The following is a 56953-nucleotide window of genomic DNA, read 5'->3' as shown; positions in this document are numbered from 1 at the left end:
CCGGCAGGCGGCCGAGTGGCGCCGCACGATCGCGCCGGACCTGATGCTGGCCGTCAACCTGTCGCCGCGGCAGTTTCACGAGGGGCTCGTCGAATCGGTCGGCCGCTGTCTCGCGCAGACGCGGCTCGACCCGTCGGCGCTCGAACTGGAGATCACCGAAGGCGTGCTGATGAACGACACGGACACCGTGCTGCCGATGCTCGAAGCGCTCACGGACATGAACGTGCGGATCTCGGTCGACGATTTCGGCACCGGCTATTCGTCGCTCGCGTACCTGAAGCGCTTTCCGCTGCACAACCTGAAGGTCGACCGCTCGTTCGTGTCGGGCGTGCCCGATCATCACGACTCGGTCGCGATCACGCAGGCGGTCGTCGCGATGGCGCATTCGCTCGGGATGAAGGTCACGGCCGAAGGCGTCGAGACGCAGGCGCAGTCGTGGTTTCTGCAGCAGATCGGCTGCGACATGCAGCAGGGCTATCTGTTCAGCCGGCCGCTGGACGCGAGCGATTACGCGCGCCGGCTCGGCGCCGCATGAAAGCGCGCTCGGCGGCGTTCCGCTAGTGCGCGCCGAATCCGCCGGCGCCCGGCGGCGGCGTCGACGACGGATCGATCTCGACCCGGTTCTTGCCTTCGTGCTTCGCGCGATAGAGCGCGCGGTCGGCCGCCTCGATCAGGACGGTCGTCGGCAGGCCGGGCGCGGGCACGATGCTCGCGCCGCCGATGCTGATCGTCACGGTGTGGTTGCCCGTCGACGAATGCGCGTGCCGCAGTCGCAGCGCCTCGACCGCGAGCCGGATCTTCTCGCCGAGCAGCCGCGCGGCGCCCGGCGACGAGGCCGGCATCACGACCGCGAATTCCTCGCCGCCGAAGCGCGCGGCGAAATCGCCCGATTGCCCGAGGCAGCGCTCGATCGTCGAGGCGATCTGCTTGAGCACGCTGTCGCCCGACACGTGTCCGTACGTGTCGTTGTAGAGCTTGAAGTTGTCGACGTCGATCATCAGCAGCGACAGCTCGCTGCGCTCGCGCGCGCCGCGTCGCCACTCGGCGGCCAGGTATTCGTCGAGATAGCGCCGGTTCGAGAGCCCGGTCAGGCCGTCGGAGTGCGTGAGGCGCCGCAGCTCGAGATTGGCCTCGAGCAGTTGCTGCTGCGACTGCCGCAGCGCGCGATAGGCTTCGTCGCGCTGCAGCAGGTTCAGGTACGAGCGCGAGTGGTAGCGGATGCGCGCGACGAGTTCGATGCGATCGGGCAGCTTGACCAGGTAGTCGTTCGCGCCGGACGCGAACGCGGCGCTCTTGATCACCGGTTCTTCCTGCGTCGACAGCACGATGATCGGCACGTCGCGCGTCGCCGGATTCGCGCGGTACGCCTTCACGAGGCTCAGCCCGTCGGTGCCCGGCATCACGAGGTCCTGCAGGATCACGGTCGGGCGCGTCTCGACCGCGGTGGCCATCGCGTCGTCCGAGCGCGGGCAGTAGTGGAAGTCGATGCCTTCCTCGTCGACGAGCGCGCGCCGCACGGCTTCCGCGACGATCGTCTGGTCGTCGACCAGCAACACCATCGCCGGCGCGTCGGCGGGCGACGCGGTCGGGCCGCCCGGCGGTCGAGTCAGGTCAATCGTCATGGTCGATGCGGGTTGTGGCGGTGGTCGCGGTCGTTGCAGGGGCAGGCATGGGTGTTGCGCGTGGTCATCGTCGGGGTTCAGATTCGCGCCAGCGCCGCCAGTTCGCCCGCGATGCGCCCGAGCGGCAGGATCGCCCGCGCCGCGCCGAGCGTCGCGGCCGCCTTCGGCATCCCGTACACGGCGCTGGTCGCCTCGTCCTGCGCGATCGTATGGTAGCCCTTCATCCGCAGCGCCTTCAGGCCGATCGCGCCGTCGCGGCCCATCCCCGTGAGCAGCACGCCGATCACGCGGCCCGGCCAGTGCTCGGTCAGGCTGTTGAAGAATACGTCGACCGACGGGCGATACGGCGTGGCGGCCGGCTCCCGCGTGTATTCGAGCGTGCCGGCGCGCGTGATGCGCAGGTGATCGTCGGTCGCGGCGAGCAGCGCGACGCCCGGCTGTGGGCGGTCGCCTTCGCGCGCGACGCGCACGGCGAGCCGGGTCTGGCCGTCGAGCCATTGCGCCATGCCTTCGGCGAACGCGCGATCGACGTGCTGCACGATCACGATCGGCGCATTGAAATCGGCCGGCAGGTTGCCGAGGATCGACGCGAGCGCGCCGGGGCCGCCGGCCGATGCGCCGATCGCGATCAGCGGGCCGGCGCCGCCGCGCGCGGCCGCACCGGCGAGGCGCGAGCTGCCCGGTGCGTCGAGCAGGCGGCCGATCTGGTCGATCTTCGCGAGCAGCAGTTTCGTCGTGTCGCCGGCCGCGCCGTCGCCGAGCCGCGGCGTGTCGACCGCGTCGAGCGCGCCGGCGCCCATCGCCTCGAACACGCGCCACGCGTTCGCGCCGATGCAGCTCGTCACGATCAGGATCGCGCACGGTCGTTCGGAGCGCATGATCCGACGCGTCGCCTCGATCCCGTCGAATTTCGGCATGATCAGATCCATCAGCACGATGTCGGGCGGCTGCGCGGCGCACAGTTCGACGGCCTGCGGGCCGTCGGTCGCGACCCACAGCACGCGGTGCTCGGGCCGTCGCGCGATCGCGCGGCGCATCGCCTCGACGGCAAGCGGGAGGTCGTTGACGATGCCGATGTTCACAAGCGGAATTCTCCGGTCGGTTCGTAGTGTTGGAGGTGGGCCGGGTTCATGGAAGGGCGTAGCCTGTTCGGCGCGGCCGGGCGGCATCGGCGGCCGGACGGCACGGCATTCTTTTCGGTTGGCGACGCCCGAATGCTGTCATGCGGCGCGGGCGGCGGCAATCGAAAAATATGCGCATTGTGCGGTTTCAGTACGTTTCCTCTATGGCGATCCCGCATTGCCGGCAAGCGGGGCGGTCGATCCTGTCCGGCAGGCCGCAAAAGTCCGCATGTTACCGTGCCGGCATCGACAAAAAAGCAAGGAGAGAACCGGATGAGCGCGCCCGATACCGTCCTCGTCAGCCGCGACCCGTACGCGCCGATCGTGATCGAGCAGGACGGCCGTTTGCTGTACCGGATCCACATCGAGAGCGGGCACGCGTCGTTCGACCGCGATTTTCCGGTCGAACCCGATGCGGTGCGCGTGCTGCGCGACGATGCCGAGCGCTACTACTTCCTGTTCGCGGCGCTTCACCATCCGTACCAGCTGAGCGCGACGAACCTCTCCGACGCGGAGCGCGAGCGTTATTTCGGCACGATCCTGTTCGCCGGCCGCGACGAAGTCGAAGCCTTCATGACGGAACGCGATCGTGCCAGCAACGGCGCGGTGGCGAACTTGCTGAGCATCTTCACGCAGGCCGATTACCGGCAACTGCGCGAGGGCCGGTGGTTCGGCATGGGTGCGGGCATGCCGGCCGCGTAGCGGGCCGTAGCGCGCATCGGGCCGCGCGGCGGCCGTGCCGCCACGCCGTCAATGGCTGCGCGCGTAGCCCTGGATCAGCGCGCGCATCATCCCTTCGACCGTCGCGTCGCGCAGGTCGGCTTCCTGCTCGGCTTCCTCGACGAGCGCGGCATAGGCGGTCGCGAGCGTCACGCGGTCGACTTCATGGCGTTGCTCCATCAGCGTCACCATCCCGTCCTTCGCCAGATGAGCGGAGAACGCGCGGCTGCCGATGGTCTGGAATACGTCAATCATGGCGGCTCTCCCGTACGTTGCCGATGCTCTTCAGTGTAGTCGGCGCCCCGGGGCTGCGCCACGCGCGCCGGGCGGCCCGATTCATCCGATGAAACGCGGCCGACACATGGCGCGGGCACGGTGTCCATCGGCTTCAACGTTTACCCGAACCGGCAAATTGTCGACTTTTTATCGATAAAGTCTCGTGTTAGATTTCGCCGTCCGAGCCCGATGCAAACCGGGCCGGCCGCGCGTGGCCGACGTGCCGCGCGTCCAGACACAAGGAGGGGAAATGCTGGTGCTGATTGGGGTGCCGATCGTCGTGATCGGCTTCGCGCTGCGCTTCAATGCGCTGCTGGTGGTCACGATCGCGGGGCTCGCGACGGGGCTGGCGGGCGGGCTGAATCTCGTCGACATCGTCAGTGCGTTCGGCAAGGCGTTCACCGAGAACCGCTACATGGGGCTGATCTGGCTCACGCTGCCGGTGATCGCGCTGCTCGAGCGCAACGGGCTCAAGGAGCAGGCGAAGCGGATGATCTCGCGGGTGCAGGCGGCCACCACGGGCCGCGTGCTGATGCTGTACTTCGTGCTGCGCCAGGCGACCGCCGCGCTCGGCCTCACGTCGCTCGGCGGCCACGCGCAGATGGTGCGGCCGCTGATCGCACCGATGGCCGAGGCCGCCGCGGTCGGCCGGCACGGCGAGCTGCCCGAGGCGGTGCGCCAGCAGATCCGCGCGCATGCGTCGGGCGCCGACAACGTCGCCGTGTTCTTCGGCGAGGACATCTTCATCGCGATCCAGTCGATCCTGCTGATCAAGGGCTTTCTCGAACAGAACGGCATCGCCATCGAGCCGCTGCACCTGTCGGTGTGGGCGATCCCGACCGCGATCGCCGCGCTGCTGATCCACTGCACGCGCCTCGCGCTGCTCGACCGCCGGCTCGCGCGCGGCTTCGGCCTGGTCAGGCAGGAGGGCGCGCGATGATCGGCCTCGAATCGCTGTACACGCTCGCGGGGCTGATGTTCGCCGCGTTCGCGTACTTCAACCTGACGGATCGCACGAACCCGCGGCGCGTCGTCAATTTCGCGTTCTGGGCCATCTACGCGGTCACGTTCCTGTTCGGCGCGCTGCTGCCGCATTTCGTGACGGGGTGCCTCGCGATCGCGCTCGCGGTGATCGCCGGCTCCGGCAAGCTCGGCCGCGGCCGGTCCGACGAGGCCGGCGAAGCGGCGGCCGGGCGGCGCGAGACGCTCGCGCAGCGCTTCGGCAACCGGCTGTTCCTGCCGGCGCTGCTGATTCCGCTCGTCACGCTGATCGGCACGTTCGCGCTGAAGCTCGTGCCGTTCGTCGAGCCGAAGAGCGTGACGCTGATCTCGCTCGTGCTCGGCACGATCGTCGCGTTCGTCGTCGCGCTCGCGATGCTGCGCGATTCGCCCGTGCATGCGCTGAAGGAGGCGCGCCACACGATGGATGCGGTCGGCTGGGCCGCGATCCTGCCGCAGATGCTCGCGGCGCTCGGCGCATTGTTCGCGGTGGCGGGCGTCGGCGGCGTGGTGTCGGGGCTCGTGAAGGACTGGGTGCCGATCGATTCGCCGTTCGCGGTGGTCGCGGCCTATACGGTCGGCATGGCGCTGTTCACGATGATCATGGGCAACGGCTTCGCCGCGTTCCCGGTGATGACGGCCGGCATCGGCCTGCCGCTGATCGTCCACCAGTTCCACGGCAATCCGGCGATCATGGGCGCGATCGGGATGCTGAGCGGCTTCTGCGGTACGCTGATGACGCCGATGGCCGCGAACTTCAACATCGTGCCCGCGGCGCTGCTCGAACTGAAGGACAAGAACGGCGTGATCAAGGCGCAGTGGCCGACCGCCGTGCTGCTGCTGGCCGTGAACACGCTGCTGATGTACGCGTTCGTATTCCGCTTCTGATTCGATGGACGAGATCCTCATGACCGACCGACTCACCCCCGAACTCGCGTCGAAATTCGCGTCGCTCGCGCTCGCGCACCTGACCCGCGAATATCCGAACAAGCTCACGCATGCGCTCGAAGGGCCGCACGACGTGCAGGGCCCGCGCGCATTGCACCCGATCTTCTACGGCAGCTACGACTGGCATTCGTGCGTGCACGGCTACTGGCTCGTGCTGCGCGTGCTCGAACGCTACCCGGCACTGCCGGAAGCCGAGCGCATCGTCGCGACCGTCGATGCGCATTTCACCGACGCGAACGTCGCCGGCGAGCGTGCGTATCTCGCGCTGCCGCACAACGCCGGCTTCGAGCGGCCGTACGGCTGGGCGTGGCTGCTCGCGCTCGCCGCGCAGCTCGAGCGGCTCGCGCTGAAGGGCGCGCTGCCGCAGGCCGCGCGCTGGGCGAAGACGCTGGCGCCGCTGGCCGACCTGTTCGTGTCGCGCTTCGAGACGTTCCTGCCGAAGGCGACCTATCCGCTGCGCGTCGGCACGCATTTCAACACCGCGTTCGCGCTGGCGCTCGCGCTCGATTTCGCCCGCGACACGCAGCGCGACGGGCTCGCGGCGCTGATCGTCGATACCGCGAAGCGCTGGCACCTGAACGACGTCGCATGCCAGGCGTGGGAGCCGTCGGGCGACGAATTCCTGTCGCCCGCGCTGATGGAAGCCGAACTGATGCGGAGGGTGCTGCCGGCCGCCGAATTCGACGGCTGGTTCGTGCGCTTCCTGCCCGATCTCGCGCAAGGCGAGCCGGCGACGCTGTTCGAGCCGGCGACGGTCAGCGACCGCAGCGACGGCAAGATCGCGCACCTCGACGGGCTGAACCTGAGCCGCGCGTGGTGCCAGCGTTCGCTGGCCGGCGCGCTGCCGGAAGGCGATGCGCGGCGCGCGAAGCTGCTCGATGCGGCCGATCGGCATCTCGCGAGCGCGCTCGCGCACGTGGCCGGCGATTACATGGGCGAGCACTGGCTCGCGACGTTCGCGTTGCTCGCGCTGGACGCGTAGCGCGCCATCGGGCTTTCGTGGAAGGCGACCGCCTTTGCGTCGTGCGCAACACCGCTTTCCACGACAGGGCCGACGCGCGGCGGCGACGACTCGCTACACTGCCGTACCGGTTGGACGGGCCCCGGCATCAGGCCCGCGAGCAAGGAGACAGAAGAGGATGGAGACCCCACGCGCAGCGGTCGTCACGTACCGCGGCAATGCGATCGAGAACACGCACGTCGCCCATGTGGCGGTCGTCGATGCACGCGGCCGGCTGCTGGCCCGGTTCGGCGATCCGTACCGGATGACGCTCGCGCGGTCGGCGGCCAAGCCGGCGCAGGCGCTGTCGGTGATCGAGACGGGCGCGCCGGAACGCTTCGGCTTCGACGACGCGGACATCGCGCTGATGTGCGCGTCGCACAGCAGCGAGGATCGTCACATCGAACGCACGCGCGCGATGCTCGCGAAGGTGGCCGCGCACGAATCGGATCTGCGCTGCGGCGGCCATCCGCCGTTGTCCGATGCGGTGTACCGGTCGTGGATCAAGCGCGATTACACGCCCACCGGCGTATGCAGCAACTGTTCGGGCAAGCATGTCGGGATGCTGGCCGGCGCGCAGGCGATCGGCGCGGCGATCGCCGATTATCATCTGCCCGACCATCCGATGCAGATGCGCGTGAAGCAGGTGGTGGCCGACGCGTGCGGCCTGCGCGACGATGAAGTCGACTGGGGCATCGACGGCTGCAACCTGCCGACGCCGGCGTTCTCGCTGGATCGGCTGGCGCGCCTGTACGCGTCGCTGGCCGACGGCGCGGACGCGGTGGAGGCGGGCGGCGCGGTGACCGAGCGGGTGCGCGCACTGGCGCGCATTCATCGTGCGATGACCGCCTATCCGGAACTGGTCGCGGGCGACGGACGCTATTGCACGGTGCTGATGAACGCGTTCGGCGGGCAGGTGGTCGGCAAGCTCGGCGCCGATGCGTGCTACGGGATCGGCGTGCGCGCGTCGGAACGCACGCGGCAACTCGGCGCGGATGGCGCGCTCGGCATCTCGGTGAAGATCGAGGACGGCAATCTCGACGTGCTCTACATGGTCGTCAGCGAAATCCTCGAGCGGCTGCGGATCGGCACGGCCGAGCAGCGCGCGCAACTGGCCGCGTTCCACCGGCCGCGGATGCTCAACACGCAGGGCGTCGAGTTCGGGCACGCGACGTTCCCGTTCGACTTGCAGGCGGCTTAGGGCCTGTTCACGCTAATAACGGGCCAGCCCCGCGAATGAATTTTTCCAAACAGGGGAACGTGCCTTTCCGCCCGCATGGCGGCGTCGTTCGTCGTTGCAATAGCTATGGCTATTGCGCCTCCTTTCTCCTTGCCCTGCGGGCGGAAAGGCACGTTCGCAAGCCCGTTATTAGCGTGAACAGGCCCTAACGCCGTCGCCGCGTCGATGCCGCCGGCCCGCGATCCGGGCCGCGCATCGGCGCGCTACGCGCGTGCGTCGCGAATCTTCGCCAGCTCCCGCTCCGACAGCTCGCCGATCTGCGCGAGGTGTTCCGCCAGAAAATCCTTGAGCACGCGCAGCTTCGCCGAGCTGCGCCGGTTCGCCAGATACGCGATGTAGATGTATTCGCCGGTCAGCCGGTTTTGCAGCCGGTAACGCGGCAGCACGGCTTCGAGCTGGCCGCTCGCGAGCAGGTCGCGTACCAGCCAGATCTCGAATTCCGCGATGCCGAGCCCCGCGCAGGTCGCTTCCAGCAGCAGCTCCGAGTGGTCGGTGACGAGGTTGCCGGCCGGCAGCACGCTGTGCTGCGTGTCGCCGCTCACGAGCGCCCAGCGCGGATCGCCTTCCGGGTGCACGTAGCGCAGGCAGTTGTGGTGCGTCAGGTCGTCCGGCGTTGCGGGGCGCCCGCAGCGATCGAGGTAGCCGGGCGTCGCGCACAGGATGCTGTCGTTGCGCGACAGCCGGTGGACGACCAGATTGTCCAGATAGTTCTCGCCTTCGTGGATGTCGAGGTCGAAGCCGCCCGCCACGAGGTCGTTGTGGTTGTCGGTGAGCCGCACGTCGAGCTGGATCGTCGGATAGCGAGCGAGAAACGGTGCGATCAGCGGCGCGAGATGACGGCGGCCGAACGCGACCGGCGCGGTGAGCTTCAGCGGGCCGCTCGGCTGCGCGTTCAGCTCGGCGACGACGCGCAGCGTGTCGTCGAGATCGGCGATCAGCGTGACCGCGCGCTCCAGGTAGATATGGCCGGCTTCGGTGAGCGTCACGCTGTGCGTGGAGCGGTGCAGCAGCGCGACGCCGAGCGCCTCCTCGATCGCCGTGACCTTGCGCGCGACGGTCGACGTCGATACGTGCATCTCCTTCGCGACCGCCGAAAAACTCCCTGTTTCGACCACCCGCACGAACGCGCGCATCGCGCCCAGATGATCGATGCCGGTTTCTCTCGCGCCTTTTTTCATTCGATTCTCGCTGTTGCGTCCCACGCAAAACCGCTTTCGATAATACAGAAGCGAGCTTGTTTTTGCAAAGGCATAGAATGCGAACCCGTCGCGTCGGGAAGCGGCGAACGACGAGCGGCACGAGACATCCAGGAGGGGCACGATGACCGAAAACGGCTTCCGCGTCGAAGCGGATCTTTTAGGCAAACGAAGTATTCCGGATGCCGCCTATTACGGCGTCCACACGCTGCGCGCGAAAGAGAATTTCGACATTTCCGGCCGCACCATTGCGTCGCTGCCGTACCTCGTGATGGCGCTCGCGTCCGTGAAGGAAGCGGCGGCCGACGCCAATTGCGAACTGGGGCTGCTGCCGCGGCCGTACCGCGATGCGATCGCCGCCGCGTGCGTCGAGATCCGCGAAGGGCGGCTGCACGACCAGTTCGTCGTCGACGTGATCCAGGGCGGCGCCGGCACGTCGACCAACATGAACGCGAACGAGGTGATCTGCAACCGCGCGCTCGAAATCATGGGGCACGCGCGCGGGCAGTACGAATACCTGCATCCGAACGAGCACGTCAATCTAGCGCAGAGCACCAACGACGTCTATCCCACCGCGATCCGCATCGCGACCTGCTTCGCGGTCGAGCACCTGCTCGAGGCGATGGCGCGGCTGCGCGATGCATTCGCGGAGCGCGCCGATGCGTTCGCCGGCTTGCTGAAGCTCGGCCGCACCCAATTGCAGGACGCGGTGCCGATGACGCTCGGCCAGGAATTCTCGACCTACGCGGTGATGCTGACGGAAGACATCGCGCGGCTGCAGGAGGCCGGCTGGCTGATCCGCGAGATCAACCTCGGCGCGACCGCGATCGGCACGGGCATCACCGCGCATCCGCAGTACGCGGAGAAGGCGCTGGCCGCGCTGCGCCGCATCACCGGGCTCGACCTGAGCACCGCGCCGAACCTGATCGAAGCGACGCAGGATTGCGGCGCGTTCGTCCAGGTGTCGGGCGTGCTCAAGCGGATCGCCGTCAAGCTGTCGAAGATCTGCAACGATCTGCGGCTGCTGTCGAGCGGCCCGCGCGCGGGCTTCGGCGAGATCAACCTGCCGCCCGTGCAGGCCGGCTCGTCGATCATGCCCGGCAAGGTGAATCCGGTGATCCCGGAAGTCGTCAACCAGGTCGCGTTCGAGGTGTTCGGCAACGACCTGACCATCACCTTCGCGGCCGAGGCCGGCCAGCTTCAGCTCAACGCGTTCGAACCGGTGATCGCGAGCGCGCTGTTCCGCAGCTTCAGCCACCTGACGGCCGCCTGCACGACGCTCGCGCAGCGATGCGTGAGCGGCATCACCGCGAATCCCCAGCGGCTGCGCGAAACGATGGAGCGCTCGGTCGCGCTCGCGACCGCGCTGAACCCGTACATCGGCTACAAGCGCGCGACCGCCGTGGCCGCCGAAGCGCATGCGACCGGCAAATCGATCCGCGAGGTCGTGCTGGCGCACGAACTGATGACCGACGCGCAACTCGACGAAGCGCTGCAGCCCGAAGCGCTGATCCGGCCGCGGGCGTTCTGACGCCGGCCGGTTCGGCAGCCGTACCGAAAGCGCCCCCGGAGCGGGGCGCGACACATCTACAAACAACGGAGACTCACGATGACACACCCCAGCGAGCGCCCGGCCGGCCCGGCCGGCGGCGCGGATGCCGTGCATGCCGACCCCGATGCGATGTTCGCGTCGCACGAAGCCGGCTATGCGAAGCAATTGAAGCCGCGGCACGTGCAGATGATCGCGATGGGCGGTGCGATCGGCACCGGCCTCTTTCTCGGCGCGGGCGGCCGCCTGCAAAGCGCGGGGCCGGCGCTCGCGCTCGTGTATCTCGTGTGCGGCGTGTTCGCGTTCCTGATCATGCGCGCGCTCGGCGAGCTCGTGATGCACCGGCCGACCAGCGGCAGCTTCGTGTCGTACGCACGGGAGTTCATGGGCGAACGCGCGTCGTTCGTCGCGGGCTGGATGTACTACCTGAACTGGGCGACGACCGGCATCGTCGACATCACCGCGGTCGCGATCTACATGAAGTACTGGGCCGTGTTCACCGACGTGCCGCAATGGGTGTTCGCGCTCGGCGCGCTCGGGATCGTGTCGGTGATGAACATGATCGGCGTGAAGGTGTTCGGCGAGATGGAGTTCTGGTTCTCGCTCGTCAAGGTCGGCACGCTTGCGGTGTTTCTCGCGGTCGGCGCGGTGTTTCTCGCGAGCGGCCATCCGGTGGCGGGGCAGATGACGGGGCTGCATCTCGTCGCGGATCACGGCGGGATCTTCCCGCACGGCATCCTGCCGGCCGTGCTGATCGTGCAGGGCGTCGTGTTCGCGTACGCGAGCATCGAGCTCGTCGGTGTTGCCGCGGGCGAGACGGCTGACGCGCGCAAGGTGCTGCCGAAGGCGATCAACAGCGTGATGTGGCGCATCGCGCTGTTCTATGTCGGCTCGGTCGTGCTGCTGACGATGCTGCTGCCGTGGACCGCGTACAGCGCGCACGAAAGCCCGTTCGTCACGTTCTTCAGCAAGCTCGGCGTGCCGTACGTCGGCACGGTGATGAACGTCGTGGTGCTGACCGCCGCGCTGTCGAGCCTGAATTCCGGTCTCTATTCGACGGGCCGCGTGCTGCGCTCGCTCGCGATGGGCGGCTCGGCGCCGCGTTTCGTGTCGCGGATGAACGCGCGCGGCGTGCCGTACGGCGGCATCCTGATCACGGTCGCGATCAACGCGATCGGCGTGCCGCTCAACTACATCGTGCCGGCCCAGGCGTTCGAGATCGTGCTGAACATGGCGTCGCTCGGGATCATCACGACGTGGGGCTTCATCGTGATGTGCCAGATCCTGTTCCGCCGCGCGGTCGATCGCGGCGAGATGAAGGCCGTGTCGTTCCGGATGCCGGGCGCACCATTCACGTCGTGGCTCACGCTCGCTTTCCTGGTCGGCGTGCTGGTGCTGATGGCGTTCGACTATCCGGGCGGCACGTGGACCATCGCGACGATTCCCGTCGTCGTGCTCGCGCTGGTGATCGGCTGGAAGCTGGCGAAACGCGGCGCCGAGCGCGAGCGGGCGGCGGCGATGCCTGCATCCGTGCGTGGCGTGGCGGACCCTGCGCAAAACGCGTGACGTGATGCACCCGGGGGCGCCGGTTCGTTCGCGGGCCGGCGCCCCCGGTACGTTTGGATCAAGTTGGGTTCAACCCGGTGCGCTCACCGACCCATCGGCCGAAATCGCCGGCCATCTCCGCGGTCAGCTCGTGGCCGGCCGCATACAGCCGCGTGTCGTGCGCGACGCCGAGCGCCGTCAGCTTCGCGTCGGCCTTGTCCGCCCACGAGACGGGCAGCTTGTCGTCGAAGCGGCCATGCATCACCAGCGCGTGCAGCGTGCTCAATGCATCGCGCGGCGCGATCAGCGGATCGATTTCCGGCAGGATGCGCCCGCACAGCACGGCGAACGCGCTGACGTCGCCCGGCGACGTGAGGCCGACGCTCGCGCTCATGATGCCGCCCTGACTGAAGCCGGCGATCACGGTCGGCAACGCGGGCGCGGCGCCATCCCGCGCGCGCAGCGCATGCAGCAGCGTGATCAGTTGCACGCGGCTCTCGTCCGCGCGCGCCGCATCGATTTCAGGGCCGTTCGGACCGAAACGCACCGGAAACCACGCATGCTGACTGGGCCCGAACGTCAGCGGGCCGCGCAGGAACGCGATTTCGATGTGCGGATCGATCACGTCGGCCACGTTCAGCAGGTTGGTTTCGTTGCCGCCGACGCCGTGCAGCAGCAACAGGCGGGCGGCGGGGCGGCCGGCGGCCGGGCGTAAACGGTACTGCAGGCCGGAATCGGGATCGGTGGTCAGCGGCAGGACGTCGGTCATCGCGTGGGTCCGGTTGGGGGAGTGATCCGACAGTCTAGAACGCCCGGCGGGGCGAGGTGAATCGCCGGATTGCGATTGATTCTTTCTCGCCAGGAATGAATTGACCGGCTTGAAAGTTTTTTGTCAGAATCGGGTGCGACCACCGACACACCGGGAGATCCGATGAATTCGACGAAAAGATTTGAAGCCGACGATGCCAAAGCTGAACGGCTTCCCAACGACGCGGGATTCGGCGCTCGCGGTTCCCATGAACCTCGTCGCAGCGCAGTGAGCGCGAACGAGCCGGCGCTGGAGCAGTGGGCGTGGCTGGCACCTCTGATCGGACCAATAGACCCGGAGTTTGAAAACGCGCTCGCGTCGCGACCCGCGATTTCAGACGAGAGCGGATGCATTTGACGTTGCGGCAGCAAGCGAATGCGCAAACGTTTTACCGGTATTCGACCGGATTGAATTGTCGGATCGAGAAATAAAAGAATGAATATCCAGATCCGATTTGCCTAGGTCACCGGGCAAGCCGGACGGGACACCCGGGCCAACAGTTAACGGCCCGTCCAATAAGAACTTTAGCCTTTTCTCCCTGCAATTAATCATTGCGATTTCCTCAATGGCCGATTGATTTTCGGTCATCGGACAGTCATACACCATCCCCGATAATTCGGCGCTCACATTCTTTCAATAGACCAAAGGGCGATCGAACCCGGATCGCTGCGGGGAGCTGTACTCATGACCATCCGTCATCGCATTACGCTGCTAGTCGTCCTGACGTTCTTCGCGCTGTCCGCGATCGGCATCTACGCCGTGTACCAGACGCGCAAGAGCGCATCCGAGGTGCGTCAGGTCACCCAGGGAATCGTGCCGAGCGCGCTCGCGTCGGCGGATCTCGTCGCCGATGTGAAGAACATCCAGATCGCGACGATGACGCTCGTCTACGCGCCCGACGCGAACACCGCCGCCCAGGCGCGCGACGAGCTGAAGGCGAAGCAGGCCGCGCTGCGCGCCGCACTCGACGCGCAGGCGAAATCGGCGGTCGGCCAGGCGCAGGTCGGGCTCGTCGCGCAGGCGAAGGACAGCGCCGCGAACTATTTCGCGGCGATCGCCGACACCGTGAAGATGAAGACGGACGGCAAGGCCGAGATGGCGCAGGCCTACCTGTTCGCGAACGTCGCGCAGTATCGCGATGAACTCGAAAGCATCGTCGACACGCTGCGCGTCGAGAAGAACCGCCAGAAGGACGACGCGATCGGCGCGCTGAACGGGATGCTCGCGACCACGGCGACCGCGATCGCGGGCGTCGCCGGCACGGTGATCGTGCTGCTGACCGCGCTCGGCTTCGTGCTGTATCGCCAGATCACGCGCCCGCTGATCGGGATGCAGACGGCGATGAGCGAGATCGCGACGAGCCAGGATTTCACGCGCCGCGTGCCGGTGGGCCGGATGGACGAGATCGGCCATTCGATCGTCGCGTTCAACGGGATGATCGGGAAGATCCAGGAGAACGCCGCGCAACTGAAGCAGAAGACGGCCGACATCCAGGCGATGCTGCAGAACATGCAGCAGGGCATCCTGACCGTCGTCGAGGGCGGCGTCGTGCACGCGGAGTATTCGGCGTACCTCGAAACCATCTTCGAGACGAACGACATCGCCGGCCGCGACCTGATGGCGCTCGTGTTCGACGATTCGGCGATCGGCGCCGACGCGCGCTCGCAGGTCGACGCGGCCGTGCACGCGTGCCTCGGCGAGGATAGCATGAACTTCGGGTTCAACGAACACCTGCTCGTCAACGAAGTCGCGAAGCGGATGCCGGACGGCCGCGAGAAGTGGCTCGACCTGAGCTGGTCGGCGATCACCGACGAGACCGACACGGTGGTGCGCCTGATGCTGTGCGTGCGCGACGTGACCGAGATCCGCGAGCTGACCGCGCAGGCCGGCGAACAGCAGCGCCGCCTCGAGATGATCGGCGAGATTCTGTCGATCAGCCAGGACAAGTTCCACGACTTCGTGCACAGCGCGAAGGGCTTCCTCAGCGAGAACGAGAGGATGATTCGCCAGCACGAGCGCGTCGATCATTCGATCGTCGCGGCGCTGTTCCGCAACATGCATACGATCAAGGGCAATGCGCGCACGTACAGCCTTCAGCATCTGACTAACATCGTCCACGAAGCGGAGCAGGCGTACGAATCGCTGCGCCGCGCGGACAGCGGCCCCGAGTGGAACCGCGACGCGCTGATGGAGGATCTGGCGCGCGTACGCGAGGCCGTCGACCACTACGCGACGATCAACGCGGTCACGCTCGGCCGTAGCGGCGAGCCGGCGCAGAACGGCGCCGATTTCCTGATGGTCGAGCGTGCGCACATCAGCGAGAGCCTGCGGGTGCTGGATGGCGCCGATCCGGCCAACGCGTCCGACTGGCACGCGGCGCGCGATGCGGTGCGCCGCATGCTGAGCCAGCTCGGCACGCAAGGGATCGGCGAAGCGCTCGGCGGCGTGATCGAATCGCTGCCGTCGCTCGCGGCCGAGCTTGGCAAGCCGGCGCCCGTCGTGCATATCGACAGCCACGGCCAGCGCGTGCGCAGCGAGATCGTCGCGACGCTGAAGAACGTGTTCATGCACCTGCTGCGCAATGCGATCGACCACGGGATCGAGTCATCCGACGCGCGGCGCGCGGCCGGCAAGCCGGCATCCGGCACGATCGACATCGCGGTCGGCGTGGGCGGCGGCGAACTGTGGTTCGTGCTCGCCGACGACGGCCGCGGCCTCGCGCTCGACCGGATTCGCGGCATCGCGCGCGAGCGCGGCTGGATCGATGCCGCAAGCGAAGCGGCGTTGTCCGACGAGGACGTCGCCGAGCTGATCTTCCGGCCGGGCTTCTCGACCGCGCAGACGGTGACCGAAGTATCGGGGCGCGGCGTCGGCATGGACGCGGTGCGCAATTTCCTGAAGCGCGACGGCGGCGATATCGCGCTGCGCTTCACCGACGATCGCGTCGGTGCCCCGTATCGCGCGTTCGAGACGATCGTGTCGCTGCCCGCGCGCTTCGCGGCGGACGGCGCCGCGCCCGGCACGGGGCACGCGCAACGCACACGCGTCGCGGATATCGACGCAGCGGAGTGACGGCGTGATCGTGCAGGCGTGGATGACTCAGATGGCCGCCGCGCTGGCGGGCGGCGTGATCGTCGCGATGGCGGCGGCGATCGTGTTTCGTGCGATGCGCCAACGGCTCGTCGCGACGCTGGCGCGCGAGGCCGACGCGTTGCACGACGCGCTCGACGCAGCCGCCGCACGCGCAGATGACGCGGCGTCCGCGCATGCGGAAGCGGCCGACGCATGGGCGCAACGCGAGGCGCAGCTCGGGGAGGCGCTGACGCGCGAGACCTCGACCAACGGCGCGCAGCGCGACGCGTTGCAGGCGCTGTCGGCCGACCGCGCGGCGCTCGCGCAGCATGCGATGAAGATCGCCGACGAAGCCGCGCGCCTGCGCGGGCTGGCCGCCACGTTCGAGCGCTGGCACGAACAGATGATCTCGCTGACCACGCAGAACCAGGACATGCGCGCGAAGAACCAGGAACTGTCGGCGATCGTCGCGCACGTGTCGATCGTGTCGCTGAACGCGTCGATCGAGGCGGCGCGCGCGGGCGCGGCCGGGCGCGGTTTCTCGATCGTCGCGAGCGAGGTGCGCGGGCTGGCCGCGCGCTCGCAGCAATTGTCGAACAGCTATCGCGACAGCCTGAACCGCAACGATCTCGTGACGGCCGCGACGTTCCAGGACATCCAGGCCGGCGGCAAGATGATCACGGCCGCGCTCGCGACCGTCGAGACGCTGGCCGGGCAACTGCATGCGCGGATCGAAGGAGAGGCCGCGTGATCAGCGCGCAGGCGAGGGCGGGTTTCGAGCGGATCTTCTTCGATGCCGCGCGCACGCGGCTCGCCGCCGGCGGCGCGTGCGACATCCGGCCGGCCGCCGGTCACGACCCCGACGCGCCCGATCGGGGGCACGCGAAGCCGCGATCGAAGCCGAAGGTGCCCGAGTATGTGGTCGTGCTGACGATCTCGGCGCTGCATTTCCGCCTGCTGCTCGCGCTGCGTTTCAGCGACGACGACGCGACGCGCCGCCATTTCGCCGGCGCGACGGCGGGCACGAACAGCCAGCGGCCGCTGACCGACGCGTTCATGGAAGTCGCGAACCTGTGTTGCGGCGCGATCAACCAGGCATTGACCACGCCGTTTCCCGATCTCGGGATGTCGACGCCTTACCTGCTGAGCGGCGCGAGCGTCGACTACCTGCATGCGCTCGCACCCGATTACGTGGCCGCGTACGACCTGACGCTCGACGGCGACGTGCGGGTCGGCGCGACGCTGTGCGTGTGCGCGAACGCGCCGGTCGATTTCCACGTGCCGGAAACGGCCGCGGTGGACACCGGCGGCGAGCTCGAACTGTTCTGACCGACCATCAGGAATCGATGAGATGACCGAAGACCAACCCGTCAGCAAGGTGCTCGTGCTCGATGACAGCCGCGTGCACGCCGATGCGATCAAGCGTTTCTGCGACGCCCACAACCTGGTCGGCCTGACCGTGCGGCGCAGCCGGCTGCTGAAGGTGCTGCGCTCGAACATCGACCTCGGCGCGATCCTGCTGGCCGAGGATTACGGCGGCTCGCCAGTCGAGAGCGCGATCATCGCGACGCAGATCGACGCGCTGCGCCCGGAACTGCCGATCATCCTGCGCCGCGAATCGCTGGCGTCGCGCGACGGGCTGCCCGATGTACTCGCGCGGGTCGCGTGCGCGGCCTACGTCGCCGACGACATGACGCCGCTCGCGCGCGCGATCGACGAATACCTGTTCAGCCGCGACTACCCGAACGCGCTGGTGCGCGGCATCTCGGAGATCACCGAGGCGCGCATCGACAGCCTGTTCCCGGGGATGACGATCGAGCACGACACGCCGTGCATCGTGCGCGACCAGATCATCTTCGGCGAGGTGTTCAGCCTGATCGCGCTCGAAAGCGCATGGTGCCGCGGCTACATGCTGCTGCAGACGAGCGAGCAGCCGCTGCTCGACATGCTCGGCGGCACGCGCGACGGCGGCCGCGCGCCGGATTTCCGCGACGTGAACAGCGTGCTCGGCGAGCTGACCAACCTCGTGTGGGGCGCGTTCAAGAACCGCTATCTCGGCGACGCCGAGGCGCTGGCGCGCCATCCGGTGCAGGTGCCGCTCGTCGTCAATCACAAGCAGAAGTTCATCTCGTTCGGCGGCGACTGTCCGCAGCTCTGTTTCAAGTACCGGATGACCGATCCGGCATCGGGGCGTTCGGTCCGTCTCGACCAGCGTTTCGTGTTCAGCCTGAGCTGGTCGCCGGAGGATTTCCGCGAATCGGTGCAGGACGTCGGGCCGATGGTCGAGGCGGGCGAACTCGAACTGTTTTGAATGTTGAAGTCAGCAACGACGAAAGGGGAATACGACATGGCAAAGATTCTGGTGGTCGACGATTCGGGCACGGTGCGCGACGAAGTGGCAGGCTTCCTGCGCAATCACGGGCTCGACGTCGCGACGGCCGTCGACGGCAAGGACGGGCTCGCGAAGCTCAAGGCGACGCCCGGCGTGCGTCTCGTGATCAGCGACGTGAACATGCCGAACATGGACGGCCTGACGATGGTCGAGAAGATTCGCGGCGAACTGGCGAACACGGCGGTCAACGTCGTGATGCTGACGACCGAAAGCAGCCCGGCGATGAAGGAGCGTGGCAAGGCCGCCGGCGTGAAGGGCTGGATCGTGAAACCGTTCAAGGGCGACGCGGTGCTCGACGCGCTGAAGAAGCTCGCGGGCTGACGCGCGCGGCCGGCGAGCCGCTTGCGGACGCAATTTACAGCGTGCCGGGATGTCCGTATCCTGCCGGATGCCGAGGGCGGCGTGGCGGCGCATCGTGTGCCGCGCGCCCGGCATTGACGAACATCAGGAGCGGAACGAAGCAGATGGCATCCGAAATCGGGCGACCCGCTGCGCAGCACATCGAGTGGCGGATCGCGAAGGGCATCGTTTTTACCATCGTGGGCACGTGCATGCTGATCGGCGTCGCGCTGTATGCGCAGTCGACACGCGAATTCCTGCGAACGTCGGTCGTCGTGCCGGGGCGCGTGCTCAAGCTGAACGCGGGTCCGCATCATCCGGAGATCGCGTTCACGACGCTCGCGGGCGAGCACGTCGAATATGCGCAGGGCGGCGCCGTCAGCGTCGAGGACGGCGCGACGGTCGAAGTGCGCTATGCGCCGGACGCGCCGAGGACGACCGCGCGGATGAACACGTTCGGCGCGATCTGGGGCGATGTGCTGGCGTTCGGCGTGATGGGCGCGGTCTTTTTCGTCGGCGGGGTCGGTCAGTTGCGGTCGGGCGTTCGCATGTGGCGCAGCGGGCGCAAGCGGACGTGACCGCCCGCTGCGCGCTGAAACTTGTCGCACCCGGCAAGTAGAACATCATGGCGCTCACATGGCACGGCGGGCCGATCCGGTCGTCACGCACACGATTGCATGTGCGGCGTCGCAGTACGTTGCCTCGTTACTTCACAGGACATTCCAGCATGACAATTCGCTTGATGCCGTGGCTCATCGCGATCGGCGCCGCATTCGCGGGCTTCCCCGCGCACGCGGCCGGTACCGCGCATTCGCTCGACCAAGTGCCCGGGAAGCTCGGTTCGCCCGAAGCCCGTGCCGCGTATGCGCGCGACATGAGCGGCGCGGAAGCGGACGGTTTCGGCGTGCACCTGCCGCCCGGCTTCACGAAGGAGGGGCTGGCGGCGCAGCTTGCCCCGGGCCAGCCGCTTGCGCGTGTCGTGCTGGTCGGCGCGAAACCGTGGCCGCAACGCCCCGGGGCGTTCGTCGCGATCGTGTGCGTGGCACCGACCGACGAGATTGCGCGCGAGGTGCTGCGATTCCGTGCGCCCACCGATTGCGAAGGCTTCGAGAGCCGCGCCGAGGCCGATGACCGGAAGGAATTCGTCTGGCTGGGCGTGTTCGAACGCGGTACGGACGGCGTGCCGCGCCTCGTCGCGCGGACCGAACAGCCGCTCGAACAGGCGATCGACTGGAGCGACACGAATCTCGACAGTCCCGACTACATCGAGCAGACGAAGCAGTCGCGTGATGTCGCGTTACGGCCCGAGCGGTGGTCGCGGTTCGATCTCGCGCCGTATACGCTGCGGGCGGGCGATGCCGCGTTCGGGGTGCGGGCGGGCTGGTCGATCGGCTATGCGGGCGGTGGTGCGTCGTTCGAGGCGCTGTACCTGTTCCGGATCGACGGCAAGACGCTGCGCGTCGTGTTCGCGCAGCCGATGATGTTTTACCGGGATATTGCCGGCGATTGGCATCGCGACGGCACGCGCGATCACGACATCACGGAAGGCAGCAATGCGCTGAGCGTGCTGTCGACGTCGACGGATGGCTTCCACGACTTGCAGTTGCGAGAGCGCGGCGGCAAATGGCGCCGGACGTTTCGCTGGTCTGCTGCCGATGGCGAGTACCAGCCGCGCTGACGCACCGGCCCGTTAGCGGCCCGCCGCCGTCGCGAATTCGTCGACGACGGCTTCGATCACCGCCTGCACGCGTGCGGTCTTGTAGAGATCGGCATGCGCGACGAGCCACACGTCGAAATGATTGCACCGCTGCGGCATGAGCCGCACTAGATCCGGCTCGGTGTCGGCGCGGAAGCACGGCAGCTCCGCAATGCCGAGCCCGGCCAGTGCGGCTTCCACCAGCATCATCGTCGACGAGGTCTGGAACATCACGCGGCCGCGTGAAGTCGGTTCGCCGCACAGCGCGTCCCACATCGTCGGCACCACCGGTTGCTGATACATCACCAGATCGTGCCCGTCGAACGCGCTGCCCGCGACCGGTTCGCCCCGTTCGGCCAGATAGCGGCGTGACGCATAGATGCCCGTTTCGAGATGCCCGAGCCGCCTGACGATCAGGTCCGGCGATTCCGGCCGCAACGTGCGAATCGCGAGATCCGCTTCGCGGCGCGTGAGGTTGGTGATTTGCGCCGACGTCACGCACACGACGTCGATGCCGGCATGCCTGCGCCGCAAGTTGGCGATTGCGGGCACGACGAAACGCTTGCCGAGCGTGTCGGTCGTGGCGATGCGCACGGACCCGGCCAGTTGCTCGTCGAGCCCCATCACGCGGCGTTCGATCGTCAGCGATGCGCGTTCCATCGTTTCGGCCGGTTCGAGCAGCGCTTCGCCGGCGGTCGTCAGCACATAGAGGGATGGCGTGCGCAGAAACAGCCGGGCAGACAGTTCGTCCTCGAGCGCGGCGATCCGCCGCCCGACCGTTGCCTGATCGACGTTCAGCTGCGCCGCGGCGCCGCGCAGCGTGCCGGTGCGCGCCAGCGCGAGGAAGAAGCGGGCGTTGTCCCAGTTCATACGGATCGATTGTGTCATCGGGCAAGCGGCGGCGGACGGGAATCGGTGATGCAGATCTGCATCAGGCCAATGCGAAATTATCACTTTTCCGCATCGCGCGCCGGGTCCTAGACTCCGGGCATCTGCCTGGAGGTGTCATGTCCGATTGCCATTCCGTTTCCGTCCCCGTTTCCACCGTTCCGCTGGCCGCGCCGGGCCGCCCGACGGCGCGCGAGCAGCGCCTGACGCTGGCGCTCGTCGCGATCGGCATGTTCATGGCGGTGCTCGATTCGACGATCGTCAACGTGGCGCTGCCGGCAATGCGCACGAGCCTCGGCGCGACGGTCGCGGAACTCGCGTGGATCGTCGACGCGTATACGCTCAGCTTCGCCGCGCTGATCCTCGCGGGCGGCGCGCTGTCCGACCGGTTCGGCGCGAAGCGCGTGTATCTCGCCGGGCTGGCGCTGTTCGTCGGTGCATCGGCGGCGTGCGGCGTCGCGTCGTCGGTGGCGCTCCTGGTGGCCGCGCGTTTCGCGCAGGGCATGGGCGCCGCGCTGTTCTTGCCCGCGTCGCTCGCGATCGTGCGCAGCACCTTCGACGTGCCGGCCGAACGGGCGCGGGCGATCGCGGTGTGGGCCGGCATCGCGTCGGTCGCGGTCGCCGTGGGGCCGGTGCTTGGCGGGCTCCTCGTCGACGATTTCGGCTGGCGCAGCGCGTTCCTGATCAACGTGCCGACTGGTGCGGTCGCCTTTGCCGGCGCGGCGGCGCTGGTTCGGGCAGCGGCCGCGCGGGAGGTGCGCCAGTTCGACTGGGTCGGCCAGTGCGTCGGTGCGGCGGCGCTCGGCGCGCTGTGTTTCGCGGTGATCGAATTGCCCACGCGCGGCGCCGGCGCCACCGAGGTCCGGTGCGCGCTGCTGATCGCCGTGCTCGCGGCCGCCGTGCTGGTCGCCGTCGAGCGGCGTGCCCGTCATCCGATGGTGCCGCTCGCGTGGTTTCGCAATCGCGTGTTCGTCGCGATGAACCTGATGGGCAGTCTCGTCTATGTCGGCTACTTCGGGCTGCTGTTCGTGCTGAGCCTGTACCTGCACGGACGCTTCGGCATGAGCGCGCGGCAGATCGGGCTGACGTTGTTGCCGTTCGCGCTGAGCCTGTCGCTCGGCAATCTGCTGTCGGGAAAACTGCATGGCCGGGTTCGCCCCGTCACGCTGATGGCGAACGGCCTCGCGATGGCGGCGCTGGCCGTTCCGGCGATCGCGCTTGCGCTCGCGCTGCGTGCGCCGTGGCTAGTGGTCTGGATGGCCATGGCCGCATTCGGTACCGGCACCGCGCTGTCGGTGGCGCCGATGATCGCGACGGTGCTCGAACAGGTGCCTGCCGACGCGGCAGGTGTGGCATCCGGATTCCTCAACGCGGCGCGTCAGGCCGGCAGCCTGCTCGGCGTGGCCATCGCAGGCGCCGCGACGATCCTGTTGCCGGATCTGACCGATGCGCTGTGGGCGGTCGCGGCGCTCGGGGGCGTCGCCTACGCGATCGCCGCGCTGGCGGCGAGGGCGGCCGGCCGTGCGGAAGCCGCGCAACGGGGGCATTGACGCTCGCGCGGCATCGCGCGTTGCGCCGTGGCCGGCAGGCCGCCACGCACGCGCATGCGGCGGCGCGGCTGGACGCCGTGCGGAATGTGGAGGACCATTTCCTCGACATGCCGCGAGCGGGCGGGCGCGATGGACGCTCGTTCGCCTCGCCGCGAAACCTGCCGAACCCCGTCGAGCGGAACACCATGGAACCCATTCACGAGACTGCCGAGCCGATCCTGCTGCGCGACGCGCACGACGGCGTCGTCACGCTGCGCCTGAATCGCCCGCAGCAGTTCAACGCGTTGTCCGAAGCGATGCTCGCGGCCCTGCACGATGCGTTCGACACGCTGGCGGCCGATCCGCACGTGCGCTGCGTCGTGCTGGCCGCCGAAGGCAAGGCGTTCTGCGCCGGGCACGACTTGCGACAGATGCGCGGCAAGCCCGAACTCGACTACTACCGCACGCTGTTCGCGCAGTGCAGCCGCGTGATGCTCGCGATGCGCGCGTTGCCGGTGCCGGTGATCGCGCGCGTGCACGGCATCGCGACGGCGGCCGGCTGCCAGCTCGTCGCCGCGTGCGACCTCGCGATCGCGGCCGATACCGCGCGCTTCGCGGTATCCGGCATCAACGTGGGGCTGTTCTGCTCGACGCCCGCCGTCGCGTTGAGCCGCAACGTCACGGCCAAGCGCGCGTTCGACATGCTGATGACCGGGCGCTTCGTCGATGCGGCGACGGCCGCCGCGTGGGGGCTCGTCAACGAAGCCGTGCCCGAGGACGCGCTCGATGCGGCCGTCGCGCGCAAGGTCGCGGAGATCGTCGCGAAGAGCCCCGCCGCGGTGCGTTATGGCAAGCAGATGTTCTATCGTCAGCGCGAGTTGCCGCTCGACGAAGCCTATGCGTATGCGGGCGACGTGATGGCGCGCAACATGATGGAAGAGGATGCGGGCGAGGGGATCGACGCGTTCCTCGAGAAGCGGAAGCCGACGTGGCGTTCGTGATGCGTTGACGGAGGCGGGCGGGGAGCGCGTCGTATCGCGTCGTTGTGAGCAACGCGCAACGACGTATCGCATCGTCGCTGGTGCGCGTCGGCGGGGCGCCATAAACGCAGACAGGCCGCCAAGGCAGCCCGCAGGTAAGTACACGGTATGCGCGGCGACGCGGTTGCGCACCGCCGCACTGCAGCAGCGACGCCGGTCAGCGCCCGTAGCTGCCCGTCCGCAGCGCTGGCTGCACGCTCGCCGCACCGGGCGGCACGATCACGACCGGCACGCGGCGCGCGAGCGCGCACATCAGCTCATAGCCGATCGTGCCGCTGGCTTCCGCAACATCGTCCACCTTCACCTGGTCGCCCCACAGCTCGACGCGCGAGCCGATGCCCGCGTTCGGGCACGGCGTCAGGTCGACGGTCAGCATGTCCATCGACACGCGGCCGACGACGCGCGTCATCACGCCGTCCACCGCGATCGGCGTACCGGTCGGCGCGTGGCGCGGATAGCCGTCTGCGTAGCCGCATGCGACCACGCCGATCCGCATCGGCCGGTCGGCCGTGAAGCGGCGGCCGTAGCCGACCGTTTCGTCGGGCGCGAGCGTCTGCACGCCGATGATCTTGCTGCTCAGCGTCATCGCGGCCATCAGCGGCGTGTCGGCGATATGCCGCGCCGCGCCGGTCGGCGACGCGCCGTACAGGATCGTGCCGGGTCGCACCCAGTCGCGGTGCGCGCGCGGATGCCACAGCACGGCCGCCGAATTCGACACCGAGCGCTCGCCCGGAATCCCGGCCGTGGTCGCGTCGAACTGGTCGAGTTGCCAGTCGACCTCGCCTTCGTCGGCGTTCGCGAAATGCATCATCAGCGTGATCTTGCCGATCGACGGCGCACTCGCCGCGCGTTCCCACGCGGCGCGGAACGCGGCCGGCCGGTAGCCGAGCCGGTTCATGCCGGAATTCATCTTGAGCTGGATGTCGATCGGCTGCCGCGGCTTCGCGGCGATCAGCAGGTCGAGCTGTTCGTCGCAATGCACGGCGACCGTCAGCCGGTGGTGATCGGCCAGCTCGACGTCGGCCGGCTCGAAGACGCCTTCGAGCAGCAGCACGGGCTTGTCCCAGCCGAGTTCGCGCACGCGCACGGCTTCGTCGAGATCGAGCAGCGCGATGCCGTCGGCGGCCGCGAGGCCCGGGTAGATCCGTTCGATGCCGTGGCCGTACGCGTTGGCCTTGATCACGGCCCACACGCGCGATTGCGCGGCGGTGCGGCGGATGAAGTCGAGGTTGTGGCGGACGGCGTCGGGGCGGATATGGGCGACGATGGGACGGGGCATGGCAAGGGCTCGGGTCGGATGTCGTTCGGCGCACGGCGGCGCGGAGGGAAACGGGCCGGCTGGCGCGATGGCGCGTCAAGCCAGTGTCGAGCGCTATCTTATTGGTGTTCGACCAGTTTTAATTAACGTATTTGTCGACGATTTGGTGGAAATTTTGGTGTCGTCGCGGCCCGGGCGCCTTCCCCGGCGGCCTGCGCGGCCGAGTCTCCCATCTAGAAAACCGGTGCCCGAACGGCACGGCGCAATGCTAAGCTCTCGGCGATCTTGTCATTGATCAATGTAATCATAACGGAGGAGACTTTGATGACGACGTCCCAGCTGTGCCTGTTCATCGTGGCGCTGTTGCCGTTCCCGATGACGTTTCTCGCCAAGGCCCGCAAGGGGTACGACAACTGCGCGCCGCGCGACTACCTGGCGAAGCTCGAAGGCTGGCGGGCCCGCGCCCAGGCCGCCCATCAGAATGCGTGGGAAGCGCTCGCGCTGTTCACCGCCGCGCTGGTGGTGGCGTGGCACAACGGCGCGAACGTGCATCGCGTCGACCAGCTCGCGATGGCGTTCGTCGCGATCCGCATCGTCTATGCGTTGATGTACCTGCTGAACTGGGCGTCGCTGCGTTCGCTCGTGTGGTTCGGCGGCATGGCGTGCATCGTCGCGCTGTTCTTCGCCACACCGTAAGCGGCCTGGCATGCCGGCTCTCGTCAGGCGCCGCCCGCGCCTCGTGCGTGACTGTCATTGGATGCGGGCGCAACCTTCTTCGAGACGAACGGCGGCGCGTCCGCTTCGCTGCGCAGGAACGCGATCAACGGATCGAGCAGCCGGTGTCGCGTCGACGGATGGCGGCGTAACACGAAGCGCCATGACGCATCGCGCGAGAGGCCCGGCACCAGCGGCACCAGACGCCCGCTGCGCAGTTCGGGCTCGATCAGCGGCACGCGGCCGAGCGCAATGCCCGCGCCGCCGACGGCCGCGCCGATCACCTGGCTGAAACTGCTGTAACGGACGATCTTCGTGTCGAAGTCGTCCGGCAAGCCGAAATGCACCGCCCAGTTGCGCCAGTCGATCTCGGGGCTGTCCTCGTGCATCTCCTGCAGCAGCCGCGAGCGGCAGACGTACCCCGATGCGTACGGAAACAGCTCGGGGCTGCAGACCGGAAACACGGTTTCCCGCATCAGCACGTCGTCGTCGGCGCGCAGCCGGTGCGCGGGCACGTGCACGATCGCGAGGTCGACGCCGCTGCGCGCGAAATCCGGCTCGTCGTCGAGCACCACCGCATGCAGCGGGGTATCGGGATGAAGCGACGAGAATTCCGCCAGCCGGCGTGCGAGCCACATCGACGAAAACGGCGCGTTGGCGGATACGGTGAGCCGTTGCGCGGTGCCGCGAATCTCGGCGCACGCGTCGTTGAGACGCGACAGCGCATCGCTGACGGCCGGCAGCAGGCGCGTACCGGCCGGCGTGAGGCTGATGCCGCCGAGCCCCGTGCTGCGTTCGAGCAGCCTTGCACCCAGCGATTCCTCGAGCGAACGGATCTGGTGGCTGACCGCGCTGGTCGACACGTTCAGCTCGACCGCCGCGCGCGCGAACCCGCCGAGGCGGACGGCCGCCTCGAAAGCACGCAGTGCGCTGAGGGGAGGAAGGTGCGACATGCGGGGTATTGTAGTTGACTCAACACCCGTTGAAAAATCATCTTTTGCCGCGCGCGGGCGGCGCGGGTAGCCTCGATCCGGTCAAGAAAAACGCAACGAAACACCGACTGGAGGCTTCATGTATTTCGACCGACGACTATGGGCAATGATGGCGGGATTGCGCTGGCGGGTGGCGGCGGCCGTCGCGCTCGGGCTGCTCGCGATGGGTGTCGGCATCCTCCGCTTCGTATTCCTCGGCCGCGTGCTGGCGCTGGTTTTTTCCGGCGCGCCGGCGCGCAGCATCGGCGAAGCCGTCGTTGCAACGGCGGCCTGTGTGCTGTTGCGTGCGTGGCTCGATCATCGCCGCACGGTGCTTGCGCAGCACACGGCCGGCCGCGTGCAAGCCACGCTGCGCGCGCGGCTGTTCGACCGGATCGCCGCGCTCGGCCCCGCATGGTTCAGCGGCGAACGCACGGGCGGCGTGATGCTGGCCGTCGTCGACGGCGTCGAGCAGTTGCAGACCTTCTTCGGCGTCTACCTGCCGCAACTCGTGATCGCCGCGTGCGCGCCGCTGATGATCTTCGCGGTGCTCGCGTGGTGGGACGTGCCGACGGCCGCGGTCCTGCTGGTCGCGGCGCTCGTCACGCTCGCGCTGCCGCAGCTCGTGCATCGTGCGGACAAGCGCGCGGCGCTCGCCCGTTCGGCCGCGTTCAAGGCGTTCGGCGAGGAGTTTCTCGACGCGGTGCAGGGCCTGCCGACGCTGAAGGCGTTCGGGCAGAGCACCGCGTTCGGCGCGAAGCTGGCCGCGAAGGCGCGGGCGCTGTCGGACAGCACGTTCTGGGTGCTCGCGCTCGGGCTGCTGACGCGGCTCTTCACGGATCTGGGCACCGGCCTCGGCGCGGCCGCGGCGATCGCGGTAGGCGCGTGGCGCGTGCGGCACGGCGACATGAGCCTCGAAGCGCTGCTGATCGTGCTGATGGCCGGCAGCGAGATCTTCCGGCCGCTGCGCGACCTGCGCGCGGTGCTGCATCAGGGGATGATCGGCCAGTCGGCGGCGAATGCGATCCATGCGCTGCTCGACGCGGGCAGCCATGCCCCTTCCGTCGACGCACCGCGCGTACCCGGCCTGCGGCCGGAGATCGCGTTCGATCACGTCAGCTTCGCGTATCCGGGGCGCCGCGCGGATGCCCATGCGGCGTTGAGCTTCACCGTGCGCGAGGGTGAGACGGTCGCGATCGTCGGGCCGAGCGGGGCCGGCAAGTCGACCATCGTGCGCCTGCTGCTGCGCCAGCACGACGCGCAGGGCGGCGCGGTCCGGATCGGCGGCCACGATGTGCGCACGCTCGATGCCGACCAGGTGCGCGAGATGATCGCGGTCGTCGCGCAGGATGCGACGCTGTTCGACGGCAGCGTCGCCGACAATCTGCGGCTCGGTCGCCCGGACGCGAGCGACGCGGACATGATCGCTGCCGCGCGCGCGGCCAATGCGCACGACTTTATCTCGGCGCTGCCCGACGGCTACGCGACGCGCATCGGCGAACGCGGGCTCATGCTGTCGGGCGGCCAGCGCCAGCGCATCGCGATCGCCCGCGCGCTGCTGCGCGATGCGCCGATCCTGTTGCTCGACGAGGCGCTGTCGTCGGTCGATGCGGAAAACGAAGCGCTGATCCAGCAGGCGCTCGACCGGCTCACGCGCGGGCGCACGACGCTCGTGCTCGCGCACCGGCTGTCCAGCGTGATCGGCGCCGATCGCATCCTGGTGCTCGACCAGGGGCAGGTGGTCGACGAAGGGACGCATGCGGCGCTGATCGCGCGCGACGGCCCGTATCGCCGGCTGATGGGGCCGCAACTGGAAGCGGTCGCCGAGTCCGTCGGCGCGACGGCGGCGGCGGGCACGACCGCCCGCGCGTCGTCGGGCCCGCAGGTGCGGCCGCTGAACGACGACGCGGCGACGATCGGCTGGCCGGAAACGTTGCAGACCCTGCTGCGCTTCGTGCGTCCGTGGAAGGGCAAGGTGGTGCTGACCGTGCTGTTCGGGATCGGCCGCGTGCTCGCGTTCATCGGCGTCGGCGTGCTCGGCGCGCGGGTGGTCGGCGCGGTGCCGAGCGGTCACGTCGGCACGGGGCTGGTGACCGCGCTGCTCGTGATCGCGCCGGTCGCGGCCGTGCTGCACTGGCTCGAATCGTGGCTCGCGCACGACATGGCGTACCGGCTGCTCGCGGAAATGCGCATCGCGCTGTTCGCGACGCTCGAACGGCTCGCGCCGGCCGGGCTGCTGCGCCGCCGTTCCGGCGATCTCGTGTCGCTCGCGACGCAGGACGTCGAGACCGTCGAATATTTCTATGCGCATACGCTGGCGCCCGCGTTCGTCGCGGTGCTCGTGCCGGCCGGCGTGCTGGTGCTGCTCGCGTCGGTCGCATGGCCGCTCGCGCTCGTGCTGCTGCCGTTCCTGCTGTGGGCTGGGCTCGCGCCCGTGCTGGCCCGGCGCGACGTCGACCGGCTCGGCACCGGCGCGCGCGACGCGCTCGGCCAACTCGGCGCGCATCTGACCGAAACGATCCAGGGCCTCGCGGAACTGACCGCGTTCCAGGCGATCGCGCGCCGGCGCGCGGCATTCGTGGCCGAAGTCGACGCGTATCGCCGGCAGCGCGCGAAGCTGCTCGACGATCTGTCGACGCAAAGCGCCGCGCTGGAAGTCGCCAGCGGGCTCGGCGGGCTGGCGGTCGCGGCGCTCGGCGCGTGGTGGTGCGCACGCGGCGGGTTCCCGCGCGAGTCGTTGCCGCTGCTGGTGTTGGTCGCGGTGGCCGCGTTCATGCCGGTGGCCGAAATCGGCCAGGTCGCGCGCCAGCTTGCCGACACGATCGCGTCGGCGCGCCGCTTGCGCGCGCTGGAGAAGGAACCCGTGACGGTGACCGACGGTGCGCATGCGATGCCCGGCAATCCGGCGGTGCGGTTCGACGCGGCGTCGTTCACGTATCCGGGGCGCAGCGTGCCCGCGCTCGACCGCGTGAGCTTCGAGGTGCCGCCCGGCAGCACGGTCGCGCTGGTCGGCGCGTCGGGCGCCGGCAAGTCGACGGTCGCGAGCCTGCTGCTGCGTTTCTGGGACCCGCAGCAGGGCCGTGTCACGCTCGGCGGCGTCGATCTGCGCGATCTGCGGCTCGACGACCTGCGGCAGCACATCGCGCTCGTCGCGCAGGACACCTATCTGTTCAACGACACGCTCGAGGCGAACATCCGGCTCGCCGCGAACGACGCGTCGGATGAGGACGTGCAGCGCGCGATCGACCACGCGGCGCTCGGCGATTTCGTCGCGCGACTGCCGGACGGGCTCGCGACGCGCGTCGGCGAGCGCGGCGTGCAGTTGTCGGGCGGCCAGCGCCAGCGTGTGGCGATCGCACGCGCGTTCCTGAAGGATGCGCCGGTGCTGATCCTCGACGAGGCGACGTCGCACCTGGACACGATCAGCGAGCAGCAGATCCGCGCGGCGCTGGAGGACCTGATGACGCAGCGCACGTCGATCATCATCGCGCACCGCCTGTCGACCGTGCGCAATGCCGACCTGATCCTCGTGATGGAGCAGGGCGCCGTGATCGAGGCCGGCCGCCACGCGGAGCTGCTGGCACGGCAGGGCGCGTATGCGCGGCTCGTGTCGCATCAGGCGAGCGGAGTCGCGGCGTGAGCGGCGCGGCATCGGTGCGCCGTCGTTCGGCGATGCCGCGCGAATTCCGCAATCTGCGTTGAGCCGCGCCGGCGGTTGCCGGCCTGGCGCCCACGGTCGTCCCGCCGAGGCGGCTGGTTGAATCGCCGGCCGTCCGCGCAAACCGATGTGCGGGCAGCGATGGCGCGGTCGTCATCCTGCCGCACGCGTTGCGCTGGACGGCCGTCGTGCCGGCCCGCGCCAGCCGCTGCAACCTTCCCTTCAGCCCTTTGCCTCGAGCCCGCCTGCACGCCCGCCCCGTGCATGTCGCCCCCCGCCGCCGCTTTCCTCCGATCTATCCGCGCCGCGCGCCGCGGGTTTGCCTCGATGCATTTATTTGTTGCGGACTTTTTTGTTGTCGTAGTATCGCCATTGACAACACTTGTTGCACTAAGGTCTAATTCAACATCGCATGTTGCGGTGCGGCTTGATGTCGTCGTTCCCCGGCCAGCCGGCCGGTTACATCGCTCAACCATGCGGAGAAATGCCATGAGTCGCCGTTCCTTCCTGAAAGCCGTCGCGGTTGCTGCCGCGCTCGGCGCCAGCCTCGCGCACGCGGACACCAAGACGCTCGTCGTCGGGACCGATACGTCGTTCATGCCGTTCGAGTTCAAGCAGGGCGACAAGTACGTCGGCTTCGATCTCGACCTGTGGGCCGAGATCGCGAAGGACCAGGGCTGGAAATACACGATCCAGCCGATGGATTTCGCGGGCCTGATCCCGGCGCTGCAGACGCAGAACATCGACGTCGCGCTGTCCGGGATGACCATCAAGGAAGAGCGCAAGAAGGCGATCGACTTCTCCGCGCCGTACTACGACAGCGGGCTCGCCGCGATGGTGCAAGCCGGCAATACGTCGATCAAGTCGATCGACGACCTGAACGGCAAGGTGATCGCCGCGAAGACGGGCACCGCGACGATCGACTGGATCAAGGCGCACCTGAAGCCGAAGGAGGTCCGTCAGTTCCCGAACATCGACCAGGCCTATCTCGCGCTGGAAGCCGGCCGCGTCGACGCGGCGATGCACGATACGCCGAACGTGCTGTTCTTCGTGAACAACGAAGGCAAGGGCAAGGTGCAGGTCGCGGGCCAGCCGGTCAGCGGCGACAAGTACGGGATCGGCTTCCCGAAGGGCAGCCCGCTCGTGCCGAAGGTCAATGCGTCGCTCGTGAAGATCAAGGCCGACGGCCGCTACGCGCAGATCTACAAGAAGTGGTTCGGCGCCGAGCCGCCGAAGATGTGAGCGTGACCACGCGCCATGGCGCGGCCGGGTGGCCGCGCCGGTCTTGAATCGAACGGGGAGCGACAAGTGAATTTCGATTGGTCGGCGATCTGGGCGGCGTTGCCGGACCTGATGGACGGGGTCCGGTTGACGGTGTTCATCGCATTACTGGGGCTGGTGGGCGGTTTCATCGTCGGGATGATCGCGGGCATGTTCCGCGCATACGGACCGAAGGCGATGAACGTGCTCGCACAGGTCTATATTGAATTGATCCGCGGCACGCCGATCGTCGTGCAGGTGATGTTCCTGTATTTCGCGCTGCCGCTGCTCGCGCATATCCGCATCGACGGCCTGACGGCCGCGATCATCGCGATCACGGTGAATTCCGGCGCGTATCTCGCGGAAGTGGTGCGCGGCGCGCTGCTGTCGATCCCGAAGGGGCTGACGGAGGCGGGGCTCGCGATGGGCCTGTCGATGCCGCGCGTGCTGCTGAAGATCGTCGGGCCGCTGGCGTTCCGGCGGCTGATTCCGCCGCTCGGCAACCAGTGCATCGTGAGCCTGAAGGACACGTCGCTGTTCATCGTGATCGGCGTGGGCGAACTGACGCGCAAGGGGCAGGAAATCATCGCGGGCAATTTCCAGGCGGTCGAGATCTGGAGTGCGGTGGCCGTCATCTATCTGATACTGACCGGCGCGATGACGCTGACGCTGCGGATCGTCGAGAAGAGGATGCGTATCTTATGAGCATGATCGAATTCCAGAACGTGTCGAAGAGCTTCGGCCACGTGCCGGTGCTGAAGAACATCGACCTGAAGATCGACGCGGGCGAGGTGGTCGTCGTGGTCGGCCCGTCGGGTTCGGGCAAGTCGACGATGCTGCGCTGTATCAACGCGCTCGAGAAAATCACCGGCGGCGAGCTGCTGGTCGACGGCCAGAGCGTGCGCGGCAACGCGACGACGATCCGCAACATCCGGCTCGAAGCCGGCATGGTGTTCCAGCAGTTCAACCTGTTCCCGCAAATGACCGCCCTCGAGAACGTGATGTTCGGGCCGATGCAGGTGCGAGGCGCGTCGCGCGCCGACGCGCGTGACCAGGCGATGGCGCTGCTCGACAAGGTCGGCCTCGAATCGCGCGCGAATCATTACCCGTCGGAGCTGTCGGGCGGCCAGCAGCAGCGCGTCGCGATCGCGCGTGCGCTCGCGATCCGGCCGCGGCTGATGCTGTTCGACGAGCCGACGTCGGCGCTCGATCCGGAACTGCGCCATGAAGTGCTGAAAGTAATGCAGGATCTCGCGACCGAAGGGATGACGATGATCGTCGTCACGCACGAGATCGGCTTCGCGAAGCGGGTCGGCACGCGGCTGCTGTTCATGGATCAGGGCGGCATTGCCGAGGACGGCCATCCGGTCGACCTGATCGACCGGCCGCCGACGCCGCGCCTGAAGGAATTCCTGAAACACGTATCCTGAACGGAACCGAACCCGCCGACATGCCGCTTTCCCTTTCCCCCGTCATCGCCGGCACGCCGTTCGACATCGGCGTGCGCCTGGGCGAGCTTGCCCGCCCGGTATTCGACGCGTACATGCAGCAGAGCAGCGCATGGGAGGCCGTGCGCCGCTGGCGCGGTCATCCGTTCGTCGCGGTGCTGCGGCAGGCCGCGCTTGCCGCGTATCCCGATCTCGTCGCGGAGCTCGACGGCATCGCGGCGGGCATCGGCTGGCCGGCCGAGGACATCTTCCTGTGGAACTGCCGCGGCGAGCTGATCCACAACGCGCCGGACGGCTGCACGACGCTCGCCGCTCGCGAGGCGAACGGCACGCGCTGGATCGCGCACAACGAGGACGGCGATCCGTACCTGCGCGAGCGCTGCCTGCTCGTCGACGTGCAGCCGGTGGGCAAGCCGGGTTTCATCAGTTTCTACTACCCGGGATCGCTGCCGGGCCATACCTTTGCCGCGAACCGCGCGGGCATCGCGCAGGCGATCAACAACCTGCGAATCCGCACGCCGGCGCCGGGCGTGCCGCGCATGATCCTCGCGCGCGCCGTGCTCGACGCGACGTCGCTCGACGCAGCCGCCGACGTGCTGCGATCGCATGCGCGCGCGAGCGGCTTTCATCACACGCTCGGGGCGACCGGCGATGCGCGCTTGCTGAGCATCGAGGCGAGCGTCGCACGCTGCTCGATCGTCGACGTCGCGCGGCTGGCCGGCCATGCGAACCATCTCGTGCATCCCGGCTGCGACGCGGAAGCGCAGATCGTCACGCAGTCGTCGGCCGACCGCCAGCGCCGCGTCGATACGCTGACGCCGGGCATCGATACGATCGACGCAGCCGCGCTGCTGAGCGTGCTCGGCGATCGCGCGCCGGAAGGGCTGCCGATCTACCGCGACGATCCGGCCGATCCCGACGACGAGAACACGCTGGCGACCGCGGTGTTCGAGATTCATGACACCGCGATCGACTTCACTGTCCATCAACACGGCACGCAGCGCTTCGCGACGCGTATCGTGCCGTCCGGACGCGCACACCGCGCATCCTGATCCATGAGGCCACGCATGACGACCGTTTTCCATCGCGCCCCGCGCGCCACCTTGCCCGTTGCCGTCGCAGGCGACGGCATCGAGATCATCGATTCGACCGGCAAACGCTATATCGATGCGTGCGGTGGCGCGGCCGTATCGTGTCTCGGGCACAGCAACCAGCGCGTGATCGACGCGATCAAGCGACAGGCGCAGCAATTGCCTTACGCGCATACGTCGTTCTTCACGACCGACGTGGCCGAGGCACTGGCCGACCGGCTCGTCGACGCCGCGCCGGCCGGGCTCGACCACGTGTACTTCGTGTCGGGCGGCTCGGAGGCGATCGAGGCCGCGCTGAAGCTCGCGCGCCAGTATTTCGTCGAGAAGGGCGAGCCGCAGCGCCGTCATTTCATCGCCCGGCGCCAGAGTTATCACGGCAACACGCTCGGCGCGCTCGCGATCGGCGGCAATGCCTGGCGGCGCGAGCCGTTCCTGCCGCTGCTGATCGAAGCGCACCACGTGAGCCCGTGCTATGCGTACCGCGACCAGCAGGCGGGGGAAACCGACGAAGCGTACGCGCAGCGCCTCGCGGACGAGCTCGAACGGAAGATCGTCGAACTCGGCGCGGAAAACGTCGCGGCGTTCGTCGCGGAAACGGTAGTGGGCGCGACGGCCGGCGCGGTGCCGCCGGTGCGCACGTACCTGAAGAAGATTCGCGCGGTGTGCGACAAGTACGGTGTGCTGCTGATTCTCGACGAGATCATGTCGGGGATGGGGCGCACGGGCTATCTGTATGCATGCGACGAAGACGACGTCGCGCCCGATCTGCTGACGATCGCGAAAGGGCTCGGTGCGGGCTACCAGCCGATCGGTGCGACGCTGGTGAGCGACCGTATCTATCGAACGATCGTCGACGGCTCGGGCTTCTTCCAGCACGGTCACACCTACCTCGGCCACGCGACCGCCTGCGCGGCCGCGCTCGAAGTGCAGCGCGTGATCGCCGAAGACAAGCTGCTTGACAACGTGAAGGCGCGCGGCGAGCAACTGCGTGCGTCGTTGCGCGAGCATTACGGCACGCATCCGCATGTCGGCGACGTGCGCGGCCGCGGGCTGTTCGTCGGCGTCGAGCTCGTGCGCGATCGCGACACCAAGGCGACCTTCGACCCCGCGTTGAAGCTGCATGCGGCGGTCAAGCGCGAAGCGATGCAGCGGGGGTTGATGGTGTATCCGATGGGTGGCACGATCGACGGCGTGCACGGCGACCACATCCTGGTCGCGCCGCCGTTCGTGTGCACCGCGCAGCAGATCGACACGATCGTCGAGCGGCTGTCCGGCGCGATCGGCGCGGCGCTCGCGTCGGCCGGCGCATGAACCCCGATCTCATCGAATCCTCACCATGACAGACAGACTGCCTCCCTTCGACCCCGCATCGGCCACCGACGAACAGAAGGCCGTGCTCGCCGACATCCTCAGCGGCCCGCGCGGCAACCTGAACGGGCCGTTCCTCGGCTGGATCGCGAGCCCCGAGCTGGCCCAGCACGCGCAGAAGCTCGGCGCGTTCTGCCGCTATCGCACGGGGCTGCCGCTGCGCCTGTCGGAGCTCGCGATTCTCGTGACGGCCGCGCGCTGGCGCTCGCAGGCCGAGTGGCACATCCATCATCCGATCGCGCTCGAGGCCGGCGTGCCGGCCGCAACGGCCGACGCGATCCGCCGCGGCGTCGCGCCCGTATTCGAATCGGACGACGATGCGCTGATCCATGCGTTCGCCACCGAGCTGTACGACACGCGCCGCGTGAGCGATGCGACGTTCGCGCGTGCACAGGCGCGCTTCGGCCACGAGACCGTCGTGAATCTCGTCGCGCTGCTCGGCTATTACGCGCTCGTGGCGATGACGCTCAACACGTTCGATATGCGCGCAGACGGACAAACTGATTTGCCGTTTCCGGAATAATCGCTGCCGGCGCGTGCGTCGGTAGCCTGTCGCGCATGCATGCAGATTGCTCGAAAAGCCCGTATATACGGGCTTTTCGGCGTTTTGGCACGGATCGATTGGCCATCTCGTCCGTTGCGAGACCCACACATGCGATCTCACCGTCAGAGCAAGAAATTTTCCCCGTCTCTAGAATTTCTTCAAAAGAGCTATGGGGGAAATATCGATGCGCTGGGTCCTGTTGATCGTGTTCATTGCGTGTGTCGTGTACACGCATCGGCGCGGCAAGGTTCGGCACCGGTTGTTCAGGCAACTCTCCGACCACTCGACCTTTACCGCACCGCTGAACTGCTTTTCGTATGCGTTCTCGTCGGTGCCGACCACGCCGTTTCTCGACACGGAGCACTTTCCGGAGCTCGCGGAGCTGCAGCGCGAATGGCGCACGTTCCGCCGCGAAGCGCTCGCGTTGCGCGATGCGAGCCGGATCAAGGCGTCGGGCGAGTACAACGACATCGGCTTCAATTCGTTCTTTCGCCACGGCTGGAAGCGTTTCTACCTGAAGTGGTACGACGCGCCGCATCCGTCCGCGCAGGCGTTGTGTCCGCGCTCGGTCGAGATCCTGTCGCGGATTCCGTCGATCAAGGCGGCGATGTTCGCGCAGTTGCCGCCGGGCGGGACGCTCGGGCTGCATCGCGATCCGTATGCGGGCTCGTTGCGCTACCACCTCGGGCTCGACACGCCGAACGACGACGCGTGCCGGATCGTCGTCGACGGCGAGTCGTACACATGGCGCGACGGCGAGGCCGTGATGTTCGACGAGACGTACCTGCACTGGGCCGAAAACCGCACCGCCCACGATCGCGTGATCCTGTTCTGCGACATCGATCGCCCGATGAAATATCGCTGGGCGCAGCGCGTCAACGATGCGTTCGGACAACTGCTGATGCGCGCGGCCGCGTCGCCGAACGAAACGGGCGATCGCACGGGCGGGCTCAATCGTGCGTTCCGGTACCTGTATGCGATTCGCCGCGCGGGCAAGCGCTTGAAGGCGTGGAATCGCACCGTGTACTACATCGTCAAGTGGCTGCTGTTCGGCGGGATCGCGGTCGCGATCTTCTGCATCTGACGGGCGCGCGCGGGCGGTTTTTTCCGTCTGACGATAGTGCGGCGCGGCGCCGATGGCCGTGCGCTGTCATCAATGCAACCAAATGTATTCGTACGAGATCAACGCGCATTGGCCGCGTATGATGGCTTGTTCACATCGATATGTCGGTGAGCAAGCATGACGAGTACCCGTAAAACCATGATGATCGCCGGCGGGCTGCTGGTAGCCGCGGCCGGCACCGCGTACGTGATGCTGCTGCGCGCGGACCACCGTGCGATCGAAGACGCCGGCATCGGCGATTCGGCCGCGCCTGTTGCTGCGGCGCCCGCAGGCAACGATCACGCAGTGCAGGGCGCGATCGCGCCGCCGGCACCGGCCGCCGCGACGGCGCCGAAGCAGGCGGCTGCCGCGCCGCCTCCCGCACCAACCACATCCACGCCCGCGCCGGCCGCAACCGCGCGCGTCGACGCCGCGCCTGCACCGGTGCCGGTCGTCAGCGACAAGCCGCAACCGGTGACGAAACCGGCCGCACCACCGCCGAAGGTCAACGTCGTGACGGTGAACCCGGAGGATTCGACCCCTCCGGCGCCGGCCGCGGCTCCGGCCCAGACTGCGGCCGTTCAACGCGCCCAATCGGTCCAACCCGCTCAGTCGGCTGCGCCAGCGCAGGCCACGCAACGCGCACAGGTCACGCAACGCGCGCCGCGCAAGCGCGACGGCCTCGAACGCCACGCCGCCGCTGCCGCGCCGCCGGCCGCGATGAAATCCGAAACGCCGGAGACGGCCGCGCTCGTCAGGGAATCGGCGAAGCTCGACCCGTCGTTGCCGCCGCCGTCGATGTCGTCGATCTCTTCGATGCCGGCGAGCACCGGTTCGTACCGGCAGGGCGGTTCGTCGTCCGGCGCGAATCCGGTGGCGGCCGCGATGACCGAGCAACTGGTCAGGCAGTCGAGCAGTTTCAAGTCGACGGCGCCCGTGCCGGCGGACGGCGGCACGACCACGACCAAGTAACCGCGAATGTATTCGGCATAAAAAGGGCCCCGCACGCCGACCAAAGCATGCGGGGCCAAGAGAGACAAACTATGATGCCGGTGCGTTGACGTCCGTCAGGCGGCGACCGCTTCTTCGGCCTGCGGCTGCGCAGTGGCCGCAGGCGCCGCCACGTCCTGCCGGATCAGGTAATCGAACGCGCCGAGCGACGCCTTCGCCCCTTCGCCGACCGCGATCACGATCTGCTTGAACGGCACCGTCGTCACGTCGCCGGCCGCGAACACGCCCGGCACCGACGTTGCGCCGCGTGCATCGACGACGATCTCGCCGTGCTTCGACAGTTCGACCGTGCCTTTCAGCCATTCGGTGTTCGGCACGAGGCCGATCTGCACGAACACGCCTTCGAGGTCGACGCGCTTCGTTTCACCGGAACGCAAATCCTTGTAGACGAGCCCGTTCAGCTTGCTGCCGTCGCCGGTCAGTTCGGTCGTCTGCGCCTGCGTGACGATCGTCACGTTCGGCAGGCTGCGCAGCTTGCGTTGCAGCACTTCGTCCGCACGCAGTTGCGCGCCGTATTCGATCAGCGTGACTTCCTTCACGATGCCGGCGAGGTCGATCGCGGCCTCGACGCCCGAGTTGCCGCCGCCGACCACCGCGACACGCTTGCCCTTGAACAGCGGGCCGTCGCAGTGCGGGCAGTACGCGACCCCGCGGTTACGGTATTCGCGCTCGCCCGGCACGTTGATTTCGCGCCAGCGTGCGCCGGTCGCGAGGACGATCGTCTTCGCCTTCAGCACCGCGCCGTTCGCGAGGCGGATCTGATGCACGTCGCCCGGAATCAGCGCGTCGGCGCGCTGCACGTCCATGATGTCGACGTCGTACTGCTTCACGTGCTGTTCGAGTGCGGTCGCGAACTTCGGCCCTTCGGTTTCCTGAACCGACACGAAGTTCTCGATCGCCATCGTGTCCAGCACCTGGCCGCCGAAGCGCTCGGCCACGACACCCGTCGCGATGCCCTTGCGTGCCGAGTAGATCGCGGCAGCCGCGCCCGCCGGGCCGCCGCCGACGATCAGCGTGTCGAACACCGGCTTGTTTTCGAGCGACTTCGCCGCGCGTTCGCCGGCGCCCGTATCGAGCTTCGCGAGGATTTCCTTCACGCTGCTGCGGCCCTGGCCGAACGATGCACCGTTCAGGAACATCGTCGGCACGGCCATGATCTGGCGCGACTCGACTTCATCCTGGAACAGCGCGCCGTCGATCGCGACGTGGCGAATGCGCGGGTTGATCAGCGACATCACGTTCAGCGCCTGCACGACTTCCGGGCAGTTCTGGCACGACAGCGAGAAAAACGTTTCGAATGCGTAGTCGCCGTCGAGCGCGCGGATCTGTTCGATCACGTCGTCGTCGAGCTTGATCGGATGGCCGCCCGTCTGCAGCAGTGCGAGCACGAGCGACGTGAATTCATGGCCCATCGGGATGCCGGCGAAGCGGATGCCCGCCGGCTTGCCGGGCTCGCCGATCGAGAACGACGGCTTGCGCTCGGCGTCGTCGCGGCGTTCGGTTACGGTCACGCGATCCGTCAGCGACGCAATCTCGTTCAGCAGTGCCAGCAGTTCCTGCGATTTCGCGCTGTCGTCGAGCGAGGCGACGAGTTCGATCGGGCGCGTGATCTTTTCGAGGTACGCTTTGAGTTGGTTCTTGAGATTGGCGTCGAGCATGGCGTTTCGGATTCCGTATTGATAATGCTGGTCGGGCACGTCGTGCCGGAGGAGGGCGCGGGCCGCGCGAGGCGTGGCCCGCCGTCGCGCGCCTCGGGCGAGGCGCGCGGAGCGATCGTCAGATCTTGCCGATCAGGTCGAGCGACGGGGTCAGCGTTTCCGCACCCGGCGTCCACTTAGCCGGGCACACTTCACCCGGGTGCGCGGCGATGTATTGCGCGGCCTGGACCTTGCGCAGCAGTTCGCCTGCGTCGCGGCCGATACCGTTGTCGTGGATTTCGCACAGCTTGATCTCGCCTTCCGGGTTGATCACGAACGTACCGCGCAGCGCCATCCCTTCTTCCTCGATCAGCACGTCGAAGTTGCGCGACAGCGTGAGCGTCGGGTCGCCGACCAGCGGGTACTTGATCTTGGCGATCGTGTCCGACGTGTCGTGCCATGCCTTGTGCGTGAAGTGCGTGTCGGTCGACACGCCGTAGATTTCGACACCCAGCTTCTGGAATTCCGCGTAACGGTCGGCGAGGTCGCCCAGTTCCGTCGGGCAGACGAACGTGAAGTCGGCCGGGTAGAACACGACGACGGACCACTTGCCCTTGAAGTTCTCTTCCGACACGGGCACGAATTCGCCGTTGTGGTAAGCGGTTGCCTTGAACGGCTTGATTTGGGTGTTGATGATCGGCATCTGGACAATTCCTTTTCGTCAGTGGTGAGTGGAGTGTTGCCAGTATCCGGGTTCACCCTGAGCTTGTGAAATTGCTTGTTTCAATCCGAGGCATCGGGATTTTCTATCTGCTTCCGGCCCTTGATTGGGTGGGGGCGGGGAGGTTTTGACGCGTTGACACGGCTGGGCGCGCGCTCGGCATGAGCGCAAATGGGGGGCGTGCGGCGAGCATCCCGCGTGTTCCAGTTGCAGGAGGAGAGGCTGGTGCGCGTGGACCGAGGCGTGACGGGGGAGGGCACGCGTTCGCGCACGCCGGCTTAGATCTGATATGGCACGCGAACGCCGGGCTCGGAGGCGGGAAAGTCCTTCGTGTTGCGCGATACGAGCAACAGCCCGTTCACTTGTGCTGACGCCCACACGATTGCGTCGGGCAGACGTATGCGGCGTTCCTTGCGAATCGTCACGGCGCGATTCGCCACCGTGCTGTCGAGCGCGATGACATTGAACGACGAGAGCCATGCACGGATGGGGGCCTCGTCACTTGCGGACGCCCCGACGAGGACTTCCATCCACGAGATCATGCTGATTGCGCGATAGTCGTAGCGGCCTAGCTCCGCACGCGCGGATTCCACGCCGCCCAGATAATCGATCAGGATGTTGGTGTCGAAAAGGGCTTTTACCATTCCGAGCGCAATTCCTCTTGATAGGCGAGCCCGTCGACCGTGCGATCTTTCCATAGACCGAAGACGTCGTCGGCAAGCCGGTGCTTGTTCAGGGCAATGTAGGCGTCGATCGCGTCACGAATGATGGCGGCGCGGGGACGGTGTTGAGTCTCGACGATGACGGCCAACTCGTCGAGTTGGCCATCCGACAGATCGACCAGAATCCGGCTCATGGCAACCTCCGATATATGATATGCATATCATATATGCCGCCTTGAAAGCATGCAAGGCTCTTGGGTAGGTCGACGCGGCAAGGTGCCCCGCTCAAATCCCCGCCATCTCCCGCAACCATTCCGCCAGCCGCCGCGCCCCGTCCGGCATGTCCGCGTCCTCGCGCGTGCACAGGTAGTAATCACGCCCGTCGTCCAGCGCGTGATCGGACAGTTGCACCAGCTCGCCGTTCGCCAGTTCGCGCTGGACCAGCGGCGCGCGCAGCAGCGCGGCGCCGAGATCGGCGCGGGCGGCGCTCAGCGTGAGCTGGCCGTCCTCGAACATCGGCCCCACCGCGTGCGATACGTGCCGCACGCCGGCGCCCTGCAGCCAGTTGACCCACGTGCTGCGATCCTCGTCATGCACGAGCGGCGCGCGGGCGAGATCGGCCGGCGTGCGGAACGGCCCGTGACGCTTCAGGAACGACGGGCTGCACATCGGCACCATCGCGCCCGGCAGCAGCCGCTCGCAGCGGTAGCCGGGCCAGTCGCCGGTGCCGAAGCGGATCGACAGATCCGACGCATCGCTTCGGTAGTTGCGGTGATGTGCGTACAGCACCGTGACGTCGACATCGGTGTTGTCGGCCAGGAACGCATGCAGCCGCGGAATGAACCAGCCGATGCCGAGCAGCGGAATCAGGCTGACGGTGATCTGGCGCAGCGACGAACGATCGCGCACGAAGCGTGTGGCGCTGCGCAGCACCGAGAACGCCGCGCTGATCGACCGGTAGTAGTCGCGTCCCTCGTCCGTGAGCGCGAGCAGCCGGCCTTCGCGCACGGTCAGCGGCGTCTGGATGAACGCCTCGAGCAGTTGTAACTGATGGCTGACCGCCGACGGTGTGATGTCGAGTTCGCCCGCCGCCGCGGTGACCGAGCCGAGACGCGCGAATGCTTCGAACGCACGCACCGCGCGCAGCGGCGGATCGTGCGGCAACTGTTCGATATTTTTCATGTATCGAATTTTATCGAAAAATCAGAGTAAGCGACAACATAAAAATACCCTTTATTTACAGTGATGTGCGTTAATGTGTCGGGAACGGCATAAGCATCCAATAATTGGGTATTTGGGGTTTGAGTGTCGAATATTTAATATTTTTCATGTTTTTTTGATCCGACTGACCGGTCCCCGCACATGAAAATCGCTTTCTTTTCCACCCATCTCGCCTTCTCCGCGGCCGCCCTGGTCGCCACCGTTCCCGCGTTCGCGCAGTCCGCTCCGCAGACGGTCCTGATCGGTCTCGCCGCGCCGCTCACCGGCCCGTCCGCGCGGATCGGCAAGGACTTGCAGAACGGCGCGCAACTCGCGATCGACGACGCGAACGCGAAGCATCCGACCATCGGCGGCAAGCCGGTCGTCTACAAGCTCGTCGCGGCCGACGATCAGTCCGACCCGCGCACGGCCGTCGCGGTCGCGCAGCAACTCGTCGACCAGCACGTGATCGGCGTCGTCGGTCACTGGAACACGGGCTGCAGCGTGCCGGCGTCGCGCGTGTACCGCGATGCGGGCATTCCACAGATCGCGCCGGCCTCCACCGGTCATCAATACACGCAGCAGGGCTACGCGACGGCGTTCCGCATCATGGGTCACGACGATGCAGGTGGACACTTCACCGGTGCGTACGCGGTGAAGACGCTGAAGGCGAGGCGCATCGCGGTGCTCGACGATCGCACGTCGTTCGGCGCGGGGCTGGCCGACCAGTTCATCAAGGGCGTGCAGGCGAACGGCGGCACGATCGTCGATCGTCAGTACGTGAACGACAAGACGACCGACTTCAGCGGCGTGCTGACCGCGATCAAGGGCAAGCGCGCGGATCTCGTGTTCTTCGGCGGCCTCGACGCGCAGGCCGCGCCGATCGCGCGCCGGATGCGCCAGCTCGGCGTGAACGCGCCGCTGCTCGGTGCGGGCGGCTTCGTGAGTCAGACCTTTCTGTCGCTCGCCGGCAAGGACGGCGACGGCGTGACGGCGCTCGAACCGGGCCTGCCGCTCGACCGGATGCCGGGCGGCAACGCGTTCGACACGCAATACCAGGCACGCTTTCACGCGCCGATCGAACTGCATGCGCCGTTCGCGTACGACGCGGCCGCCACGCTGATCGCGGCCGCGCAGAAGGCCGGCACGACCCAGCCGGCGAAGCTGGTCGCGGCCGTTCGTGCGATCGTGCGGCCCGGCGTGACCGGGCGCATCGCGTTCGACGCCGAAGGCAACCTGAAGGACCCGGCCTTCACGATCTACCAGGTGCGCGGCGGCAAGTGGGCCGTCGTCGACGTGCTCGGCGGCTCGCGCACCGCGGCCAAGTAACGACAAAACGACAAAACGACAAAAAAACCAGGACGATCCCCATGACAGAAGCGCACCCGACATCCGCCGCCGCACCCGAGGACACACGCCTCGGGATCCTCGCGCGGCGCCGCATCGAAGCGGAAATCATCAAGCCGATCTACGAGATCATGAAGCGCGAGTTCGGCGCCGAGCGCGCGCAGGCCGTGATCGCGGAGGCCGTGCGCGGCGCGGCCGTCGACGCGGGCCGGACGTTCGCCGCGCAGGAGCCGGACGGCACGAGCGTGAAGTCGTTCATCGCGCTGCAGGTGCTGTGGGAGAAGGACGATGCGCTCGACGTCGAGGTGCGGCGCGCGGACGACGCGCACTACGACTACGACGTGCATCGCTGCAGCTATGCGGAGATGTATCACGCGATGGGGCTCGGCGAGATCGGCCACCTGCTGAGCTGCGCGCGCGACAGCTATTTCATTCAGGGCTATGCGCCGGACATCGCGCTCACGCGCACCAGCACGATCATGCAGGGCGGCAAGCGCTGCGATTTTCGCTATGCGCTGCAACGCGCGCCGGAGAACGGCGATGCGTAACGATGCCGATACCGCGCGCATGCCGCGCGTCGACGGCGACCGCCTGTGGGCGTCGCTCGAACGGATGGCGCAGATCGGCGCGACGCCGAAGGGCGGCGTGTGCCGCCTCGCGCTGACCGATCTCGACCGCGAGTCGCGTGACCTGTTCGTGCGGTGGGCGCGCGACGCCGGCTGTACGGTGCGCGTCGACCGGATGGGCAACGTGTTCGCGCGCCGCGCAGGCCGCAATCCGGACGCCGCACCGGTGATGACGGGCTCGCACGCCGATTCGCAGCCCACCGGTGGCCGCTACGACGGCATTTACGGCGTGCTCGGCGGGCTCGAAGTCGTGCGCGCGCTGAACGACGCGGGCATCGAGACCGAGCGCCCGGTCGACGTCGTGATCTGGACCAACGAGGAAGGCTCGCGCTTCGCGCCGGCGATGGTGTCGGCCGGCGTGTTCTCGGGCGTCTATACGCTCGAATACGGGTTGTCGCGCAGCGACGGCACGGGCCGGACGATCGGCGAGGAGCTCGAACGGATCGGCTACGCAGGCGCGGAGCCGGTTGGCGGCTATCCGGTGCACGCGGCGTACGAACTGCATATCGAGCAGGGCGCGATTCTGGAACGGGCCGGCAAGACGATCGGCGTCGTGACGGCCGGGCAGGGGCAGCGCTGGTACGAGGTGACGCTCACCGGGGTCGACGCGCACGCCGGTACGACGCCGATGGCGTTCCGTCGCGACGCGCTGGTTGGCGCGGCACGGATGATCTCGTTCATCGAAGTGCTCGGCCGCCGCTACGCACCGGATGCGCGCGCGACGGTCGGGATGATCGAGGCGCGGCCGAATTCGCGTAACACGGTGCCGGGCGGCTGCTTCTTCACGGTGGAATTCCGTCACCCCGACGATGCGGTCCTCGATGAACTGGACGCGGCGCTACGCGCGGAACTCGCGCGCCTGGCCGACGAAACCGGCCTCGGCGCGCGGATCGAGCAGATCTTCACGTATGCGCCGGTGCCGTTCGCGCCACGCTGCATCGACACGGTGCGTGACGCGGCGCGCTCGCTCGGACTGTCGCACATGGACATCGTGTCCGGCGCGGGCCATGACGCGTGCTATGTCGCGCGTGTCGCGCCGACCGGCATGATCTTCGTGCCGTGCGTCGACGGGCTGAGCCACAACGAGGCCGAAGCGATTACGCCGGAATGGGCGACGGCGGGCGCCGACGTGCTGTTGCGCGCGGTGTTGCAGAGCGCGCAGGAAGCGTAAGCGCGCCGGGTGCGGCCGGATGGATGGCGCGCGTTATTTTGCCGTCTTGCGCCGCGCCATGTACGCGAGATACGCGACGATCTGGTCGAGTTCGCGATCGCTCAGTTGATCGGGCGGAAACGCCGGCATGCTGCGGCCCGGCCAGTCGCGTACCGACGCCGGATTGCGGATGTAGCGGCGCAGCGCGGCGGGCTGGAAGTAGTCGACCGGGTTCATCGGCGTGTTCAGGTCGGGGCCGGCGTGGCTGCTGCCCGCGCCGTCGACGCGGTGACACGCGAGACATTGCGTGACGAACAGGCGCTGGCCCGCGCGGGCCGGGTCGTTCGCGGGCAACGCGGTGTCGACCGCGAGCGACGGCCAGCGCGCGAGCGGTGACGATTCGATCGTGATGCGCACGATCTGGTACGGCCACTGCTCGCCGCGCACCGACGACGCGTCCGGCCCGAGCCAGACGAGATAGAACGGCCCCGCGCTGACCTGCTTGCCGGGCAGCTTCGGCCATGGATGGGCCGGGTCCTCGATCGCGAGCCACGGGATCGCGCCGGCCGGCGCGCGGCGGCGCACGAGCTCGAGCGGCAGTTGCGCGGCGAAACCGTCGGCCGCGCGCGTTTCGAGCACGCCGTCGGCCGGCAGCGGCGTGTCGCCGAGCAGCGCGGCGAACGGCACCGCGCGGAACGTCATCGGCCGCCCGTAGGCGATATCGCGCGGCACGTGGATGGCGGCCGCATCGGCGCGCGCGAGCAACGTCTGGCGGGTGAGGGCACGCGTCGTGCCGTCGGTGTCGAGTTCGAGCGTGGACTGGGCCGACGCGCGTTGCCCGAGCAGGCAAACCGTCAGCAGCACGAGCGAAAACCACTGGCGCTTCAGCATTCGTTCTCCGGGAAGGGGCGTTCCGGCGGCGGCAGGAGGCGGGACGCCGCGGCCGATGGAAGGAATCGGGCGACAGTCTAGCCGGTACGGGCGGCGCTGGCGAATTCGGCAGAGGAAAGGCGCGGCAGTTGGGGTCGGGCAGGCCCACGACGGCATGCCCGACTACCGGGCGACCGAGTGGGCGAGGTGTCGTCTGTCGCGGCGTGGTTCGGACGGCGGAAAGACGACGGGCACGGGGAGACACGCGGCCAGTCCGCGTTCACGACGACAGTGCGTTACCGGAGCGCCGTCAATGACTCGAACACGACACTTCGTTCTTCGGCATCGGCGTGTCCTGCTTCGGATCGAAATCGGCTTCGCGCAGCCCCGACGGCGTCAGCGACACGAAATGCATCGCCGTGCCGCGCGCCGGGAAGCCGGCGATGCCGGTCGAGCCCCACGGAATCGGCGAGCGCTGCACGCCGCTTACCTTCATGTCCGCCGGCGTGAGCGCGAGCGTCAGCAGCCGCCCGTCGCGGGTCGGCACATACGCGTGCGTGCCGACGACGCCGAGGCCCGATTCGCGCACCGACGCGGGCAGGCAATCGAGCGTCGCCGTGCGGCGGCCGTCCGGCGCAATCAGCATCGCGACGCCGCGCTCGTCCGCGGTCGTCGTGACGACGATGAAACGGTCGATCTCCGGCACATAGGCGGCTGAATACACGTAGTACTGGATCGCATCGTTCAGCGATCCGAGTTTGTCCAGTTTCGCGGTGACCGGGTCGAACATCGCGTATTCGAGCGTCGCGTCCGTGCTGCCGTCGATGAATTTCTGCCACACGAGCAGCGCGTTGCGCGGCGAGCCCGCGATCACGGGCCACCACTCGCGGCGGCGCGGCGCGACCGCGACATGGTTCAGCACGCGCCCGGCCGCGTCGTAGGTTTTCAGGTAGACGCCGTTGCCGCTGCCGAGGTTGTCGACCCCGCCGCCGTTGACCCAGTCCGCGGAATAGAACACGACGAAGCGGTCGGCGACCGTCGCGACGTGACCCGAGTGGCCGCCCGATTCGACGTCGTTCGGGTAGGGCTTGATCGGTTTCAGGTCGCGGCGGTAGACGCCGTAGCGCTGGCTGACTTCCTGCGACGTATTCCAGCCATCCTCGAACGTGACGAAGATGTCGCCGTGCGCGTTCTGCGCGATCGAGACGGGCTCCTGCGCCTCGGGGCGGCTGATGAACGTGCGCACGCGCAGCACGCGCGGCTCGCCGGGCGCCCATTCGCCGACGTACACGTCATGCGGCCAGCTACCGCCGCGCCGCGCGCCGCGCGGCACGACACCCGAGCTGCTGAAGAACACCCAGCGTTTGCCGTCACCGGCGTCGGCCACGCCGATGCCGTGCATGAAGCGCCGCGGGTCGCCGGTGTCCTGCGGCGCCGGGGTGCTCGGCACGGTGACCGTATGCACGACCGGCGCGCCGGCAAAGGCAGGCGGCGACGCCGTGCCGATGCCGCCCGCGCCGCAGAGGGCAGCCATGGCCAGCCGCATGACCGCCTGTACCGGGCGCGTTCGTCGCGTCATTCGACGGTCACCGATTTCGCGAGGTTGCGCGGCTTGTCGACGTCCGCGCCGCGTGCGCAGCCGACGTGATACGCGAGCAGTTGCAGCGGAATCACGTTGACGATCGGCGACAGCAGGTCGCCCGATTCGCGCACGCGGATCAGGTGCGTGTCGCGGTCGGCGTCGATCTCGAGCTGATTGCCGGCCAGCACGTAAAGCCGCCCGCCGCGCGCACGCACCTCGGCCATGTTGGACTTCAGCTTCTGGAACAGGCGGTCGTCCGGCGCGATCGTGACGACCGGCATCGCGCTCGTGACGAGCGCGAGCGGCCCGTGCTTCAGTTCGCCGGCCGCATAGCCTTCCGCATGGATGTACGACACCTCCTTCAACTTCAGCGCGCCTTCCAGCGCGATCGGGAAATGGATGCCGCGCCCGAGGAACAGCGCGTTCTCGGTGCGGGCGAACTTCGTGGCCCAGCCCATGATCTGCGTTTCCAGCGCGAGCGCGTGGCTGATGCGATCGGGCAGCGCGCGTAATTGCTTCAGGTGCGTCGCGACTTGTGCCGCATCGAGCCGGCCGCGCAGTTGCGCGAGCGTCAGCGTCAGCACGAACAGCGCGACGAGCTGCGTGGTGAACGCCTTGGTCGACGCGACACCGAGTTCGGCGCCGGCCCGCGTGAGGAACCGCAGCGGCGCGTTGCGCGCGATCGTGCTGGTCGCGACGTTGCAGATCGCCATCGACAGGTCCTGGCCCATCGCACGCGCCTGCTCGATCGCGCCGATGGTGTCGGCCGTTTCACCCGACTGCGAGATACCGACGACGAGCGTGCGCGGATCGGCCACCGTGTCGCGGTAGCGGTATTCGCTGGCGATCTCGACCTGCGCCGGCACGCCCGCGATGCTTTCGAGCCAGTACTTCGCGGTCAGGCCCGCGTAGTAGCTGGTGCCGCAGCCGAGCAGCAGCACGCTTCTCACCCGCGACAGCAGCGCGCGCGTACCTTCCGTCGCGTCGAACAGCGCCGGCGAGATCGCGTCGATGCCGTCGAGCGTGCTGTCGATCGCCTTCGGCTGCTCGAAGATTTCCTTCTGCATGAAGTGCTGGTACGGGCCGAGCGCGGCGTCGTCCGCGCGCGCCTTCACTTCGCACAACGGGCGCCGCGCTTCCTGCCCGCCCGCATCGACCACGGCGATGCGCTCCGGCGTGATCAGCGCGACGTCGCCGTCCTCCAGGTACACGAAGCGGTCGGTCAGGTCGCCGAGCGCCGCGCAGTCGGACGCCAGGTAGTTCTGCTCGGCGCCGATGCCGATCACGAGCGGCGAGCCGGCGCGCGCGGCGACGAGGCGCTGCGGCTCGCGCGCACTGAGCACCGCGATCGCGTACGCACCGTGCAGCCGCTTGACGGCGCGTACGACCGCGTCGAACAGGTCGTCGCGATAGAGGCTGTGGATCAGGTGCGCGATGACTTCGGTATCGGTCTGCCCGCGGAACGTATAGCCGCGTTGCTTCAGTTCGGCGCGCAGCGTGTCGTGGTTCTCGATGATCCCGTTGTGCACGACCGCGATCGTGTCGCCCGACATGATCGGGTGCGCGTTCATTTCCGATGGCGCGCCGTGCGTCGCCCAGCGCGTATGCGCGATGCAGGTCTGCGCTTCGAGGCCGAGCGTCAGCACGCGGTCCTGCAAGTCGGTCACGCGTCTCAACGTGCGTTCGCTGCGCAGGCGGCCGTCGCCCTGCACGGCGATGCCGCACGAATCGTAGCCGCGATATTCGAGCCGGCTCAGCGCGTTGACCAGTTGCGGCACTTGATTGTTCCGGCCGCTTGCTCCGACGATTCCGCACATGATTCACCTCGTCTCCAGGAAGTTGTCGACTGGCGCGTGTCGCGCGCCAGCACGGTGTCGAAAGCGGTGCCACGTCGCGCGGCAGGCGTCGCGCCCGGCGCGGCACGTTTCCGGCGATTCATTCGCGCGGTTGTGGCTCGGCATGCGCGATCCACTCGATGCCGGAAATCGACCCGTTCGCATCGTGCGACGCGACGAGAATGCGCGTCGTGCGTCGCGCGCCGCGCCGGCGCTCGCTCGCGAACGCGGTCGGCGGTACCGAGCGCACCTTCACGCTGGCCGAGCGCCGCAGCATCTTCGACACCCGCAACCGGTACGCGAGCGGATGCACGACGCGCCCCGCGATCAGCCACATGACGATCGTGCCGGCGATCAGCGCGATGCTCGTCACGTAGAACACGATCTGTTCGATCGGCATCTCGGCCTCGTTGAACGGCAGCAGGTAACGGTACGTATAGATGCAGATCGAGGCCCATACGCCCCCGACCAGCGCAGGCCGCACGAGACGGAACCACGCGACGAGCACGGGCCCGACGATGTTGCCGCGTTCGGCGATCATGTCGCGCGGTGCGCGCAGGGAAAGGTCAATAATCGGCGCGTTCTTCATGTTGAATGCCTCGGTCGGGACTGACCCAAACGGCGCGCTTGCCACGGCCCCGCAGCACGACGGCGGGCAGGGCGATGACGGTGGTGATCATGCTGATCAGCCAGAACGCGACGGGGTACCAGATGGTGTCAAGGAAGTACATCAGGAGTTTTTCGTCGTAACGACGATCGATCATGCTGCCGATGATCAGCTGCAGGATGCAGGTCGCGACCAGCAGCATCCCGTGCCAGTGCGGCACCACGGACACATGCCAGTTCGGCGGAAGCGGATAGACGACGTCGATCAACGCGAGCAGCAGGATGAACGTCATCGAGTACGCCCACGCGATGCCGATCAGGTATTCGGCGAACAGCGGCCACATCATCATCTGCGTCGGCCGCATCAGCGTGCCCGCGTACTTGAGCAGCACCTGGATGCCGCCCTTCGACCAGCGCAGCCGCTGCCGGTAGAGCCCCTTCACCGTCTCCGGCATCAGGATCCAGCTGAGCGCGTGCGGCTCGTACACGACGCGCCAGTCGCGGCATTGCAGCTTCCAGCTGATGTCGATGTCCTCGGTGAGCATGTCCGAGCTCCAGTAGCCGACGTCGGCGAGCGCCGTCTTGCGGAACATCGTGATCACGCCCGACACCGTGAAGATGCGGCCGTACACCTGTTGCGTGCGCTTGATCAGCCCGACGATCGACGAGAATTCGCCGACCTGCATGCGGCCGAGCAGCGACGTGCGCGTGCGGATGCGCGGGTTGCCGGTCACCGCGCCGACGCCCGGGTCGGTCAGGAAGTGCTCGAGCATCCAGCCGATCGCATCGTGCGCGAGCAGCGCGTCGCCGTCGATGCACAGCAGGTATTCCGCGTTCGACACGGCCGCCGCGGTCGTCAGCCCGACCGCCTTGCCTTCGTTGCGCGCGTGATGGATCACGAGCAGCCGCGGGATCTCGACGGCCAGCTCGTTGAGGATCTCGCCGGTGCGATCCTTGCTGCCGTCGTTGACCGCGATGATGTCGTAGTTCGGATACTGCATCCCGTTCAGGTGGCCGATCACGCTGCGCGCGTTCGCGGCTTCGTTGAAGCAGGGCACGACGATCGACACCTTCGGGATGCCGCTCGACGCGATCGTGCGCGTCGACAGCTCGCGGCCTTCCTCGAGCAGGAAGTAGTGCACGACGCCGCCGATCATCCACAGGTACGACATGAAGAACGGATAGTAGAAGACGAAATCCTGCAGGCGCTGGATGAGGCTATGGGAGGTCATGGTGTCTTGGTTCCCTGCGAGTGCTGCATCTGCATCAGCGCGTTGATCGAGGTGGGGTCGAGGCGCGATTTCAGCGACATCACGTCGCGCATCGCGTCGAGTTCCGGCTGGCCGTTCAGGAAGTTGTCGGGGTAGTAGCCGAAATTCACGGCGCCCTCGCTGCGCAGCCGCCGCATCTGCGCGAGCAGCGTGCCGGCCGGCACCGCCTTCTGCCCGTGCCAGTCGTATGCCTGCAGTTCGAACACGGTGCGCTGCAGCCCACGCTGCTTCGCGCGTACGGCCTTCACGAGCTGGTCCAGCCAGCCTTCCGGGTCTTTCGCCTGTTCCATGTACGGCATCGCCATCAGCGCGACGTAGTCGTAGGCGGCGAGGAAATCGTCGTAGTTCTGCGCGAACCACGCTTCCGATTCGGGCTTGAGCACCGGCATCGCGAAGATGTTGCGCGCGGTCAGCACGTCGCCGACGTTCTGGTGCGCCAGCACGATCTGCTCGAGTTGCCGGGTCATGTCGATCAGGTAGCGCGTCTTCTGGCGCGTCCAGCGTTTCATCAGGTCGGGGTTCTCGCGGATCTTGCCGATGTCGGCCGGCAACCCCCATTGCGAATAGGTGCGCAGCGCATGCCGGCCCCCATCCTCGTAGTCGTCGAGCACCGCGTCGTCGCTGAACAGGATGCCGCTGAACGACGCGTGCTTGCTGAGATCCTCGTAGATCTGCTGGATCATCAGCCGCGCATCGGGATCGAACGGACTCAGCCGGAACACGCGCGTGCCGTTCTCTCTAGCCGGCGCACCGCCGAACGCGCTCACGGCCTGGAGCGAGCGGAGCTTGTCGGGGGACGGCCGGAACGCGAGCACCGGCATCCACGCGTACACCTGTACGTTGGCGCGCGTATTGAGTTGCCACGCGGCACGCGAGAACAGGTCGGAACGCATCGGCAGGTGCCGGTTCGGGAAATACACCGCTTCGGCCACGCCCGTGCCCTTCGGGTCCGCAAACGCCTGCAGGTACACCGATTTCGGCTGCATCCGGTAGATGCGCTCGATCAGCTTGCCGAGATTCGCTTCCTGCCGTGCGGGATCGGGATCGTAGACCTGGTCGAGATCGACCTGCACGGTGCGCTCGGGCACGTCGACGTCGCCGCGGTTCGACGCCGGTTCGCGCATCGAGCGCTCGAACCCGCCGATGTCGACGTCGTACATCATCAGAATCCGTCTCAGTCGGTCGAGCGGCACGTCCGGCGTATTCGGGCCGGCATCGAGGCTGAACTGGACGTCCATGCCGAGCGACGTCGAGATCTGGCGCACGGGCTGGTTTTCCGCGCCGTACGGCCACACCATCGAGCGCGCGACGATACCGGTGCGTTCGCGGATCTGCCGCACGCACGTCTGCAGGTCGTCGTGCACGCGGGCGTGGAACTCGGCGTCGGTCTCGTAGCGTTTCTGATCTTGCAGGTAGAGATGCGACGTGGTCGCCGGCAGCTCGTTGCCTTGCGGATTCGCGACCGCGCCATGGTGGAGATTGTGGGTGTGGCAGCCGAGCTCGACGAATTCAGACTGGCCGAGCTTCTTCACCTCGTCCCACGACAGGAAGTAGTCGCGCGGCACTTGCACCTTGTCGCTGATGCGGATCGGCGTATCCGGCGGCGTGTCGATCCACGCGGTGACGAGGCCCATCACGGCCGGATACTTGAAGCGCTCGAGCAGCGGCAGCACTTTCGTGTAGTGGCTGCGGAAGCCGTCGTCGAACGTGAGCAGCACGGAGCGCGGCGGCAGCGGCTTGCCGCCGCGGCGCGACTCTTCGATCTGCTTGACCGTGATGGTGTGGTAGTTGTTGGTCTGCAGCCACGAGAAGATCGCGGTCAGCGTGCCGGTATCGACCGCGAACGGATCGATGATCGCGGTCGGCGACGAGAACGACGCCATCAGGTTGTCGCGCACGTCGTGCATGCAGATCACGCGAAACGTCTTGCCGTCGGCCGGATCGGACGGCGGCAGCAGATCGATCATCTTGGCGCCGGTCACGCCCGGGAACAGCGAACAGGCGGCAAACGTGCCGAGGCATCCGCACATGAAGGTCCGTCTGGATTGCATTCAGAGCTCCTTGCTAAAACGGCAGGTTGAGCGACAAGAAGCCGGTTTCGGAGCGTTCGCGCTGGCCGTCGTATGCGTGGCTGCTGACCTCGACGCCGTAGCTCAGCGTGATGTCGTGCTTGAACGTCCACGCGTGCTCGAGGCGCGCGCTCCACAGCGGGCTGGTGCCGAAGCCGCGCTCGTTGTACACGCCGCCCGATACCGACACGCGCTGTTGCAGCCCCGTGTCACCTTTCTTCCACAGCGTCAGCTGATGCATCACGGTCGCCGCGGCCGCGTAGTCGCGACCGGGGCTGAAGTAGGGCGCGTCCTGGCGCGTGTTGCTGTCGGTGCCGAGATTCAGCGAGACGTTGACGAGCTGGTTCGCGGACGTGTACACGCGCTGCGTGGCGGTCGCCGCGATCTCCTGGTGCAGGTTCGAATCGCTGTAGCGGCTCACGCCGTAGCTCAGCTTGACTTCGCGCCGGTCGTTCTGGCGATACACGACCTCGACGTTCGCGGAGCGGCCCCAGATGTGCGCGGCATACGCCTTCCACGGCAGCGAGTTGTCGTTGGTGTCCAGCCCGGCGCCGACCGTCCAGTAGTCGTTCAGCGCGTACGCGATCGTCCCGCGACCGCCGGTCCGGCCGTCCCCGCCCATCGAACGCGTGACCTCGCCCAGCACGGTGAGCGGCCCGTGCCGATAGTCGCCGCCGATGCCGGTGCGCGTGCGGCTGACGCTGCCGCCGTCGGTTTGCGCATGGCCGAAGAACGTATGCGAGAAGATCCGCCAGTTGTCGCCGAACGGTTGCGAATAGATGTAGCTGTCCGACGTGAAGCTGTTGTCGGCCAGTGCGCTGTTACCGTGCTCGAAGCTCAGGTCGGTCGTGAACACCGGGCTGCGGTAGGCGTTGTAGTCGCGCTTGAAGCTGCGCACGGAGCCGCTGTCCGGGAACGTGTTGCCCAGGGTCTGATCGACGGTCTTCGCGGTCGCGTAGTCGTCTGCCGTGAGCGATGCGCGGCCGAGGCCCGCGAGCATCTCGACGCTGTCCGGGTGATCGGTCAGCGATGCGCGATACATCGAGATCGCCTGGCGCGGATGCGACTGGCCCGACACGGCGTCGGCGTGCGCGGCACGGACCTCGGCGTTGAACGGCACCTCTTTCTCGAGCTGTTCGAGGGCGGCGATGCCCTGGTCGACGTGACCCGTGAAGATCAGGTACTGCGCGCGCAGCCGGTAGTAGCGCAGATAGTCGCTTTCTCCCGGACCGACGTTGGTCACCTGCTTGACCGGCGGCAGCGACTTCTCCATGTCGTCGAGCACCTGCTTCGCTTCGGGCGCGCGCGCCTGGTCGACGTACGACCAGAACAGCCCTTCGCGCAGCTCGATCGGCTGCGTGCGGGCGCCATACTGGAAGCCGCGGGTCGCGCGATCGGTCGGCGACGCGGTGGCCTGCTGCAACGCCCGCGCGTACACGGTGTTCGCCTTGGCCGGCTCGCTCAGGTACAGGTACGCATCGCCGACGGCCGCCAGCGCGTCGATCGAGATCTCCGCGTTGGACGGAATCGTCTCGAACGTCGTGACGGCCGCCTTCATGTCGCCGCGTGCGGCGAGGGCGACCACCCGGTCACCGGCGAGCGCCGTGCGGACCGGCGTGTACTCCGGCGTGGCCGGTATCCGCTTGTCGAGGTCGTCGGCGGCGCGCAGCGCGTTGTCGAGCCCGTCGAAGCGGTCCGAACTCGTCATCGAACGCGACTTGTCGCGTCCGCCGCGCACCTGCTGGCGAATCGACAGTTCTTCCAGTTGCGCGATGTCGACGGCGGAGAATGCATCGGGCCGGGCCTTCGCTTCGTCGAGCGCCTTGACCGCGCCGCCGCTGGCCGCGAGGCCGAACACGTCGTTGCGCACCGTCGCGACGTCGGCGGTGCGAAGATTCGGCGCCTGCGCATTCGGCGCCTCGACGTCGGGTCCTTGCGATCGCTGGATCGCCTCGCCGGGGAGCTGCGCGCCCGGTGACTGTGAACCCGGTTGCCGGGACGACGGCGGCTCGACGCCAGGCGGCTGGGCCGCGGGCGTGGGCGAGTTCGGCATCGGCGTGCCGGATGCCTGCGCGACGAGCGTCGGCGTAGCCGGCGGTGCGGGGGGCGCGGTTTGGGCGAGTTGTTGAGGTGCATCCGACGTTGGCACGCGTGGTGCCGGCGCATCCGGCGGCACCGTGTCGAATGCCTGCACAAGCAGCATCGGCGCATTCGGCGCGTGCGCGGCCGGCGCAGGTGCATTCGACGCGGTTGCGTCCGGCACCGGAGCACCCGGCTGCGCTGCATCCGGGTCCACGACGACGGTGGTCGGCATCGCGGGGCTCGCCTGTGCGATCTGCATCGACGCATCCGAGGCCCGTGCGATCGGCGTCGGCGCATGAGGGGGCTGCGTGCCCGAACCTTGGGCGGCCTGCGTCGACGCGCCCGTCGGCTGCAGGTCGGGCGGCAGCGCATCCGGCGCACCATGGGAGCCGGAGATTGCACTCGCGTCGCGCGGCTTCGCGTCGCCTTCGGCGGCAAGGCACGGGCCGGACGCGACGAGCAGGCACAGCAACGGCGCATGCAGGAGGACCCGCCGGTTCGGCGGAACGACGGTGGTGCATTGTTGTTGACGATTGTTAGCCACGATGTCTCCTCACTTTGAAACGATCACATCGGTTGCACGCCCGACGGCGTGCTTCGCCGGCTATCGCGTCGCCGGGCGGCGAGGCCCGGCGGCATCCGGTCGGTTCACAGGCGGTTGCGGACCGCTTGTCCGAGCAACGCGCGCGATTCGCTGTTCGTCGGATCGATGGCGAGTGCACGGCTCGCGTTCTGCTCCACACAGCTCCATTCGTCGATCCGTGCGCACCAGCGCGCCCTGGCCAGAGCGCGGGCACCTTCCACTTCGTCGTGCGTGACGCTGGTGGCCTCCATGTGCGCCGTGCCGGCGATATACGACTGAGGTTGCAGTCTCGGCCCGGGGTCGGGAT

General features: G+C 67.7%; 51 protein-coding genes and 1 pseudogene (1 of these 52 cut by a window edge). 31 read left to right on the top strand and 21 right to left on the bottom strand.

The window, feature by feature from the left end:
- On the top strand, window positions 1–535 hold the final stretch of the coding sequence (locus JMF86_RS22280; RefSeq protein ID WP_011548009.1) for a bifunctional diguanylate cyclase/phosphodiesterase. 1715 nt of this gene lie to the left of the window's left edge; only the last 535 of its 2250 coding nucleotides appear in the window; the start codon falls outside the window, past its left edge; its stop codon occupies window positions 533–535.
- 22 nt (window positions 536–557) lie between these two features.
- On the opposite strand, the gene JMF86_RS22275 is transcribed toward JMF86_RS22280, so the two are convergent.
- Complete coding sequence (locus tag JMF86_RS22275; RefSeq protein ID WP_027808944.1) at window positions 558–1622, bottom strand: diguanylate cyclase; 1065 nt, start codon at window positions 1620–1622, stop codon at window positions 558–560.
- A gap of 77 nt (window positions 1623–1699) precedes the next feature.
- Window positions 1700–2704, bottom strand: coding sequence for a chemotaxis response regulator protein-glutamate methylesterase (locus JMF86_RS22270; RefSeq protein ID WP_011694698.1), 1005 nt, complete (start codon window positions 2702–2704; stop codon window positions 1700–1702).
- Window positions 2705–3016: 312 nt separating this feature from the next.
- Between JMF86_RS22270 and JMF86_RS22265 the strand changes: the two genes are divergently transcribed.
- Window positions 3017–3445, top strand: a complete 429-nt coding sequence (locus JMF86_RS22265; RefSeq protein WP_011694699.1) for a hypothetical protein — start codon at window positions 3017–3019, stop codon at window positions 3443–3445.
- Between the two features lie 48 nt (window positions 3446–3493).
- Here the strand turns inward: JMF86_RS22265 and JMF86_RS22260 are convergent, their stop codons facing one another.
- Window positions 3494–3718, bottom strand: a complete 225-nt coding sequence (locus tag JMF86_RS22260) for a hypothetical protein (protein ID WP_011548005.1) — start codon at window positions 3716–3718, stop codon at window positions 3494–3496.
- A gap of 271 nt (window positions 3719–3989) precedes the next feature.
- Here JMF86_RS22260 and JMF86_RS22255 point away from each other — a divergent pair, with 271 nt between their 5' ends.
- From JMF86_RS22255 to JMF86_RS22240, 4 genes are all read left to right on the top strand, one after another.
- A complete protein-coding gene (locus tag JMF86_RS22255; RefSeq protein WP_011548004.1) occupies window positions 3990–4679 on the top strand; it encodes a DUF969 domain-containing protein in 690 nt (229 codons plus the stop codon).
- Complete coding sequence (locus tag JMF86_RS22250; protein ID WP_011548003.1) at window positions 4676–5626, top strand: DUF979 domain-containing protein; 951 nt, start codon at window positions 4676–4678, stop codon at window positions 5624–5626. Before JMF86_RS22255 ends, JMF86_RS22250 begins: the two co-directional genes overlap by 4 nt.
- A gap of 19 nt (window positions 5627–5645) precedes the next feature.
- Window positions 5646–6668: a DUF2891 domain-containing protein gene (locus tag JMF86_RS22245; RefSeq protein WP_041489488.1), complete on the top strand. Its 1023-nt coding sequence runs from the start codon at window positions 5646–5648 to the stop codon at window positions 6666–6668.
- A 157-nt stretch (window positions 6669–6825) separates the two neighbouring features.
- Window positions 6826–7887: an asparaginase gene (locus JMF86_RS22240; protein ID WP_011548001.1), complete on the top strand. Its 1062-nt coding sequence runs from the start codon at window positions 6826–6828 to the stop codon at window positions 7885–7887.
- 242 nt (window positions 7888–8129) lie between these two features.
- Here the strand turns inward: JMF86_RS22240 and JMF86_RS22235 are convergent, their stop codons facing one another.
- Window positions 8130–9104 (bottom strand): LysR family transcriptional regulator, encoded by a 975-nt coding sequence (locus JMF86_RS22235; protein WP_011548000.1) that lies wholly within the window; start codon window positions 9102–9104, stop codon window positions 8130–8132.
- Window positions 9105–9246: 142 nt separating this feature from the next.
- On the opposite strand from JMF86_RS22235, the gene JMF86_RS22230 reads away from it, so the two are divergent.
- A complete protein-coding gene (locus JMF86_RS22230) occupies window positions 9247–10653 on the top strand; it encodes an aspartate ammonia-lyase (RefSeq protein WP_011547999.1) in 1407 nt (468 codons plus the stop codon).
- Between the two features lie 78 nt (window positions 10654–10731).
- Window positions 10732–12237, top strand: coding sequence for an amino acid permease (locus JMF86_RS22225; RefSeq protein WP_011547998.1), 1506 nt, complete (start codon window positions 10732–10734; stop codon window positions 12235–12237).
- Between the two features lie 58 nt (window positions 12238–12295).
- On the opposite strand, the gene JMF86_RS22220 is transcribed toward JMF86_RS22225, so the two are convergent.
- Window positions 12296–12985 carry an alpha/beta hydrolase gene (locus JMF86_RS22220; RefSeq protein ID WP_011547997.1) on the bottom strand — a complete coding sequence of 230 codons (690 nt, stop codon included), beginning with the start codon at window positions 12983–12985 and terminating at the stop codon, window positions 12296–12298.
- Window positions 12986–13147: 162 nt separating this feature from the next.
- Here JMF86_RS22220 and JMF86_RS22215 point away from each other — a divergent pair, with 162 nt between their 5' ends.
- The 8 genes from JMF86_RS22215 (at window position 13148) to JMF86_RS22180 (ending at window position 20505) form a co-directional block, all read left to right on the top strand.
- Complete coding sequence (locus JMF86_RS22215; protein WP_226138881.1) at window positions 13148–13381, top strand: virulence-associated protein; 234 nt, start codon at window positions 13148–13150, stop codon at window positions 13379–13381.
- A 327-nt stretch (window positions 13382–13708) separates the two neighbouring features.
- Entirely contained in the window at window positions 13709–16096 is a 2388-nt protein-coding gene (locus JMF86_RS22210) for an MCP four helix bundle domain-containing protein (protein ID WP_011547995.1), read from the top strand.
- A 22-nt stretch (window positions 16097–16118) separates the two neighbouring features.
- Window positions 16119–16847 carry a methyl-accepting chemotaxis protein gene (locus JMF86_RS22205; protein WP_011547994.1) on the top strand — a complete coding sequence of 243 codons (729 nt, stop codon included), beginning with the start codon at window positions 16119–16121 and terminating at the stop codon, window positions 16845–16847.
- Window positions 16844–17425 carry a hypothetical protein gene (locus JMF86_RS22200; RefSeq protein ID WP_011547993.1) on the top strand — a complete coding sequence of 194 codons (582 nt, stop codon included), beginning with the start codon at window positions 16844–16846 and terminating at the stop codon, window positions 17423–17425. The genes JMF86_RS22205 and JMF86_RS22200 overlap by 4 nt, the downstream gene beginning before the upstream one ends.
- Window positions 17426–17447: 22 nt before the next feature.
- On the top strand, window positions 17448–18407 hold the full coding sequence (locus tag JMF86_RS22195; protein WP_011547992.1) for a chemotaxis protein CheX: 960 nt from the start codon (window positions 17448–17450) through the stop codon (window positions 18405–18407).
- Window positions 18408–18443: 36 nt separating this feature from the next.
- Entirely contained in the window at window positions 18444–18809 is a 366-nt protein-coding gene (locus JMF86_RS22190; RefSeq protein WP_006486240.1) for a response regulator, read from the top strand.
- Window positions 18810–18952: 143 nt separating this feature from the next.
- The gene (locus JMF86_RS22185; RefSeq protein WP_011694701.1) at window positions 18953–19405 is read left to right on the top strand and encodes a DUF3592 domain-containing protein; all 453 of its coding nucleotides are present in this window, start codon (window positions 18953–18955) and stop codon (window positions 19403–19405) included.
- A 149-nt stretch (window positions 19406–19554) separates the two neighbouring features.
- A complete protein-coding gene (locus tag JMF86_RS22180) occupies window positions 19555–20505 on the top strand; it encodes a hypothetical protein (RefSeq protein ID WP_011547990.1) in 951 nt (316 codons plus the stop codon).
- A 12-nt stretch (window positions 20506–20517) separates the two neighbouring features.
- On the opposite strand, the gene JMF86_RS22175 is transcribed toward JMF86_RS22180, so the two are convergent.
- Window positions 20518–21393 carry a LysR family transcriptional regulator gene (locus JMF86_RS22175; protein ID WP_027808959.1) on the bottom strand — a complete coding sequence of 292 codons (876 nt, stop codon included), beginning with the start codon at window positions 21391–21393 and terminating at the stop codon, window positions 20518–20520.
- Window positions 21394–21530: 137 nt separating this feature from the next.
- Between JMF86_RS22175 and JMF86_RS22170 the strand changes: the two genes are divergently transcribed.
- Both JMF86_RS22170 and JMF86_RS22165 read left to right on the top strand, forming a co-directional pair.
- A complete protein-coding gene (locus tag JMF86_RS22170) occupies window positions 21531–22961 on the top strand; it encodes an MFS transporter (RefSeq protein ID WP_011547988.1) in 1431 nt (476 codons plus the stop codon).
- 185 nt (window positions 22962–23146) lie between these two features.
- Window positions 23147–23941 carry an enoyl-CoA hydratase gene (locus JMF86_RS22165; protein WP_027811768.1) on the top strand — a complete coding sequence of 265 codons (795 nt, stop codon included), beginning with the start codon at window positions 23147–23149 and terminating at the stop codon, window positions 23939–23941.
- 196 nt (window positions 23942–24137) lie between these two features.
- Here JMF86_RS22165 and alr read toward each other — a convergent pair whose 3' ends face one another.
- Entirely contained in the window at window positions 24138–25259 is a 1122-nt protein-coding gene (gene alr, locus JMF86_RS22160; RefSeq protein WP_011547986.1) for an alanine racemase, read from the bottom strand.
- Between the two features lie 303 nt (window positions 25260–25562).
- Between alr and JMF86_RS22155 the strand changes: the two genes are divergently transcribed.
- Complete coding sequence (locus JMF86_RS22155) at window positions 25563–25934, top strand: MAPEG family protein (RefSeq protein WP_011547985.1); 372 nt, start codon at window positions 25563–25565, stop codon at window positions 25932–25934.
- A gap of 23 nt (window positions 25935–25957) precedes the next feature.
- On the opposite strand, the gene JMF86_RS22150 is transcribed toward JMF86_RS22155, so the two are convergent.
- Complete coding sequence (locus tag JMF86_RS22150) at window positions 25958–26905, bottom strand: LysR family transcriptional regulator (RefSeq protein WP_011547984.1); 948 nt, start codon at window positions 26903–26905, stop codon at window positions 25958–25960.
- 118 nt (window positions 26906–27023) lie between these two features.
- Here JMF86_RS22150 and JMF86_RS22145 point away from each other — a divergent pair, with 118 nt between their 5' ends.
- The 9 genes from JMF86_RS22145 (at window position 27024) to JMF86_RS22105 (ending at window position 38366) form a co-directional block, all read left to right on the top strand.
- Entirely contained in the window at window positions 27024–30563 is a 3540-nt protein-coding gene (locus JMF86_RS22145) for an ABC transporter ATP-binding protein (protein WP_011547983.1), read from the top strand.
- A gap of 507 nt (window positions 30564–31070) precedes the next feature.
- The gene (gene glnH, locus JMF86_RS22140; RefSeq protein ID WP_011547982.1) at window positions 31071–31823 is read left to right on the top strand and encodes a glutamine ABC transporter substrate-binding protein GlnH; all 753 of its coding nucleotides are present in this window, start codon (window positions 31071–31073) and stop codon (window positions 31821–31823) included.
- A gap of 15 nt (window positions 31824–31838) precedes the next feature.
- Complete coding sequence (gene glnP / locus JMF86_RS22135; RefSeq protein ID WP_011547981.1) at window positions 31839–32546, top strand: glutamine ABC transporter permease GlnP; 708 nt, start codon at window positions 31839–31841, stop codon at window positions 32544–32546.
- Entirely contained in the window at window positions 32543–33271 is a 729-nt protein-coding gene (glnQ, locus tag JMF86_RS22130) for a glutamine ABC transporter ATP-binding protein GlnQ (protein WP_011547980.1), read from the top strand. The genes glnP and glnQ overlap by 4 nt, the downstream gene beginning before the upstream one ends.
- 20 nt (window positions 33272–33291) lie before the next feature.
- The gene (locus tag JMF86_RS22125; RefSeq protein WP_011547979.1) at window positions 33292–34341 is read left to right on the top strand and encodes a C45 family peptidase; all 1050 of its coding nucleotides are present in this window, start codon (window positions 33292–33294) and stop codon (window positions 34339–34341) included.
- Between the two features lie 15 nt (window positions 34342–34356).
- Window positions 34357–35691, top strand: a complete 1335-nt coding sequence (locus JMF86_RS22120; protein ID WP_011547978.1) for an aspartate aminotransferase family protein — start codon at window positions 34357–34359, stop codon at window positions 35689–35691.
- Between the two features lie 25 nt (window positions 35692–35716).
- On the top strand, window positions 35717–36271 hold the full coding sequence (locus JMF86_RS22115) for a carboxymuconolactone decarboxylase family protein (protein ID WP_011547977.1): 555 nt from the start codon (window positions 35717–35719) through the stop codon (window positions 36269–36271).
- A 205-nt stretch (window positions 36272–36476) separates the two neighbouring features.
- Window positions 36477–37376 (top strand): lipid A hydroxylase LpxO, encoded by a 900-nt coding sequence (gene lpxO / locus JMF86_RS22110; protein WP_011694702.1) that lies wholly within the window; start codon window positions 36477–36479, stop codon window positions 37374–37376.
- 156 nt (window positions 37377–37532) lie between these two features.
- Window positions 37533–38366 carry a hypothetical protein gene (locus tag JMF86_RS22105; RefSeq protein ID WP_011547975.1) on the top strand — a complete coding sequence of 278 codons (834 nt, stop codon included), beginning with the start codon at window positions 37533–37535 and terminating at the stop codon, window positions 38364–38366.
- A 95-nt stretch (window positions 38367–38461) separates the two neighbouring features.
- Here the strand turns inward: JMF86_RS22105 and ahpF are convergent, their stop codons facing one another.
- The 5 genes from ahpF to JMF86_RS22080 all read right to left on the bottom strand — a co-directional run bounded on the left by ahpF (window position 38462) and on the right by JMF86_RS22080 (window position 42607).
- The gene (gene ahpF, locus JMF86_RS22100; protein ID WP_011547974.1) at window positions 38462–40063 is read right to left on the bottom strand and encodes an alkyl hydroperoxide reductase subunit F; all 1602 of its coding nucleotides are present in this window, start codon (window positions 40061–40063) and stop codon (window positions 38462–38464) included.
- 118 nt (window positions 40064–40181) lie between these two features.
- Window positions 40182–40745 (bottom strand): alkyl hydroperoxide reductase subunit C, encoded by a 564-nt coding sequence (gene ahpC / locus JMF86_RS22095; RefSeq protein WP_011547973.1) that lies wholly within the window; start codon window positions 40743–40745, stop codon window positions 40182–40184.
- 296 nt (window positions 40746–41041) lie between these two features.
- Complete coding sequence (locus JMF86_RS22090; RefSeq protein WP_011547972.1) at window positions 41042–41407, bottom strand: type II toxin-antitoxin system VapC family toxin; 366 nt, start codon at window positions 41405–41407, stop codon at window positions 41042–41044.
- Window positions 41401–41619 carry a hypothetical protein gene (locus JMF86_RS22085; RefSeq protein ID WP_011547971.1) on the bottom strand — a complete coding sequence of 73 codons (219 nt, stop codon included), beginning with the start codon at window positions 41617–41619 and terminating at the stop codon, window positions 41401–41403. Before JMF86_RS22085 ends, JMF86_RS22090 begins: the two co-directional genes overlap by 7 nt.
- 91 nt (window positions 41620–41710) lie before the next feature.
- A complete protein-coding gene (locus JMF86_RS22080; protein WP_011547970.1) occupies window positions 41711–42607 on the bottom strand; it encodes a LysR substrate-binding domain-containing protein in 897 nt (298 codons plus the stop codon).
- A 180-nt stretch (window positions 42608–42787) separates the two neighbouring features.
- On the opposite strand from JMF86_RS22080, the gene JMF86_RS22075 reads away from it, so the two are divergent.
- From JMF86_RS22075 to JMF86_RS22065, 3 genes are read left to right on the top strand one after another with little or no spacing between them, the layout of a single operon-like run.
- Window positions 42788–43954, top strand: a complete 1167-nt coding sequence (locus JMF86_RS22075) for a branched-chain amino acid ABC transporter substrate-binding protein (RefSeq protein ID WP_011547969.1) — start codon at window positions 42788–42790, stop codon at window positions 43952–43954.
- 41 nt (window positions 43955–43995) lie between these two features.
- Window positions 43996–44520, top strand: coding sequence for an L-2-amino-thiazoline-4-carboxylic acid hydrolase (locus JMF86_RS22070; protein WP_011547968.1), 525 nt, complete (start codon window positions 43996–43998; stop codon window positions 44518–44520).
- Window positions 44513–45769, top strand: a complete 1257-nt coding sequence (locus tag JMF86_RS22065) for a Zn-dependent hydrolase (protein ID WP_011547967.1) — start codon at window positions 44513–44515, stop codon at window positions 45767–45769. The genes JMF86_RS22070 and JMF86_RS22065 overlap by 8 nt, the downstream gene beginning before the upstream one ends.
- A gap of 33 nt (window positions 45770–45802) precedes the next feature.
- On the opposite strand, the gene JMF86_RS22060 is transcribed toward JMF86_RS22065, so the two are convergent.
- The 8 genes and pseudogenes from JMF86_RS22060 to JMF86_RS22025 all read right to left on the bottom strand — a co-directional run.
- Window positions 45803–46639, bottom strand: a complete 837-nt coding sequence (locus JMF86_RS22060; RefSeq protein WP_011547966.1) for a cytochrome c — start codon at window positions 46637–46639, stop codon at window positions 45803–45805.
- Between the two features lie 289 nt (window positions 46640–46928).
- Window positions 46929–48197 (bottom strand): hypothetical protein, encoded by a 1269-nt coding sequence (locus JMF86_RS22055; RefSeq protein WP_011547965.1) that lies wholly within the window; start codon window positions 48195–48197, stop codon window positions 46929–46931.
- The gene (gene glmS, locus JMF86_RS22050) at window positions 48194–50017 is read right to left on the bottom strand and encodes a glutamine--fructose-6-phosphate transaminase (isomerizing) (protein ID WP_011547964.1); all 1824 of its coding nucleotides are present in this window, start codon (window positions 50015–50017) and stop codon (window positions 48194–48196) included. The genes JMF86_RS22055 and glmS overlap by 4 nt, the downstream gene beginning before the upstream one ends.
- 118 nt (window positions 50018–50135) lie before the next feature.
- The gene (locus JMF86_RS22045; protein WP_011547963.1) at window positions 50136–50624 is read right to left on the bottom strand and encodes a hypothetical protein; all 489 of its coding nucleotides are present in this window, start codon (window positions 50622–50624) and stop codon (window positions 50136–50138) included.
- On the bottom strand, window positions 50602–51873 hold the full coding sequence (pgaC, locus tag JMF86_RS22040) for a poly-beta-1,6-N-acetyl-D-glucosamine synthase (RefSeq protein ID WP_011547962.1): 1272 nt from the start codon (window positions 51871–51873) through the stop codon (window positions 50602–50604). The genes JMF86_RS22045 and pgaC overlap by 23 nt, the downstream gene beginning before the upstream one ends.
- Window positions 51870–53963, bottom strand: a complete 2094-nt coding sequence (pgaB, locus tag JMF86_RS22035; RefSeq protein WP_011547961.1) for a poly-beta-1,6-N-acetyl-D-glucosamine N-deacetylase PgaB — start codon at window positions 53961–53963, stop codon at window positions 51870–51872. The genes pgaC and pgaB overlap by 4 nt, the downstream gene beginning before the upstream one ends.
- 13 nt (window positions 53964–53976) lie before the next feature.
- Window positions 53977–56607, bottom strand: a complete 2631-nt coding sequence (pgaA, locus tag JMF86_RS22030; protein WP_011694703.1) for a poly-beta-1,6 N-acetyl-D-glucosamine export porin PgaA — start codon at window positions 56605–56607, stop codon at window positions 53977–53979.
- Between the two features lie 104 nt (window positions 56608–56711).
- Window positions 56712–56953 (bottom strand): annotated as a pseudogene (locus tag JMF86_RS22025) (hypothetical protein); the annotation flags it as partial.

This window comes from Burkholderia sp. E168m15 (assembly GCF_016586105.1).
Taxonomy (GTDB): domain Bacteria; phylum Pseudomonadota; class Gammaproteobacteria; order Burkholderiales; family Burkholderiaceae; genus Burkholderia; species Burkholderia orbicola.
Note: the sequence above shows the minus strand (reverse complement) of the source record. Positions and strands in the feature narration are given on the sequence as shown.

Excerpts from the sequence above, each read along its gene's own strand:
- JMF86_RS22275 (WP_027808944.1), bottom strand. The coding sequence starts at position 1,622 with ATGACGATTGACCTGACTCGACCGCCGGGCGGCCCGACCGCGTCGCCC.
- JMF86_RS22265 (WP_011694699.1), top strand. The coding sequence starts at position 3,017 with ATGAGCGCGCCCGATACCGTCCTCGTCAGCCGCGACCCGTACGCGCCG.
- JMF86_RS22260 (WP_011548005.1), bottom strand. The coding sequence starts at position 3,718 with ATGATTGACGTATTCCAGACCATCGGCAGCCGCGCGTTCTCCGCTCAT.
- JMF86_RS22255 (WP_011548004.1), top strand. The coding sequence starts at position 3,990 with ATGCTGGTGCTGATTGGGGTGCCGATCGTCGTGATCGGCTTCGCGCTG.
- JMF86_RS22250 (WP_011548003.1), top strand. The coding sequence starts at position 4,676 with ATGATCGGCCTCGAATCGCTGTACACGCTCGCGGGGCTGATGTTCGCC.
- JMF86_RS22245 (WP_041489488.1), top strand. The coding sequence starts at position 5,646 with ATGACCGACCGACTCACCCCCGAACTCGCGTCGAAATTCGCGTCGCTC.
- JMF86_RS22240 (WP_011548001.1), top strand. The coding sequence starts at position 6,826 with ATGGAGACCCCACGCGCAGCGGTCGTCACGTACCGCGGCAATGCGATC.
- JMF86_RS22235 (WP_011548000.1), bottom strand. The coding sequence starts at position 9,104 with ATGAAAAAAGGCGCGAGAGAAACCGGCATCGATCATCTGGGCGCGATG.
- JMF86_RS22230 (WP_011547999.1), top strand. The coding sequence starts at position 9,247 with ATGACCGAAAACGGCTTCCGCGTCGAAGCGGATCTTTTAGGCAAACGA.
- JMF86_RS22225 (WP_011547998.1), top strand. The coding sequence starts at position 10,732 with ATGACACACCCCAGCGAGCGCCCGGCCGGCCCGGCCGGCGGCGCGGAT.
- JMF86_RS22220 (WP_011547997.1), bottom strand. The coding sequence starts at position 12,985 with ATGACCGACGTCCTGCCGCTGACCACCGATCCCGATTCCGGCCTGCAG.
- JMF86_RS22215 (WP_226138881.1), top strand. The coding sequence starts at position 13,148 with ATGAATTCGACGAAAAGATTTGAAGCCGACGATGCCAAAGCTGAACGG.
- JMF86_RS22210 (WP_011547995.1), top strand. The coding sequence starts at position 13,709 with ATGACCATCCGTCATCGCATTACGCTGCTAGTCGTCCTGACGTTCTTC.
- JMF86_RS22205 (WP_011547994.1), top strand. The coding sequence starts at position 16,119 with ATGACTCAGATGGCCGCCGCGCTGGCGGGCGGCGTGATCGTCGCGATG.
- JMF86_RS22195 (WP_011547992.1), top strand. The coding sequence starts at position 17,448 with ATGACCGAAGACCAACCCGTCAGCAAGGTGCTCGTGCTCGATGACAGC.
- JMF86_RS22190 (WP_006486240.1), top strand. The coding sequence starts at position 18,444 with ATGGCAAAGATTCTGGTGGTCGACGATTCGGGCACGGTGCGCGACGAA.
- JMF86_RS22185 (WP_011694701.1), top strand. The coding sequence starts at position 18,953 with ATGGCATCCGAAATCGGGCGACCCGCTGCGCAGCACATCGAGTGGCGG.
- JMF86_RS22180 (WP_011547990.1), top strand. The coding sequence starts at position 19,555 with ATGACAATTCGCTTGATGCCGTGGCTCATCGCGATCGGCGCCGCATTC.
- JMF86_RS22175 (WP_027808959.1), bottom strand. The coding sequence starts at position 21,393 with ATGAACTGGGACAACGCCCGCTTCTTCCTCGCGCTGGCGCGCACCGGC.
- JMF86_RS22170 (WP_011547988.1), top strand. The coding sequence starts at position 21,531 with ATGTCCGATTGCCATTCCGTTTCCGTCCCCGTTTCCACCGTTCCGCTG.
- JMF86_RS22165 (WP_027811768.1), top strand. The coding sequence starts at position 23,147 with ATGGAACCCATTCACGAGACTGCCGAGCCGATCCTGCTGCGCGACGCG.
- alr (WP_011547986.1), bottom strand. The coding sequence starts at position 25,259 with ATGCCCCGTCCCATCGTCGCCCATATCCGCCCCGACGCCGTCCGCCAC.
- JMF86_RS22155 (WP_011547985.1), top strand. The coding sequence starts at position 25,563 with ATGACGACGTCCCAGCTGTGCCTGTTCATCGTGGCGCTGTTGCCGTTC.
- JMF86_RS22150 (WP_011547984.1), bottom strand. The coding sequence starts at position 26,905 with ATGTCGCACCTTCCTCCCCTCAGCGCACTGCGTGCTTTCGAGGCGGCC.
- JMF86_RS22145 (WP_011547983.1), top strand. The coding sequence starts at position 27,024 with ATGTATTTCGACCGACGACTATGGGCAATGATGGCGGGATTGCGCTGG.
- glnH (WP_011547982.1), top strand. The coding sequence starts at position 31,071 with ATGAGTCGCCGTTCCTTCCTGAAAGCCGTCGCGGTTGCTGCCGCGCTC.
- glnP (WP_011547981.1), top strand. The coding sequence starts at position 31,839 with ATGGCGCGGCCGGGTGGCCGCGCCGGTCTTGAATCGAACGGGGAGCGA.
- glnQ (WP_011547980.1), top strand. The coding sequence starts at position 32,543 with ATGAGCATGATCGAATTCCAGAACGTGTCGAAGAGCTTCGGCCACGTG.
- JMF86_RS22125 (WP_011547979.1), top strand. The coding sequence starts at position 33,292 with ATGCCGCTTTCCCTTTCCCCCGTCATCGCCGGCACGCCGTTCGACATC.
- JMF86_RS22120 (WP_011547978.1), top strand. The coding sequence starts at position 34,357 with ATGACGACCGTTTTCCATCGCGCCCCGCGCGCCACCTTGCCCGTTGCC.
- JMF86_RS22115 (WP_011547977.1), top strand. The coding sequence starts at position 35,717 with ATGACAGACAGACTGCCTCCCTTCGACCCCGCATCGGCCACCGACGAA.
- lpxO (WP_011694702.1), top strand. The coding sequence starts at position 36,477 with ATGCGCTGGGTCCTGTTGATCGTGTTCATTGCGTGTGTCGTGTACACG.
- JMF86_RS22105 (WP_011547975.1), top strand. The coding sequence starts at position 37,533 with ATGACGAGTACCCGTAAAACCATGATGATCGCCGGCGGGCTGCTGGTA.
- ahpF (WP_011547974.1), bottom strand. The coding sequence starts at position 40,063 with ATGCTCGACGCCAATCTCAAGAACCAACTCAAAGCGTACCTCGAAAAG.
- ahpC (WP_011547973.1), bottom strand. The coding sequence starts at position 40,745 with ATGCCGATCATCAACACCCAAATCAAGCCGTTCAAGGCAACCGCTTAC.
- JMF86_RS22090 (WP_011547972.1), bottom strand. The coding sequence starts at position 41,407 with ATGGTAAAAGCCCTTTTCGACACCAACATCCTGATCGATTATCTGGGC.
- JMF86_RS22085 (WP_011547971.1), bottom strand. The coding sequence starts at position 41,619 with ATGAGCCGGATTCTGGTCGATCTGTCGGATGGCCAACTCGACGAGTTG.
- JMF86_RS22080 (WP_011547970.1), bottom strand. The coding sequence starts at position 42,607 with ATGAAAAATATCGAACAGTTGCCGCACGATCCGCCGCTGCGCGCGGTG.
- JMF86_RS22075 (WP_011547969.1), top strand. The coding sequence starts at position 42,788 with ATGAAAATCGCTTTCTTTTCCACCCATCTCGCCTTCTCCGCGGCCGCC.
- JMF86_RS22070 (WP_011547968.1), top strand. The coding sequence starts at position 43,996 with ATGACAGAAGCGCACCCGACATCCGCCGCCGCACCCGAGGACACACGC.
- JMF86_RS22065 (WP_011547967.1), top strand. The coding sequence starts at position 44,513 with ATGCGTAACGATGCCGATACCGCGCGCATGCCGCGCGTCGACGGCGAC.
- JMF86_RS22060 (WP_011547966.1), bottom strand. The coding sequence starts at position 46,639 with ATGCTGAAGCGCCAGTGGTTTTCGCTCGTGCTGCTGACGGTTTGCCTG.
- JMF86_RS22055 (WP_011547965.1), bottom strand. The coding sequence starts at position 48,197 with ATGACGCGACGAACGCGCCCGGTACAGGCGGTCATGCGGCTGGCCATG.
- glmS (WP_011547964.1), bottom strand. The coding sequence starts at position 50,017 with ATGTGCGGAATCGTCGGAGCAAGCGGCCGGAACAATCAAGTGCCGCAA.
- JMF86_RS22045 (WP_011547963.1), bottom strand. The coding sequence starts at position 50,624 with ATGAAGAACGCGCCGATTATTGACCTTTCCCTGCGCGCACCGCGCGAC.
- pgaC (WP_011547962.1), bottom strand. The coding sequence starts at position 51,873 with ATGACCTCCCATAGCCTCATCCAGCGCCTGCAGGATTTCGTCTTCTAC.
- pgaB (WP_011547961.1), bottom strand. The coding sequence starts at position 53,963 with ATGCAATCCAGACGGACCTTCATGTGCGGATGCCTCGGCACGTTTGCC.